The 57,671-nt window shown below is 63.7% G+C and carries 47 protein-coding genes and 1 tRNA gene (2 of these 48 only partly in view); 21 read left to right on the top strand and 27 right to left on the bottom strand.

All coding sequences use genetic code 11. From position 1 onward, the window contains the following. Nucleotides 1–1,713, bottom strand: the 5' portion of a protein-coding gene (locus tag OW493_RS08420; RefSeq protein ID WP_289863828.1) for an FAD-binding and (Fe-S)-binding domain-containing protein. 1,227 nt of this gene lie to the left of the window's left edge; the window shows 1,713 of its 2,940 coding nt (coding positions 1–1,713); its start codon is at nucleotides 1,711–1,713; its stop codon lies off the left edge, out of view. 64 nt (nucleotides 1,714–1,777) lie between these two features. Beyond that, a complete protein-coding gene (locus OW493_RS08415; protein WP_289863827.1) occupies nucleotides 1,778–3,484 on the bottom strand; it encodes an L-lactate permease in 1,707 nt (568 codons plus the stop codon). Between the two features lie 412 nt (nucleotides 3,485–3,896). Between OW493_RS08415 and OW493_RS08410 the strand changes: the two genes are divergently transcribed. The 3 genes from OW493_RS08410 (at nucleotide 3,897) to OW493_RS08400 (ending at nucleotide 8,545) form a co-directional block, all read left to right on the top strand. Beyond that, nucleotides 3,897–4,664, top strand: coding sequence for an FCD domain-containing protein (locus OW493_RS08410; protein ID WP_077379971.1), 768 nt, complete (start codon nucleotides 3,897–3,899; stop codon nucleotides 4,662–4,664). Nucleotides 4,665–4,742: 78 nt separating this feature from the next. After that, the gene (locus OW493_RS08405; protein WP_289863826.1) at nucleotides 4,743–7,103 is read left to right on the top strand and encodes an ATP-binding protein; all 2,361 of its coding nucleotides are present in this window, start codon (nucleotides 4,743–4,745) and stop codon (nucleotides 7,101–7,103) included. Further along, a complete protein-coding gene (locus OW493_RS08400) occupies nucleotides 7,100–8,545 on the top strand; it encodes a sigma-54 dependent transcriptional regulator (protein ID WP_084207741.1) in 1,446 nt (481 codons plus the stop codon). The genes OW493_RS08405 and OW493_RS08400 overlap by 4 nt, the downstream gene beginning before the upstream one ends. Before the next feature lie 36 nt (nucleotides 8,546–8,581). Here OW493_RS08400 and OW493_RS08395 read toward each other — a convergent pair whose 3' ends face one another. The 3 genes from OW493_RS08395 to OW493_RS08385 all read right to left on the bottom strand — a co-directional run bounded on the left by OW493_RS08395 (nucleotide 8,582) and on the right by OW493_RS08385 (nucleotide 11,590). Continuing rightward, on the bottom strand, nucleotides 8,582–9,289 hold the full coding sequence (locus OW493_RS08395) for a metal-dependent hydrolase (RefSeq protein WP_077379967.1): 708 nt from the start codon (nucleotides 9,287–9,289) through the stop codon (nucleotides 8,582–8,584). A 247-nt stretch (nucleotides 9,290–9,536) separates the two neighbouring features. Further along, nucleotides 9,537–10,079 (bottom strand): gamma carbonic anhydrase family protein, encoded by a 543-nt coding sequence (locus OW493_RS08390; protein ID WP_077379965.1) that lies wholly within the window; start codon nucleotides 10,077–10,079, stop codon nucleotides 9,537–9,539. A 167-nt stretch (nucleotides 10,080–10,246) separates the two neighbouring features. Beyond that, a complete protein-coding gene (locus OW493_RS08385; RefSeq protein WP_176493858.1) occupies nucleotides 10,247–11,590 on the bottom strand; it encodes a sodium-dependent transporter in 1,344 nt (447 codons plus the stop codon). A gap of 282 nt (nucleotides 11,591–11,872) precedes the next feature. Here OW493_RS08385 and prlC point away from each other — a divergent pair, with 282 nt between their 5' ends. Next, nucleotides 11,873–13,921 (top strand): oligopeptidase A, encoded by a 2,049-nt coding sequence (gene prlC / locus OW493_RS08380; RefSeq protein ID WP_084207739.1) that lies wholly within the window; start codon nucleotides 11,873–11,875, stop codon nucleotides 13,919–13,921. Between the two features lie 172 nt (nucleotides 13,922–14,093). Next, nucleotides 14,094–14,345: a YheV family putative zinc ribbon protein gene (locus OW493_RS08375; RefSeq protein ID WP_077379959.1), complete on the top strand. Its 252-nt coding sequence runs from the start codon at nucleotides 14,094–14,096 to the stop codon at nucleotides 14,343–14,345. 115 nt (nucleotides 14,346–14,460) lie between these two features. On the opposite strand, the gene sodC is transcribed toward OW493_RS08375, so the two are convergent. Beyond that, nucleotides 14,461–15,030 carry a superoxide dismutase [Cu-Zn] SodC gene (gene sodC, locus OW493_RS08370; RefSeq protein ID WP_289863824.1) on the bottom strand — a complete coding sequence of 190 codons (570 nt, stop codon included), beginning with the start codon at nucleotides 15,028–15,030 and terminating at the stop codon, nucleotides 14,461–14,463. A 159-nt stretch (nucleotides 15,031–15,189) separates the two neighbouring features. After that, nucleotides 15,190–16,041, bottom strand: coding sequence for a methylenetetrahydrofolate reductase [NAD(P)H] (gene metF / locus OW493_RS08365; RefSeq protein WP_289863823.1), 852 nt, complete (start codon nucleotides 16,039–16,041; stop codon nucleotides 15,190–15,192). 348 nt (nucleotides 16,042–16,389) lie between these two features. On the opposite strand from metF, the gene OW493_RS08360 reads away from it, so the two are divergent. Then, a complete protein-coding gene (locus OW493_RS08360) occupies nucleotides 16,390–17,319 on the top strand; it encodes an AEC family transporter (RefSeq protein ID WP_289863822.1) in 930 nt (309 codons plus the stop codon). A gap of 3 nt (nucleotides 17,320–17,322) precedes the next feature. Here OW493_RS08360 and OW493_RS08355 read toward each other — a convergent pair whose 3' ends face one another. From OW493_RS08355 to OW493_RS08345, 3 genes are all read right to left on the bottom strand, one after another. Then, nucleotides 17,323–18,216, bottom strand: a complete 894-nt coding sequence (locus OW493_RS08355; protein ID WP_289863821.1) for a UDP-2,3-diacylglucosamine diphosphatase — start codon at nucleotides 18,214–18,216, stop codon at nucleotides 17,323–17,325. A 143-nt stretch (nucleotides 18,217–18,359) separates the two neighbouring features. Then, nucleotides 18,360–19,508, bottom strand: a complete 1,149-nt coding sequence (locus tag OW493_RS08350) for a diguanylate cyclase (RefSeq protein WP_167592949.1) — start codon at nucleotides 19,506–19,508, stop codon at nucleotides 18,360–18,362. Nucleotides 19,509–19,718: 210 nt separating this feature from the next. Further along, nucleotides 19,719–21,194 carry an NCS1 family nucleobase:cation symporter-1 gene (locus OW493_RS08345; protein ID WP_077379947.1) on the bottom strand — a complete coding sequence of 492 codons (1,476 nt, stop codon included), beginning with the start codon at nucleotides 21,192–21,194 and terminating at the stop codon, nucleotides 19,719–19,721. A 393-nt stretch (nucleotides 21,195–21,587) separates the two neighbouring features. On the opposite strand from OW493_RS08345, the gene OW493_RS08340 reads away from it, so the two are divergent. Further along, nucleotides 21,588–22,328 (top strand): aspartate/glutamate racemase family protein, encoded by a 741-nt coding sequence (locus tag OW493_RS08340; RefSeq protein WP_289863820.1) that lies wholly within the window; start codon nucleotides 21,588–21,590, stop codon nucleotides 22,326–22,328. Between the two features lie 99 nt (nucleotides 22,329–22,427). On the opposite strand, the gene OW493_RS08335 is transcribed toward OW493_RS08340, so the two are convergent. The 3 genes from OW493_RS08335 to metK form a co-directional block, all read right to left on the bottom strand. Continuing rightward, entirely contained in the window at nucleotides 22,428–23,699 is a 1,272-nt protein-coding gene (locus OW493_RS08335) for a sodium:proton antiporter (protein WP_289863819.1), read from the bottom strand. 194 nt (nucleotides 23,700–23,893) lie between these two features. Beyond that, complete coding sequence (locus OW493_RS08330) at nucleotides 23,894–24,397, bottom strand: YgjP-like metallopeptidase domain-containing protein (protein WP_176493854.1); 504 nt, start codon at nucleotides 24,395–24,397, stop codon at nucleotides 23,894–23,896. Nucleotides 24,398–24,573: 176 nt separating this feature from the next. Further along, nucleotides 24,574–25,794, bottom strand: coding sequence for a methionine adenosyltransferase (gene metK / locus OW493_RS08325; protein ID WP_077379939.1), 1,221 nt, complete (start codon nucleotides 25,792–25,794; stop codon nucleotides 24,574–24,576). Between the two features lie 446 nt (nucleotides 25,795–26,240). Between metK and tkt the strand changes: the two genes are divergently transcribed. The 8 genes from tkt to OW493_RS08285 all read left to right on the top strand — a co-directional run bounded on the left by tkt (nucleotide 26,241) and on the right by OW493_RS08285 (nucleotide 35,197). After that, nucleotides 26,241–28,235 carry a transketolase gene (gene tkt / locus OW493_RS08320; RefSeq protein WP_289863817.1) on the top strand — a complete coding sequence of 665 codons (1,995 nt, stop codon included), beginning with the start codon at nucleotides 26,241–26,243 and terminating at the stop codon, nucleotides 28,233–28,235. 435 nt (nucleotides 28,236–28,670) lie between these two features. Then, nucleotides 28,671–29,807 carry a glyceraldehyde 3-phosphate dehydrogenase NAD-binding domain-containing protein gene (locus tag OW493_RS08315; RefSeq protein ID WP_077379935.1) on the top strand — a complete coding sequence of 379 codons (1,137 nt, stop codon included), beginning with the start codon at nucleotides 28,671–28,673 and terminating at the stop codon, nucleotides 29,805–29,807. Further along, entirely contained in the window at nucleotides 29,804–30,967 is a 1,164-nt protein-coding gene (locus OW493_RS08310; protein ID WP_084207733.1) for a phosphoglycerate kinase, read from the top strand. The genes OW493_RS08315 and OW493_RS08310 overlap by 4 nt, the downstream gene beginning before the upstream one ends. Before the next feature lie 181 nt (nucleotides 30,968–31,148). Further along, nucleotides 31,149–32,213, top strand: a complete 1,065-nt coding sequence (gene fba, locus OW493_RS08305; RefSeq protein ID WP_077379931.1) for a class II fructose-bisphosphate aldolase — start codon at nucleotides 31,149–31,151, stop codon at nucleotides 32,211–32,213. A gap of 154 nt (nucleotides 32,214–32,367) precedes the next feature. Then, complete coding sequence (locus OW493_RS08300) at nucleotides 32,368–32,742, top strand: translation initiation factor Sui1 (RefSeq protein WP_084207732.1); 375 nt, start codon at nucleotides 32,368–32,370, stop codon at nucleotides 32,740–32,742. A 74-nt stretch (nucleotides 32,743–32,816) separates the two neighbouring features. Further along, entirely contained in the window at nucleotides 32,817–33,266 is a 450-nt protein-coding gene (locus OW493_RS08295) for a YbaY family lipoprotein (RefSeq protein ID WP_136939537.1), read from the top strand. A gap of 34 nt (nucleotides 33,267–33,300) precedes the next feature. Beyond that, the gene (locus OW493_RS08290; protein ID WP_077379925.1) at nucleotides 33,301–34,221 is read left to right on the top strand and encodes a nuclease-related domain-containing protein; all 921 of its coding nucleotides are present in this window, start codon (nucleotides 33,301–33,303) and stop codon (nucleotides 34,219–34,221) included. A gap of 139 nt (nucleotides 34,222–34,360) precedes the next feature. Further along, nucleotides 34,361–35,197, top strand: a complete 837-nt coding sequence (locus OW493_RS08285) for a hypothetical protein (protein WP_289863816.1) — start codon at nucleotides 34,361–34,363, stop codon at nucleotides 35,195–35,197. Between the two features lie 100 nt (nucleotides 35,198–35,297). Here OW493_RS08285 and OW493_RS08280 read toward each other — a convergent pair whose 3' ends face one another. From OW493_RS08280 to OW493_RS08250, 7 genes are all read right to left on the bottom strand, one after another. Further along, entirely contained in the window at nucleotides 35,298–37,049 is a 1,752-nt protein-coding gene (locus tag OW493_RS08280; RefSeq protein ID WP_077379921.1) for a BCCT family transporter, read from the bottom strand. 352 nt (nucleotides 37,050–37,401) lie between these two features. Then, on the bottom strand, nucleotides 37,402–38,739 hold the full coding sequence (locus OW493_RS08275; protein ID WP_084207729.1) for a deoxyguanosinetriphosphate triphosphohydrolase: 1,338 nt from the start codon (nucleotides 38,737–38,739) through the stop codon (nucleotides 37,402–37,404). A 224-nt stretch (nucleotides 38,740–38,963) separates the two neighbouring features. Beyond that, complete coding sequence (gene ntrC, locus OW493_RS08270) at nucleotides 38,964–40,373, bottom strand: nitrogen regulation protein NR(I) (RefSeq protein WP_077379917.1); 1,410 nt, start codon at nucleotides 40,371–40,373, stop codon at nucleotides 38,964–38,966. Further along, nucleotides 40,370–41,449 carry a nitrogen regulation protein NR(II) gene (gene glnL / locus OW493_RS08265; RefSeq protein ID WP_077380022.1) on the bottom strand — a complete coding sequence of 360 codons (1,080 nt, stop codon included), beginning with the start codon at nucleotides 41,447–41,449 and terminating at the stop codon, nucleotides 40,370–40,372. The genes ntrC and glnL overlap by 4 nt, the downstream gene beginning before the upstream one ends. A gap of 313 nt (nucleotides 41,450–41,762) precedes the next feature. Further along, nucleotides 41,763–42,404: a DUF4124 domain-containing protein gene (locus OW493_RS08260; protein WP_289863813.1), complete on the bottom strand. Its 642-nt coding sequence runs from the start codon at nucleotides 42,402–42,404 to the stop codon at nucleotides 41,763–41,765. Between the two features lie 417 nt (nucleotides 42,405–42,821). Next, entirely contained in the window at nucleotides 42,822–44,228 is a 1,407-nt protein-coding gene (gene glnA / locus OW493_RS08255) for a glutamate--ammonia ligase (RefSeq protein WP_065392424.1), read from the bottom strand. Beyond that, nucleotides 44,221–44,514, bottom strand: coding sequence for a hypothetical protein (locus OW493_RS08250; protein ID WP_136939534.1), 294 nt, complete (start codon nucleotides 44,512–44,514; stop codon nucleotides 44,221–44,223). The genes glnA and OW493_RS08250 overlap by 8 nt, the downstream gene beginning before the upstream one ends. A 373-nt stretch (nucleotides 44,515–44,887) precedes the next feature. Between OW493_RS08250 and typA the strand changes: the two genes are divergently transcribed. The 3 genes from typA to rnk all read left to right on the top strand — a co-directional run bounded on the left by typA (nucleotide 44,888) and on the right by rnk (nucleotide 48,779). Beyond that, a complete protein-coding gene (gene typA / locus OW493_RS08245; protein ID WP_077379915.1) occupies nucleotides 44,888–46,696 on the top strand; it encodes a translational GTPase TypA in 1,809 nt (602 codons plus the stop codon). 626 nt (nucleotides 46,697–47,322) lie between these two features. Next, on the top strand, nucleotides 47,323–48,213 hold the full coding sequence (locus tag OW493_RS08240) for a WYL domain-containing protein (protein WP_077379913.1): 891 nt from the start codon (nucleotides 47,323–47,325) through the stop codon (nucleotides 48,211–48,213). Nucleotides 48,214–48,365: 152 nt separating this feature from the next. After that, the gene (rnk, locus tag OW493_RS08235) at nucleotides 48,366–48,779 is read left to right on the top strand and encodes a nucleoside diphosphate kinase regulator (RefSeq protein ID WP_077379911.1); all 414 of its coding nucleotides are present in this window, start codon (nucleotides 48,366–48,368) and stop codon (nucleotides 48,777–48,779) included. A gap of 6 nt (nucleotides 48,780–48,785) precedes the next feature. Here the strand turns inward: rnk and OW493_RS08230 are convergent, their stop codons facing one another. After that, the gene (locus OW493_RS08230; protein WP_289863811.1) at nucleotides 48,786–50,243 is read right to left on the bottom strand and encodes a coniferyl aldehyde dehydrogenase; all 1,458 of its coding nucleotides are present in this window, start codon (nucleotides 50,241–50,243) and stop codon (nucleotides 48,786–48,788) included. 293 nt (nucleotides 50,244–50,536) lie between these two features. Next, nucleotides 50,537–50,613 (bottom strand) — tRNA-Arg (locus OW493_RS08225). Nucleotides 50,614–50,758: 145 nt separating this feature from the next. Between OW493_RS08225 and OW493_RS08220 the strand changes: the two genes are divergently transcribed. Then, entirely contained in the window at nucleotides 50,759–51,253 is a 495-nt protein-coding gene (locus OW493_RS08220) for a c-type cytochrome (RefSeq protein ID WP_289863810.1), read from the top strand. A gap of 13 nt (nucleotides 51,254–51,266) precedes the next feature. Here OW493_RS08220 and rep read toward each other — a convergent pair whose 3' ends face one another. From rep to pyrE, 4 genes are all read right to left on the bottom strand, one after another. Further along, nucleotides 51,267–53,348 carry a DNA helicase Rep gene (gene rep, locus OW493_RS08215; RefSeq protein ID WP_077379907.1) on the bottom strand — a complete coding sequence of 694 codons (2,082 nt, stop codon included), beginning with the start codon at nucleotides 53,346–53,348 and terminating at the stop codon, nucleotides 51,267–51,269. A 75-nt stretch (nucleotides 53,349–53,423) separates the two neighbouring features. After that, a complete protein-coding gene (gene trmL, locus OW493_RS08210) occupies nucleotides 53,424–53,897 on the bottom strand; it encodes a tRNA (uridine(34)/cytosine(34)/5-carboxymethylaminomethyluridine(34)-2'-O)-methyltransferase TrmL (RefSeq protein ID WP_176503476.1) in 474 nt (157 codons plus the stop codon). 145 nt (nucleotides 53,898–54,042) lie between these two features. Continuing rightward, nucleotides 54,043–54,603, bottom strand: a complete 561-nt coding sequence (locus OW493_RS08205; protein ID WP_077379903.1) for a YfaZ family outer membrane protein — start codon at nucleotides 54,601–54,603, stop codon at nucleotides 54,043–54,045. A 55-nt stretch (nucleotides 54,604–54,658) separates the two neighbouring features. Then, nucleotides 54,659–55,333: an orotate phosphoribosyltransferase gene (gene pyrE / locus OW493_RS08200; protein WP_077379901.1), complete on the bottom strand. Its 675-nt coding sequence runs from the start codon at nucleotides 55,331–55,333 to the stop codon at nucleotides 54,659–54,661. An 86-nt stretch (nucleotides 55,334–55,419) separates the two neighbouring features. Between pyrE and OW493_RS08195 the strand changes: the two genes are divergently transcribed. Continuing rightward, complete coding sequence (locus OW493_RS08195) at nucleotides 55,420–56,187, top strand: exodeoxyribonuclease III (protein ID WP_077379899.1); 768 nt, start codon at nucleotides 55,420–55,422, stop codon at nucleotides 56,185–56,187. Nucleotides 56,188–56,319: 132 nt separating this feature from the next. Here OW493_RS08195 and rph read toward each other — a convergent pair whose 3' ends face one another. Further along, nucleotides 56,320–57,066, bottom strand: coding sequence for a ribonuclease PH (gene rph, locus OW493_RS08190; protein WP_077379897.1), 747 nt, complete (start codon nucleotides 57,064–57,066; stop codon nucleotides 56,320–56,322). A 195-nt stretch (nucleotides 57,067–57,261) separates the two neighbouring features. Here rph and OW493_RS08185 point away from each other — a divergent pair, with 195 nt between their 5' ends. Further along, nucleotides 57,262–57,671 carry the 5' portion of a YicC/YloC family endoribonuclease gene (locus tag OW493_RS08185; protein WP_289863809.1) on the top strand. 454 nt of this gene lie beyond the right edge of the window, so the window shows 410 of its 864 coding nt (coding positions 1–410); it begins with the start codon at nucleotides 57,262–57,264; its stop codon lies beyond the right edge, outside the window.

Raw genomic sequence — 57,671 nt, 5'->3', positions numbered from 1 at the left:
ACAGACCGACTCGCAGAATCCGCACTCGATGCAGCGATCCACCAGCGGGTCTGCTGCCGGGAGAGGCTTGAGGTTCTCCAGATGCAGACGGGAATTGCGCGTCAGGATGACTTCCGGATTGAGCAGATTGTCCGGGTCGAAAGCCTCCTTGATACGCCACATCAGGGCGTAGGCCTCCTTGCCCCACTCAAGCTCTACATAAGGTGCCATGTTGCGACCGGTGCCATGCTCGGCCTTGAGCGAACCACCGTACTCCTGCCCCACCAGCCGTGCGACGTCATCCATCAATGCCTGATAGCGCTCCACCTCGCCTTCACGCTCGAAGCCCTGCGGGAAGACGAAATGCAGGTTGCCTTCCAGGGCGTGGCCGAACAGGATCGCCTGGGAGTAGCCATGACGCTGGAAGACCTCCGTCAGCGCCCCGACCCCTTCCGCCAGCCGCTCGATGGGGAAGGCGACATCCTCGATGATCACGGTGGTCCCCAGGTCACGCACCGCACCGACCGCCGGAAACAGCCCCTTGCGGATCTTCCAGTACAACGCATAGCGCTGCGCATCCTGGGTGAAGGCCCACGCTTCACAGGTCTCGATGCCTTCCAGCACGCGGGCGACCTCCGCCATGCGCGCCTCCAGCTCCTGCTGATGCGCGCCGCGCACATCCACCAGCAGCGCGACCGCCGCTTCCGGCAGGGTGCGCAGCACCTCCGGCATGCCCGGCGCGTCCTCGACGGAGCGCAGCGCCGCGCGGTCCATCAGCTCCACCGCCGCGACCGGCGCCGTCTTGAGCAGCATGGTGGCGCGACAGGCCGCATCGATGTTCGGGTAGTAGACCAGCGCCGCCGCCTTGTGCGACTCCTCGATCACCGTGCGATAGGTGATCGAGGCGATGAAGCCCAGCGTGCCTTCCGAGCCGATCATCAGATGCTTGAGGATCTCGAGACCATCGGCATAGTCGACCAGCGCATTGAGGCTGTAGCCGGTCGTGTTCTTGAGGCGGTACTTGTGGCGGATGCGCTCCGCCAGTTCAGGGTCCGCCCGCACATCGCAGGCCATCCTTTCCAACGCTGCCAGCAGGCCAGCGTGGCTTGCACGGAAGGCCTGTACGCTCTTCGGCACCGCCGTATCCAGGCAGGTGCCATCGGCGAGAATGACGCGAATGTCCTCCACGGTGCGATAACTGTTGTGTGCCGTGCCGCAGCACATGCCGGAGGCGTTGTTGGCCGCGATGCCACCGATCATGCAGCTGTTGATGGAGGCCGGGTCCGGGCCGATCTTGCGCCCGAAGGGGGCCAGCAATTGATTGGCACGCGCGCCGATCACCCCCGGCTGCAGGCGGATACGACTGCCCTGTTCCAGCACCTGCGCCCCACGCCACTCACCGCCCAGCTGGATGAGCACCGAATCCGTCAGCGCCTGACCGGACAGCGACGTCCCGGCCGCCCGGAAGGTTACCGGCAGCTTGCGCGCCCGACACTCGCGCAGCACATGCCCCAGCTCCTGCTCGTCATGCACGCGCACCACCAGCTGCGGCACCAGACGATAGAAGCTGGCATCCGTGCCGTAGGCCAGCGTCCGCAACGCGTCGTGAATCAAGCGCTCAGCGGGAAGGTGCAATGCCAGCGCCTCGCGCAATGCCAGATAGGCAGCAGCACGCTCAGTCGCCGATGGGGTCTCGCTCAAGGCATCTCGTGCAATGGCGTCAGGAGCAGTCATGGCCAATCTCTTTTTGAAAAAACGGTGTGGATGTCAGTCAGGTCGGCATCACGAAAAGGCTCTGTCACTTGAGCAATGGGTCACTCAGGCCCAGCAAGTGGAACGCCAGCAAGCCAAGCACGCCAGAAGCCAATAGATAGTAAGCCGTCGGAATCGCCGTCATGCGCAGGGTGCGTCCCTCACGCCCCAGCAGGCCGACGGTCGCCGAGGCTGCCACCACATTGTGGATGGCGATCATGTTGCCGGCCGCCGCCCCGACCGCCTGCAGCGCCACCATCAGGGCCCCCGAGAGCCCGAGCTGGGCAGCGACATTGAACTGGAACTGGGACAGCATCATGTTCGAGACCGTATTGGAGCCGGCGATGAAGGCCCCCAGCGCGCCGATGCTGGACGCGAACAGCGGATACGCCTGACCGAGACTGTCGGCCACCACGTTCGCCATCACCACCGGCATCGAGGCCAGGTCGTTCAGATTGACGCCGGAGTTGATCAGGATGCGCACCATGGGAATGGTGAACACCAGCACGAATCCGGCCCCGACCAGCGTGCGCCAGGATTCACTGGCCGCCGCCACCAGCTGACGCGTCTGCATGCGATGCAGCATCAGGGTGATCAGTGCCACGAAGACCATGATGCCGCCCGGCAGGTAGAGCGGTTGTATCGACCCCGACACACCGCTGGCCCCCAGCAGGTCCGTGGCACTGAACTGCACGCTGACCAGCCACGCCTTGACGTCGCCCGACACGCGCGAGGCGACCAGCAGCAGCGCGATCAGGCCATAGGGCAGCCATGCCAGCCACAGTGGTAGAGGACGTCTGCCGGCGGCGGCCATCTCGACCTCATCACGCTCCAGCGTCAGGTCGCCCAGCCAATGCCTGGGCCATTCGGCCTCGGGCGGAAAATCCCAGCTGTCCTTCGGCAGCAGAAAACCGACACGCGCCGCCGGTACCACGATGATCAGGCCGACCAGGGCGCCGATCAGTGACGGGAATTCCGGGCCGAGGAAGACTCCCGCCGCCACGTAGGGCAGCGTGAAGCACAGCCCGGCGAACAGCGCGAACGGTGCGATCGACAACCCTTCACTCCAGCGTTTCTTCGCGCCGAAGAAGCGCGTCATCATCACGGTCATGAACAGCGGCATCAGCAGGCCGACGATGCCATGCACGATGGCGACTTCCGAGGTGATCAGCTGCAGGAAGGCCTCCCAGCTGGAATGATTCGCCAGCAGCTGCTCGCTGAGGCTGGCCTTGTCGAGGCCCGCGTTCACGCCGATCACGATCGGCGTGCCCACCGCACCGAACGATACCGGCGTCGACTGGATCATCATGCCCACCATCACCGCCCCCAGCGCCGGGAAGCCGATGGCGACCAGCAGCGGCGCCGCGATGGCCGCAGGCGTCCCGAAGCCGGAAGCGCCCTCGATGAAGCTGCCGAACAGCCAGGCGATGATGATCGCCTGTACGCGTCGATCCGGGCTGATGGTGGTGAAGGCACCGCGGATCACCGCGATCGCCCCGGAATGCTTGAGGGTGTTGAGCAGGAAGATGGCGCCGAAGATGATCCACAGCACCGAGACGGTGACCATCAATCCCTGCAGCGTGGAGGCCAGAATGCGCGTCAGCGACATCTGCCACACGAAATAGCCGATGGCAGCGGTGACGAGGAAGACCAATGGCATGGCGCGGCGCGCGGGCCATTGCAGGCCGACGAGCAGGATGCCCGCCAGCAGAATGGGGGCAAAGGCCAGCAAGGCCAGGAGGGGCTCGGACATGACGGAAACTCCGCAGGCGAATTGTTGTGATTGTTGTCGGGCACAGCAGTGAAGCACTCGGGGTTGGCGCACCCTCTGGTCAGGTCTTCACATAAATTGGTCATACCAATTTACCCTGCTGCACCTCGGCATAATCTAGGCGTCACCCTCATGGCGGTCAAACATCATGAGCTGCCTGATATCTAGACATTGGTCAAAGCACCATCGCCCTTTAAAATTGGTATTACCAATTGTTTGCAATCCCAATCAGCCACGCGAGGCGTGGTTGTCATACATATTGGTAAGACCAATGTCGGCTGTAGCGCGAAGTCGCCACACGCCACACTGATCCTCGGTCGCGCCTCTTCTGCATGCCGCACACCGGCTTGCAGCACTCGGCGCCACCTTTCACTCCTGCCGCAAGGACACTTCCATGCGTTACGCCCCCGTCCGCCAACCCCGTATCGCCGATGTGCTCACCGAACGCCTCGAGAGCATGATTCTCGAGGGCAGTCTGAAGCCCGGTGAGCGGCTTCCTCCGGAGCGCACCCTCGCCGAGCAGTTCGAGGTCTCGCGACCGTCCGTACGGGAAGCCATCCAGAAGCTGGCGGCGCGCGGGCTTTTGACCTCACGTCAGGGTGGCGGCACCTACGTGTCCGAAGAGTTGGCGCGCGCCTGGTCCGACCCGCTCAGCGCGCTGCTGGGTCGGCATTCCGAGTTCAATCTCGACCTGCTGGAGTTTCGCGACGCCCTGGAAGGCATCAGCGCCTATTACGCTGCCATGCGCTCCACCCCGGCCGACAAGGAGATGCTGCGTCAATGCTTCGAGACGCTGGAGAAGAGTTTCGAGGGACGTGACCCGGAACTGGAAGCCGGCGCGGATGCCGCCTTCCACCTCGCCATCGCCGAGGCCGCACACAACGTGGTGCTGCTGCACTCGATGCGCAGCCTGTTCCAGTTGCTGGAGAAGAGCATCGTGGCCAACCTGCGCCACCTGTTCGAGAAGCCGGAATCGCGTCCGCGCCTGATCCAGCAGCACCGCACCCTGTTCGAGGCGATCATGGAAGGACGCGCCGAGGACGCCCGCAACGCGGCCCACGAGCACCTGGTGTTCGTCGAGGATTCACTGCTGGAGCTGGAGCGCGCCGAAACCCGTGCACAGCGTGCCCTGCGCCGTGCCCAGGCCATGCCGGAGCGCTGAGGGTGCAACGCTGATGGATCAGTGAGGGTGGCCGTTCCCCCCCCTTCCCCTTGAGCCCTTGCCCAGGAAGGCCTGCCGATGAAGGACACGCGTCTGCCTCACCACTGGCGTCTGCTGCTGGCGATCGTGCTACCGATCGGTCTGATGCTGTGCGTCTGGCAGGCGGTGGCCGTCGCGCGCAGCCAGTCACTCGAGCGCCTGACCCATGAAGCAGACAACGAGTTGCGCCTGACCGCCGCCAGCCTGCGTGGTCAACTGAGCCAGCATGCCTACCTGCCACGGCTGGTCGCCGAGAACGATCAGCTGCGCGCCTTCCTTGATGCCCCCGATGACCCCAGCGCCGAGATGGCACTCAATCAACGGCTGGATCGCATGCGCGCGCTCGCGAAGGTGTCCGACCTCTACCTGGTCAACGACGTCGGCACCACCATCGCCGCCAGCAACTGGCGCTCGGCATCCACCTTCATCGGCCAGAACTATCGCTTCCGCCCCTACTGGAAGGACGCCATCGATGGCGGCGAAGCACGCTTCTACGGGCTGGGGACCAGTTCCGGCGAGCGTGGCTACTTCTTCAGCGCCAGCGTGGTGAGTCCCCGCGGACGGCGCGGCGTGGTGGTGGCCAAGGTGCAGATCGCCGCGCTGGAAGCGGCATGGCTGGATCAGAATGCCGACATCATGGTCACCGACCCGCACGGCGTGATCTTCATCGCCAGTCAGCCCGACCGGGTACTGCGCACGCTGGACCCCCTCAGTGACGAGACCCGCAACCGGCTGCTCGACACCCAGCGCTATGCCAATCAACGCCTGCGCCCCCTGCGGCTCTATCACCGTGAAGCCTTGTCCGACCTGTCGACGTCCGAGCCGCCCTTGCGTCTCGACGCTGTCACCACGGTCGAGCTGCTGCAACTGACGCCGGGCGATCTCTGGCAGCACGCCTGGTTGAGCCTGTCACGCCCGCTGCCGGACATCGGCTGGCGCCTGCATGTGCTCAAGCCACTGGCCCCGCTGCGCGGCAGCATCTGGCAAGCCGCCGGACTGGCCGCCGGTGGCTACGTACTGCTGTGCCTGCTGGCGGGGCTGGGCTGGCAACGGCTGCGCATCCTGCGCGAGCGGCGTCTGTTCGCCGAACGTGAACGACAGTCGCTCGCCGCCAGTCAGCAACGGGTGCGGGGCATCATCGACCGCACTCAGGCGGGGCTGTGCATCCTCGATGAACGTGCTCACCTGGTGTACCTCAATCCTACCGCCGTGGCGCTGTTCGGTTCGCCCTTGAGCGCCGATGCCTCACGGGACGACAGCCCCCGGCAGCCCAGCGCACGCGAAGGGCGTGACCTGCGCGAACTGTTCCTGCCGGCCGAGCGTGCGCTGCTGGACCACCTGACCCGCCCCCGCCCGATCGGGCCGCTGGAAGTGCATGGCCTGCGCAGCGGAGTGGCCGTGCCGCTGGAGCTGTCCTGCGCCCCGCTACCGAGCCCCAATGGCCCGCGCTGGCTGGTGACGGTCTTCGATGTCAGCGAGCGGCGCGCCCAGGCCGAGGCCCTCGCCCAGGCACGCGATGCCTTCGAGCAACGCGTGGTCGAGCGCACCCATGACCTCGCTGCCAGCAATGCGCGCCTGAGCGCGGAAGTCGAGGAGCGTACCCGCGCCGAGCGTGAGCTGCGCGCGACCCGCGATGAACTGATCCAGACCGCCAAGCTGGCAGTGCTTGGCGAGCTGGCCGCCGGCATCAACCACGAGCTCAACCAGCCACTGGCCGCCATCCGCGCCTATGCCGAGAATGCCAGCGCCTTCCTCGCCCGTGCCCAGACACCTCAGGTCGAGAGCAACCTGCGCCAGATCACCGAGCTGACCCAGCGCATGGGCGAGATCAGCGCCCAGCTGCGCCAGTTCTCGCGCAAGAGTGGTGACCGCCTGGAAGCGGTCGACCTCGCCACCAGTCTCGACTATGCCCTGCGCCTGCTGCAGCCACGCCGTGATGCCCAGGCAGTCGACATCACGCGTGAGCAGAGCACCGCCCAGCCCAGGGTGCGTGCCGAACCGGTACGCCTCGAGCAGGTACTGGTCAATCTGCTCAGCAATGCACTGGATGCGCTGGCTGACAGACCGTCAGCGCCAGCCTGCCTCCAGCTGAACCTGCATGAACGAGCCGGCAGTGAAGGCACGCAAGTGGTGCTGGAAGTGCATGACAACGGCCCGGGGCTTGCGCCAGCCCAGCTGACACGGGTCTTCGAACCCTTCTATACCCAGCGCGCCGATGGCAAGGGACTGGGACTGGGGCTGTCGATCAGCGCGCGTATCGTGGCGGATCTCGGCGGCACCCTCGAGGCGCATCCCTCACCGCTGGGGGGCGCACTGTTCCGGCTGACGCTGCCGGCGTCGGGCGCGCCCTCACAGCCCCTTTCCCCATCCGCCGCCGCCAATTCACAGGAGCCGTCATGAGTGATGTCACGAATGCTGACATGCAGGTGCTGGTCGTGGATGACGAACCACATCTACGCGACAGCCTGAGCCAGAGCCTGATGCTGGCCGATTACCTCACCCGGCCGCTGGCCAGTGCCGAGGAAGCGCTTGAGATCCTGAACACCGAAGCCCCCTTCGAGGGCGTGGTGATCACCGACATCCGCATGCCGGGCATGGATGGTCTGAGCCTGCTGCGCGCTGCCCGTGAGCTGGATGACGAGCTGCCGGTGATCGTGATGACAGGGCATGGCGATGTCGATACCGCCGTCTCCGCCATGCAGGGCGGCGCCTGGGACTTCATCGAGAAACCCTTCGATCGTGAGCGGCTGCTGGACGGGGTGCGGCGTGCGGTGGCCGCCAGGCGTCTGGCGCTGGAGAACCGCTCACTGCGCGAGCAGCTGGATACCCAGCGCAACAGCGCCGGGCCACGTCTGGTCGGCAGCAGCGAGGTGATTCAGCGCCTGGATGCCCAGGTCTCACGGCTGGCGGCGGTGGATGCCGATACCCTGCTGTACGGCGAGACCGGAGCCGGCAAGGACCGTGTCGCCCGCTGTCTGCACGAGCGCAGTCTCCGTGCCAGCAAGCCCTTCGTGGCACTCAATTGTGGCGGCATGCCGGAGACGTTGATCGAGTCGGAACTGTTCGGCCACGAGAAGGGGGCCTTTACCGGCGCCAGCGAGCGCCGGATCGGCAAGCTGGAACACGCCGACGGCGGCACCCTGTTTCTCGATGAGATCGAGTCCATGCCAATGTCGTTGCAGATCAAGCTGTTGCGTGTCCTTCAGGAGCGCAGTATCGAGCGACTGGGCAGCAATACACCGCGCCCCATCGATATCCGCGTCATCGCGGCCACCAAGCGTGACCTGCGTGAAGCGGCCAGCGCCGGCGACTTTCGTGAAGATCTCTACTACCGCCTGAACGTCGTCACGCTGTATCTGCCGCCACTGCGTGAGCATCGCGAGGATATCCTGCAGCTGTTTCGACACTTCGCCATTCTGGCCAGCGAGCGCACCAGTCTGGAGGTTCCGCCGCTGGATTCGCGTACGCTGCAGGCGCTGCTCGACCATGACTGGCCGGGCAATGTGCGTGAGCTGAGAAACTGTGCGGAGCGTCATGTGCTGCTGGGGGGACTGGAGGGCAATATCGGCGACAGCATGGCGGAGGGGCAGCCGCCGGGAGGGTCCGCCGAACAACGCAGCCTGCAGGCGGAGATGTCACTGGAAGAGAGCGTCAGCCAGGCAACCGAAGGGCAGGCACTGCCGACACGCATGGAGGCCTTCGAGGCCGCGCTCATCCGTGACGCGCTGGCCGCGTGCCGCGGACAGGTCGTGATGGCCTGCGAGCGACTGGGACTGCCGCGCAAGACACTTTACGACAAGCTCAAGAAGCATGGCCTGAGTGCCGAACCCTACCGGCGCTGAAGCGCATGGCGGGCTGCGGGAGAGGTAGCCGTCGTGTCAGACACCGGCCATCAGGCGAGACAGGCTGGCGCCGAAGACGGACAGCGGTCCCTGCAGGTGCATGATGTCCACCAGCACCGCCAGCGGCGGTAGCCAGGGAGTCATCGCGGCGATCACCGCCACCATCGCCAGCGAGTTGCCCGGCTCGCGGTAATCGAACAGCTTGAAGGCAGTGCCGAAACTCTTCTTGAGACGCGCTCCGACCATGTCGACGCTGTACATCTCATCCAGCAACAGATGGATCATGGCGCCGAACAACAGGGCGGCGCCCTGCCACCAGGCCTGCTCCTCGCTCTGGCCGAGCAGATGCAGACTGGCGGCCGTCACGCCTAGCGAGCACAGCAATGAGGCCAGCAGGGAGTGCCAGATGCCGCGATGGACGGTGAAACGCTTGAAGATGGCGCTGGCCACATAGCGCACGCCCAGATAGGTCGCGCCACCCGCCATCATCAGCGGCCCCGCCAGCAGGCGGTCCTGCAGCAGCAGCACGCAGGCCATGGTCGCCAGCACCGCAAACAGCGTGAACAGGATACGGATGGCGCGCGAGTTGTCTGAGTCGATGTCCGGAAGGATGCCACCGAAGGTCGTCAGGCTCGCCAGCGGCACACCCTCCGCCAGCGACCACAGGCCGCCTTGCCAGCCTGCCGCCGCCACGATACCGCCGGCAAAGGCTGCCACGGTGATATGGGTACGAAAATTGGCCATGAGATACGGGTCGCGAGCCCTCGACGATGTCACTGGACCAGTCACCACACGCTGGCACTGGATATATGTCCAGATTATGACGCAAGCATTTCATGAAAAACAATGGCTTGTCCGGGTTTGTGAGTGCAGATGCTGCCTCCACCGTCAACGCTCGGGAAATGCAGCCCCCGAAACGCGCACTCCCCCGCCAGCCTGGGCCGACGGGGGAGTGCTCTTTGCTGCGCTCGGGGAACTCCTTGAAGGAGGTTCAGCCGGCGTAATCCTCAGCCAGATGCTGATCCTTCAGCTTGACGTAGTTCACCGCCGAATAGGTGAAGAACTCACGCTCGCTGTCCTTGATGGGACGCAGCGCACGCGCGGGATTGCCCGCATACACATGCCCGCCTTCGAGACGCTTGCCAGGCGGCACCAGTGCGCCCGCCGCGATGATGACCTCATCCTCCACCACCACACCGTCCATCACGATGGCTCCCATGCCGACCAGCACGCGGTCATGGATGGTGCAGCCGTGCAGCACGGCCTTGTGGCCGATGGTGACGTCGTCACCGATTTCCAGCGGATGGCCGCCCGGATTGAAGTCGCTGGCGTGAGTGATGTGCAGCACTGCCCCGTCCTGCACGCTGGTACGCGCGCCGATACGGATACGGTGCATGTCGCCGCGGATCACGGCCAGTGGCCATACCGAGCTGTCATCACCGAGGGCGACATCGCCCAGTACGACACTGCTGGGGTCGATGAAAACCCGTTCGCCCAGCCGCGGCGTCAGGCCCTTGAAGGATCGAATGCTCATGCCTTGCCTCCTGAATTAGGCCACCAGCCTACTGCTCCCATCGTCATGATGCCAATAGCGCGGCAGCCTGAATCGCGTTGCGGTTTGCTCGACGACGCTCATTTCCCCGCCTTGCGGCACCGCCCCTCCCGAGGACTAAACGCCCTGCTCACGTAACCCTTGGCGGCCTACTTGAAGAAGCTCCACCCCAGCACGACCAGCACCAGCGGAATCGAGATCCAGCGCAGCACCCAACGCCAGCGACGGAAGAAACGACGCGACGTCCCCAGCCCCGCCAATGCCAGATTCTGCGGCATGATCCAGCCCGCGAAGATGGCGATCAGCAGGCCGCCGATCGGCAGGAAGAAGTCCGGCGGAATCGTCGTCACCACATCGAAGGCGTTCATCTCGCCCAGCAGGTGCACTTCCTTGAGGCTCGAGAAGGACAGCACCGACAACAGGCCCATCGCCCAGACCGCGATGCCCACCGCCAGCGCGGCACGCCGACGTGTCATTCCCCAGCCCTGCAGCACCTCGACGATGGGCTCGGCGATGTTGATCGAGCTGGTCCAGGTCGCCAGCAGCAGCAACAGGAAGAACAGCGCCAGCAGCAGGCTGCCGCCCGGCAGATTGGCAAAGGCGATGGGCAGGCTGACGAACATCAGGCCGGGCCCGGAAGCCGGGTCCAGCCCCTGACTGAACACCGCCGCGAAGATGGCGATCCCCGCCAGCAATGCCACCCCGATGTCCAGCGCCGCCACGGCGATCGCGGCCGTCGGCAGACTCTGGCGCTCCGGCATATAGGCGCCATAGGCCATCAGCGCACAGGCGCCGACCGCCAGCGTGAAGAAGGCATGTCCCATGGCATTGAGCACCACGTCCAGCGTGATGGCGTCGGGATTGGGCATGAACAGCCAGCTGATGGCGGGACCGAAGCCCGGAGTGCTGATGCTGTAACCGGCCAATGCCAGCAACAGCACGTAGAGCAGCGGCATCATCAGGTTGTTGAGACGCTCGAGCCCCGAGGAGATGCCGGCGGCCACCACGCTCATGGTCATCAGCATGAAGACGGTGTGGTTGAAGGTCATGGTGACCGGGTCTTCCAGAAAGGCACCGAAGGAGGCGCCGATCTCCGGCGGGCTCATGCCGCTGAAGTCCCCCTTCAGTGAATCGACCAGATACTCGATCGACCAGCCCGACACCACCGAATAGAACGACAGGATGAAGAACATGGTGATGGCACCGAAGAAGCCCAGCCAGCGCCAGTTCGGCGTACGGCCAGCGCTGGTCGCCAGATGGGCGAGCGCCTGCATCGGCCCGCGCCGACCGGCGCGACCGATCATGATCTCGGCCATCATCACCGGCAGGCCCAGCAGCAGCACGAAGCCGATGTACAGCAGCAGAAAGGCCGAACCGCCGTTCTCGCCCGTCATGTACGGGAAGCGCCAGATGTTGCCCAACCCGACGGCAGCGCCGGTGACGGCCAGGATGAAGGCGCGGCGACTGCCCCAGCGTTCGGTGGTTTCGCTCATGTCTGCTCTCGTGGTGAAGAATCGATAGTCAATGAAGGCTCATCAGGGGCTGCAAGATAGCAGCCGCGTCGTTCAGGGCCAATGCGGGCTCGGCTCGGGCGTCCCACGCGGAGAGGTCCGGGCCGCCTCCTATCGGGTCGATAGATTGAATAACACGCGCCAAGGCCTCACATTCTAGGTATCCCCGCGGCGACGGTGACACCGTTCTCGTGGCGCCTCCGATGCGCCAGTCTTCCTTTACCGTTCACCGCTGCCGCCCACCCGAATGACGCGAGGTACACGATGTCGATCAATCCCCTGCTGGAACGCAACACTCTGCCTCCCTTCGACACCCTCAAGGCCGAGCATGTCGAAGACGCGATCAGCGAACTGCTGGAGCACAACCAGCAGGAGATCGAGCGCCTGATCGAGGCCACCCGCGACGACACGCGCTGGGACAACTTCGCCGCGCCGCTGGAAGCGCTGGGCGACCGCCTGAGTCAGGCCTGGTCACCGGTCTCACACCTCAACTCGACCATGAATTCCCCCAAGCTGCGCGAGGCCTATCAGGCCTGTCTGGCCAAGCTGTCGGCCTACTCCACCTGGGTGGGTCAGAACAGCGATCTGGCTGCGGCCTATCAGCGCCTTGCGGACAGCGACGAATTCGCAAGCCTCGATGAAGCCCAGCAGAAGGCGATCACCAACAGTCTGCGCGATTTCCGTCTCGCCGGTGTCGATCTGCCCCAGGACAAGAAGCAGCGTTATGGCGAGATCCAGGCGCGCCTGTCCGAACTCTCCAACACCTTCTCCAACCATGTGCTGGATGCCACCCAGGCCTGGCACAAGGATGTCGAGGAAGAGGCGCTGGCGGGCGTGCCGGAAAGCGGCCTCGCGGCGCTCAAGGCCAACGCCGAGGCCAAGGGGCTGGAAGGCTATCGCATCACCCTGGACTTCCCGAGCTTCTTCCCGGTGCTCAGCTACGCCGACAACCGCGAGCTGCGCGAGGAGGTCTACACCGCCTTCGTCACCCGCGCCTCGGAAAAGGGTCCCAACGCCGGTGATTTCGACAACGGTCCGGTGATCGAGGAGATTCTGGCCCTGCGTCAGGAACTGGCCAGGCTGATCGGTTTCGACGATTACGCCTCACTGTCACTGGCGACCAAGATGGCCGACTCGCCGGCACAGGTCATCAGCTTCCTCGAGGACCTCGCGACCCGCGCAGTGCCCCAGGCGCGTGAAGAGTTCAACGAGCTGGCGGCCTACGCCACCGAAAGCCTCGGCATCGATGACCTGCAACCGTGGGATGTCGGCTACGCCAGCGAGAAGCTGCGCGAATCACGCTACGCGATCAATCAGGAACAGCTGCGCCCCTACTTCCCGGCGCCGCAGGCCATCGACGGACTGTTCGAGGTGGTCAATCGCCTCTACGGCATCACCTTCCAGCAGCGTGAAGTGCCGGTGTGGCACGACGACGTCAGCTACTACGAGGTGATCGAGAATGACACGCCGATCGCCGGCTTCTATCTCGATCTCTATGCCCGCGAAGGCAAGCGTGGCGGCGCCTGGATGGACGAGTGCCGCGTGCGTCGTCGCCGCGAGGATGGCAGCCTGCAGTTGCCGGTCGCCTATCTGACCTGCAACTTCACCCGTCCCGTGGGTGGCCGCCCGGCGCTGCTGACCCACGATGAAGTGGTCACGCTGTTCCACGAGTTCGGTCACGGTCTGCATCACATGCTGACCCGTCAGGAAGTCGCCGAAGTCTCCGGCATCAATGGCGTGGCGTGGGACGCCGTCGAGCTGCCCAGCCAGTTCATGGAGAACTTCTGCTACGAGCGTGAAGGGCTGGATCTGATCGCGCGTCACGTGGATACCGGCGAGCGTCTGCCCGACGACATGCTCGAGCGCCTGCAGGCAGCCCGCAACTTCCAGGCGGCGATGACCATGGTCCGCCAGCTGGAATTCTCGCTGTTCGACTTCCGCCTGCATCACGAGCTCGACACGCCGTCCGCCGGCGATGTCCAGACGCTGCTCGACGAGGTACGCAGCAAGGTCGCCGTGGTCCCGGCGGTCGAGTTCAACCGCTTCCAGAATGGCTTCAGCCACATCTTCGCCGGCGGTTACGCCGCGGGTTACTACAGCTACAAGTGGGCCGAAGTGCTGTCGGCGGATGCCTTCAGCGCCTTCGAGGAAAGCGCGGTCTTCGACACCGCCACCGGTCAGCGCTTCCGGGAAGAGGTACTGGCCAAGGGTGGCTCGCGTGATGCCGCCGAGCTGTTCCGCGCCTTCCGGGGACGTGACCCGCAGGTCGATGCCCTGCTGCGTCACTCCGGTATCGGTGCCCAGGCGGCCTGAGCCTCGCCCAGACGCCGGTCTTGATGACGGCGCAAGCCTGATCACACACCGCTGTCCCTGCGCCCCTGACCTTTGCCGGTCGGGGGCGTATCATATGGCGCATCGTCCGCCTGACGCTCGCATTGCCCGATGCCGAGCGGCCTGACACAACCAGATCCTGACTGGAGGCACCATGTCTACCATCAAGCGCTTCATCGCGGGTGCCGTCTGCCCACGCTGCGGAGCAATGGACCGCCTGCGCACCTGGGAGCAGAACGAGACACGCTACCGTGACTGCGTGTCCTGTGACTTCTTCGAGCAGCAGGCCATCGAGGAACCGCCCACCCTCGAGGAGCTGTCCACGCGCGTGAACGCGCCACGCGACGAGCCCGCGAGTGATGAGGTCCAGCCGGTGCGTATCCTGGACCCCGGCAAGCGGCACTGACCGCATGTGATATCGCGAGCCCCCCGTGGAATCCGTGCTTGCTGCATGAAAAAGCCCCGCCAGATGGCGGGGCTTTTGCGTATCAGCTCGACTGGCCGTCAGCAGGGCACGGCTTTCATTTGACCACGCCGCAGGCAACGCGCGAGCCGCCACCGCCCAGCTTGGGCGTATCGGTGTAGTTGTCACCGCCGGAGTGGATCATCAGCGCATGACCGCCGAGATCGCTCTCCTTGAGGCGCGGAGCCAACACCGGCAGCGAGATCTTGCCATCGGCATCGACGCTCAGCGCCGGAAGATCGCCCAGGTGGCCATCGCCATACGGGCCCTGGTGGGTGCCGGTCTCCTCTGGGTCGAAGTGGCCACCTGCCGCGGCACCGGCCACGGCCTCACCGTCCTTCTCGGCGGGTTCGCAGCTGGCATTGGCATGCAGGTGGAAGCCATGGATGCCGCTTTCGAGCCCTTCGATCTTCGGCGTCAGCAGCAGACCATCAGCGGTGTCCTCGGCCATGATGCTGCCGACGGTCTCACCCACCCCGTCACTGCTGACACGATGCATTTCCACCTCGGTGGCCGCCTGGGCGACACCCCCGAACAACCAGGCACCCAGCGCCACCGCAGCGGCGCTCTTGAAGGGCTTTCTGGTAGATGACGCAAAGGATGCCGTGTGCTGTGTCTCGCGATTCATGAGCAATCTCTCCATCACTGAGGCCGGCTTCACTGCCGACGCCTTGAGTGGCTTGCGGGCCGCTGTCGCAAGCGGCTACCCCTCAGACCTCAGGGCGAGAGACGTCACATTCAATGCAATTCTGCCAATGACTTGCCGCGCACGCCGGGCGAGCACACCTCAGCGAGAAGAGATCCCCAGGTTTTCCAGCACCTTGAGACACGGCCCGGCCTGGTTAAGGGTATAGAAATGCAGACCCGGCGCGCCGCCATCCAACAGACGCTGACTCATCCGCGAGATCACCTCGGTACCGAAGGCCTGGAGGCTCTCGCTGTCATCGGCGTAGCTCTCGAGCTGTCTGCGAAGCCAGCGCGGAATCTCGGCACCGCAGGAGTCGGAGAAACGCGCCAGCTTGGTGTAATTGGTGATCGGCATGATGCCCGGGATGATCGGCTGCTGGATGCCCAGATCACGTGCTCGCTCCACGAAGTGGAAGTAGGCATCGGCATTGAAGAAATACTGGGTGATGGCGATGTCGGCCCCGGCATTCATCTTGCGCGCGAAGTTCTCCAGATCCATACGGTAGTTGTCAGCCTGCGGGTGACACTCCGGGTAGGCGGCCACCGCGATCTCGAAATGATCGCCGGTCTCGTCACGCACGAACTCCACCAGCTCATTGGCATGGCGCAGTTCACTGCGCGCGCCCATCCCGGACGGCAGATCACCGCGCAGCGCCACCAGGCGCTTGATGCCCTGCTCGCGATACTCGCCGAGAATCTCGCGCAGCTCACCACGGTCGCTGCCGACACATGACAGATGCGGCGCCGTGCAGATACCGCTGCTGCGCACGGACTGCACGGTATTGAAGGTGCGCTCACGCGTGGAGCCACCAGCGCCATAGGTGACCGAGAAGAATGCCGGGTCCAGCGCGGCCAGGCGGTCACGGACACCCATCAGCTTTTCACGTCCCACCTCGGTATTCGGTGGAAAGAACTCGAAACTGATGCCTGAGGGGTGTTCGCTGGCGCTCATGGGGCGGCCTCCTGGTCGGTCGTGTCCGGCATTGATGTTCTTGTGCCGCACACGTCGCGGTGTGCGTGCTGCCGTGTGGCGCTGCGCTGATGACACAAGCACGCGCACGGTGCATGTCATGCATCATGACCTGCGCCTCGATCCACGGCCAATGAAAGGTTTTCGCCTCAACATCAATATCATTCATATAAGAAACTGCTTTCTTATAACCACAACGCCTTACCCGGCTCACCTGCTGCGCGACACCCTCCCTGCAGCCCGAGCGGGCGCCGTTTTCAAGATGACGTCGGCACATGACTCACGGCATGATGGCTCGCACGCCCCCGCCCCGCTTCACAAGGAACCGTGATGGATCACCTGGATCTGCAGCAACCGCTCTGGATGCTGATCACCTTCGTTGCCATCGGCGCACTGTGCGCCCGCAAGCTGGCCATCGACCCACGCCCCATCGCCACCTTGCTGATCTACGTGATCGCGCCGCTGACCTTCTTCCGCGGACTGGTGCTGGGCGAGCCCTCCTTGAGCGATCTGGGTCTGACATTGGGCCTGTTCACGCTGTCGAGCCTCATCTGTCTGCTGGTGCGTCCACTGGCCGCGAAGTTCTTCCCGCCGCAGGAGGCCGCCTTGCTCGCCTTCTCTTCCGGCACCGGCAACACCGGCTACTTCGGCCTGCCGGTCGCGATGCTGTTGCTGCCGCCGGCAGGCGTGACCCAGTACCTGTTCTGCCTGCTCGGCATCACCCTGTATGAGTTCACGCTGGGCTTCTACGTCAGTGCGCGCGGGCAGTTCTCGATGCAGCAAAGTCTGGTGAAGATCGCGCGGCTGCCGCTGATCTACGCCTTCATGGCCGCACTGCTGGTCGGCACGCTGGGGCTTCAGGTGCCGGGGGCGGTCATGGAGGGGCTCGACTACTTCAAGTACAGCTACACGGTGCTGGGCATGATGATCATCGGCATGACGCTGGGGGGCATCAGCCTGCGCGAGGTCGACCCGCGCTTCATCCTGGCCGCGACTGCCCTGCGTTTCGTGATGTGGCCGCTGCTGAGTCTGGGCAGCGTGATGCTGCTGGGCAGCCTGTTCGCACTCGACCCGGTACTGGCGCAGGTCCTGCTGCTGCTGGGGGTGGTGCCGATGGCCGCCAATGTGGTCGTGCTGGCCATCGAGCTGAACATCCAGCCGGCCAAGGGCGCGATCGCGGTGATGCTGACTACCCTGGCGGCCCCGCTGATCATCCCACTCTACCTGTCATGGATGCTGACGATCAGCGGGCTGGGGTGAGGCTCAGGCCCCGGCCATCTCGGGGGTGACGGCCTCGGTGGCGGGTGGCACGGCCTGACGCGGCATCACATGACGCGGGGCGCTTTCGAGAATCTGCCCCTGCCAGTCGATCAGATGCAGTGCGCCGTCGCCATCTTCCGCCAGCGCAGTGCAGTGCTCTACCCAGTCGCCGTCGTTGCAGTAGAGCACGCCATCCTCGACCCGAAAGCCCGCCTGGTGGATATGCCCACCGACATAGCCATCCAGGCCCTCGAGACGGGCCTGGCGCATGGCCGCCTCCTCGAACTGGGCCACGTAGCGCTGGGCGACGCCACTGCGGCGCTTGAGCGCGCTGGCCAGCGACCAGTAAGGCAGACCGAACATGCCACGCGCGCGGTTGCACCAGCGATTGAGCGACAGGATGAAGCCGTGCATGCCATCCCCCAGCGTGAGCAGCCACGGTGCGATGCGCACATGGGTATCGAATTCATCGCCGTGGGAGACCAGCAGGCGGCACCCGCTGCCGGTGGTATGGATCGCGCGCCGCTCGATGCTCACGTTGTGGAGCTTGAGGCCGCAGAGCCGACGGAAGGCGGCATCGTGGTTGCCGGGAATGTAGATGACCTCGCAGCCACTGCGTGCCAGGCGCAGTACCCGCGCCACCAGCGCCTGCTGGTCCTTGTCGAGCACCGCACGCTTGCGCATCGCCAGCAGATCCACGATATCGCCGACCAGATACAGACGCTCAGGGCGCACGCGCCGCAGCAGCTTCGCGAGCAGCGCCGCCTGACAGTCCGGCGTGCCCAGATGCACGTCCGAGATGAACAATGTCCGCACCTGGCCGAGTGACGCATGCCGTGGCGCCGCCTCTGCAGAAGACGCCGGAGAAGACGGGGGAGCGAAGTGCGGCACGGGCATGTCAGTTACCTCTGATCAATCACCTCGGGATCGGCGAGCGCAGACAGACAGACATGGCTACGCCCCGGATTGCCGGACCAGAGTGACCGCGTGCGATGACGCCTCCATAACAGGACCATGACCGGGCGATGACAACCCGCCGCTCACGCCTGCTGATTGCTCCCCTTTACCACCGCATGCCGGCCGGCGCGCTTCTGGCGGTACATGCGATCATCCGCGATGTGGATGAGATCCTGCACGCTGATCTCGCCCTGCAGTACCGAGTCATGCGTGACCCGCCCGATGCTCACCTCGACCGGAAAGGCGATCTGCTCCTCGAGACGTTGCGCCTCCAGGTGATGCATCAGCTGATTCGCCGCCTGCTGACTGGCCATATCGCAGGCCCCGGGCAGCACGACCAGAAACTCGTCTCCGCCCAGACGGCAGGCCATCCCTTCCTCTCCCGCGGCCTGTGCCGCGCCTGCGGCGACCAGCTGGATCAGCCGGTCCCCCTGGGGATGGCCAAAGGTGTCGTTGACGTACTTCAAGCGATCGACATCCACGAACAGGATGGATAGACACCGGCGTTCTCGCAGGCTGGCGGCCAACGTCCTGTCGAGAAACTCGAGACCACAACGGCGGTTGGGCAGGCTGGTCAGCAGGTCATGGTTGGCACGGTATTCCAGTTCATGCTGCTGCGTGAGCAGCTGCTGATTCATGTGGCTGAGCTCGGCGTTGCGCACCTCCAGTGCCCGGCGCAGCTTGACGGTACGCAGGAAGGTGGAGCTGCGAGCGTGCGCCAGCGCCGGCGCCATGATCATCGTCGCGATCATGTAGGCACCTCCCGCGCCGGCAAGGTCCTTGAGCGAGAGCGGGCTCAGCCATAGAAAGAGCGGCAGATAGCCCAGTATCAACGGCAGACTGCTGACCAGCTGGTACCGCCAGCCCCACACCAGCCACGCCGGCATGGCGATCAGCATGGAGGTCGAGAAGCTCAGGTTCCACAGCGATAGCGTGATGGCATCCTGGATCATCGTCGCGCCGAAGCAGAAATACAGATTGGCGCAGACGGCGCCGAGCAATGCGATATCGTCGGGCCGACGTGGCTGGCGACGCAGTAGCGTCACACACAGCACACAGACACCGAGAAGCAGAAAGCGCCCGAGCCACAGAGTCGGCCAGGCGTCAGGGACCTGGAAGTAATCGAACAGCAGAAAGCACGCCAGACCCGCCATCGCGAACAGCACGAAGGTATGATTGAGTCGCGCCCGATAATGGCGAGACTCCTCATCCTCCATCTCACTGCATGGCATGAGGTGATCATGGAACGACACGGCACGTCCTCTCGGAAAGCTGGGGCATGGCCTCATGCTACACCTGCCGCCAGCCTCCCCCTATCCCGACGGCTCGCGTCCCGCCAACGCTACAGCCACGTGTCCTGGCGGCGAGATGCACTCAGGGCCCGATACCGGGAAGGTACGGGCCCTGAGCGTCTCGATGTGACTCGCGCCTTTCGCCTGCGATCAGACGACCTTGCCGCGTGAGCCAGCAGGCACATAGATGCGCGCGGAGGCAGCATCTCCCAGCCAATATCCCGAGAAGATGCCATACAGCCCTGCCGCCATCAGGCCGCCGATGAACAGCGTGAAGTGGGTGATGTCACCCAGCGGCAGGAAGCTGATCACCAGCGTCACCGCCGAGGAGGCCAGCAACGCCTTGACCGCCGCGACATTGACGCCCTTCTCGAAGAAATACTCTCCCTGCGCGCTGTCGGTGAACAATGCCCGGGTGTTGATGCCGCCCTTGTGGATCAAGTAGTGATCGAACAGGATCACGCCATACACCGGGCCGATGGCTGCGGCGAGAATGCCCACGGTGTACTGGATGATTTCCGGATTGTTGAACAGATTCCACGGCGTGATGAAGATGGAGCCGACGGCGGCGAGCATGCCACCCATCCGCCAGCTGATGCGCGACGGCGCCACATTGGAGAAATCGAACGCCGGTGACACGAAGTTGGCCACGATGTTGATGCCGATGGTCGCCAGCACCAGGGTCAGGATGCCCAGCGCTGCCGCGACGCCATTGTCGATGCGCGCGACGGTCTCCATCGGGTCATGCAGCATCTCGCCGAAGATGGGCTGGGTGCCGGACACTACTACCACGGTGATGACGGCAAACAGCAGGAAGTTGACCGGCAGGCCCCAGAAGTTGCCACGCTTCACGTCACCAGGCGTGGCGCAGTAACGCGAGAAGTCACCGAAGTTGAGCGTCGGACCCGCGAAGTAGCCCGCCACCAGGGCCGCGGCGATCACCATCTGCCACAGGGCATCACTGCCGGAGAGTGTCTTGCTGCCCAGCGTGAAGCTGATGTTGTCCCAGCCGGCCTGCCAGACAATCCAGCCCGCCAGCGCGAACATCACCACATAGACCGCCGGTCCGGCGAAATCGATGAAACGGCGCACCGCGTTCATGCCCCACCAGAACACCAGCGCCTGCAGCACCCACATGAACAGGAAGCAGTACCAGCCAAGCTGCGAGAGGCCGAGGTACTGGACCTCGGTCAGCCCCTCCAGCGACGGCACGTAACGCAGCAGCACCAGCATCAAGGCATGTGCCGCCAGATACGTCTGGATGCCGTACCACACCACCGCGATCAGCCCGCGGATGATCGCCGGGATATTGGCGCCATAGATGCCGAAGGACTGGCGGCAGACCACCGGAAACGGTACCCCCGTCTGCTGGCTGGGCCGCGAGATCAGATTGGCGAACACCTGCACCACCAGAATCCCCACCAGCATCGAGACCAGAATCTGCCAGCTGGCCAGACCCAGGGTGAACAGACTGGCGGCGAAGACATAGCCACCGACGCTGTGCACGTCGGACATCCAGAACGAGAAGATGTTGTACCAGTTCCAGTTCTGCTCGCAGGGCGCGAGGTCGTCGTTGATGAGCCGCTTGCTGGCGTTGCTCAGGTCAGGGGGAGTCTGGGGTGTCATTGTTGTCTCCAGAGGGGGCTTGGTGCCCGAGTGGACGTTCCGTCCGTGGGCCGGTCACGAGGCATCACGCCTCGCCATGCCTATCCCCCTATCAACAAGCATGCCAATGAAACATATGTTGCGGCTTTTCAATCTCCCAGCGTTTCCCCCAACCCCCGCTCTGCCTGCACCTCCTGCCAGTAGTGCCTCTCAAGCCGAAATCGCTGCCCCCTCAAGCACCATCGATTCCCCCTGAATTCGCCATATGCACCACCAGGGCGCACCAACGATGAAACGAACGTTGCTGAAGCGATGATTGCCCGTCTGGCACGAATGCTGCTCACGTATTGACCATCCTGCTCGAACGTCTCACCCATCCCCGCCAGCCGCACCTCATCACAGGAGACACGCGCCATGTTGCGTCTCAAGGTCATCAATCCCAACACCAGCCAGGCGATGAGCCAGCAGATGGCGCACTCGCTGCAACGACAGCTCGCGGACGACGTCCGACTCGAGGTACTGACCGCCGAGCATGGCGCCCCCAGCATCGAGACGGCCGTCGAGGAAGCCATGGCGGTGGTCGCTCTGCTGAGTCTGATCGCCCGGGACCGGGAAGGCCTGCTGGACACGCCCCCCGCCGATGGCTATCTGCTGGCCTGCTTCGGTGACCCCGGCCTTGAGGCCGCCCGCGAACTGAGCCCCGTGCCGGTGATCGGCATCGCCCAGGCCGCCATGCACATGGCCACGCTGGCGGCTCCCTCCTTTGCCATCGTCACCAGCATGACCAGCACGCTGCCGATGTCCGAGCAGCTGCTGGAGCGCTATGCGATGCGTCCGCTGTGCAAGGCACTGCTGGCCTGTGACGTCCCGGTACTGGCGCTGTCCGAGGCGCGCACTCCCCCGCAGGCGCTGCTTGAGAGCTGTGAGCAGGCCAGGGCGAGCGGTGCCGGCAGCATCGTGCTGGGCTGCGCCGCGATGGGACCGCTGCGCTACGCCATCGCTCGGGATATCGGTCTGCCGGTGGTCGACCCGCTGCTGGCGGGACGGGATCTGCTGCTGACATTGATGCGCCAGCCCGCCGTCACCCGCGCGGCACCGGGCGGCGAGGCCAAGCCGCTCAGCGGCGTCTTTGCCCGGGGGCTGGCCGCCCTCTGACCTGCCATTGCGATGCCCTTGGCTTGCCTCTCTCGACAGCAACGAAAACGCCCCCTCACTGCTGTCAGTGAGGGGGCGTTTCTCTTGGCAGGCTCTGACTCAATGCTGGTCGTGCGGCGCCTCCGAGCGAGAGCGATCCCCGACGACTGCGGTCACCAGCTTGCCGATGCTCAACCCCTGCACGAGGATCGAGAACAGTACGATGATGTAGGTGGTGACCACCAGCGGCTCGCGGAAGTCACCTTCGGGAATCGCCAGGGCCAGTGCCACCGAGATGCCGCCGCGCAGGCCACCCCAGGTGAGCACGCGCGTGGTGCCGGCCCGGAAGGTATACCAGCGCCGCAAGATGCTCAGCGGAATGCCGATCAGCGCCAGACGCGAGAGCAGGATGACCGCCACCAGCGCCAGGGCGATGCCGATCGAGGTCAGGGTGATCGGCATCAGCACCAGCTCGAGGCCGATCAGCACGAACAGCACCGCGTTGAGGATCTCGTCGACCAGCTCCCAGAAACCGTCCAGATAGCGGCGGGTGTTGTCGGACATGGCGCCATCACGCGCCATGTTGCCGATGATCAGCCCCGCCACCACCATCGCGATGGGGCCGGAGACATGCAGCGCCGAGGCCAGCGCGTAGCCGCCCAACACCAGCGCCAGGCTCAGCATCACCTCGACCTGATACTGGTCGATGCTGCGCATCAGCTGATAGACCAGCGCCCCCAGTGCCAGCCCGAGCAGAATCCCGCCGCCGGCTTCCTCGAGGAACAGGAGCCCCATGTGGCCGAGCTCGACCTCACTGCTGCCCGCCGAGGCCGCGCTCAACAGCGCGGTGAACAGCACCACCGCCACGCCATCATTGAACAGTGACTCGCCGACGATGCGGATCTCCATGTCGGCAGGCGCTCCGGCGCTGCGCATGATGCCGAGCACGGCGATCGGGTCGGTGGGCGAGATCAACGCGCCGAACACCAGGCAATACAGGTAGGGCACCTCGATGCCGGCCCACTGGAACAGCCACCAGGCGGCGGAGCCGATCACCAGGGTCGAGACCAGCACGCCCAGCGTGGCCAGCAGGCCGATGGAGCGGCGATAGGCCTTCAGGCGCGAGAGATCCACGTGCAGCGCACCGGCGAACAGCAGGAAGGACAGCATGCCGTCCATCAGCAGGCTGTTGAAGTTGATGCGCCCCAGCCAGTCTTCCGCGATGTCGGCCACGACGGTGGTCACCGCGAAGTGATCCAGCCCGATCACGCCGAGTGACAGCACCAGACCGATGGCCATCACGCCGATGGTCGGGGGCAGGCGCAGGATCCGGTGGTTGAACCACATGCACACGGCAGTGATGGTAATGAACAGTGCAGCGAGATTGAGCATCCGAAAACGGTCCTTTGCAGTGGCGCCGATACCCTGGAGGGCATGACGTCCTTGTCATTCGTCTTTCATACGAGCTGATGCGGAGAGCCACTCGCGTGGCCAGCAGCGCTGATCGTGACTGCCATAACAGGTCGTGACTGCCAGAACGGGTCGTGACTGCCAGCACTGGCCGTGATTCCCAGCACTGGCCGTGACTACCAGAGATCGCCGTGACGTTCACGGTGACAGAGATAGAGACGCAGCTCGAACTCACGTTGATGATACTCCGGCTGCATGTGACAGCAGAGTCGATAGAACGCCTTGTCGTGGGCCTTCTCGCGCAGATGCGCCAGCTCATGGACCACGATCATGTTCAGCAGCGGCTCCGGCAGGCGCCGAAACAACGACGAGATGCGGATCTCGTGCTTGGCCTTGAGCTTGTTGCCCTGCACCCGCGACACGAAGGTGTGCAGCCCCAGGGCGTTGTCGATGACGTGAATCCGGTCGTCATAGATCACCTTGCTGATCGGCGCCGAGCTGCGCAGGTACTGATTCTTCAGCGCCATGGTGTAGTCATGCAGCGCACGGGCCCCCTGCAGCTGATGTGGCTCGGGATATCTAGCGAGAAAGAAGGCTGCCGTCTTGCCCGACGCCAGCAGTTCACTCGCCTGCTGTTGGATCTCGGGGCCGTAGCCCTTGAGATAGCGTAGATCAGCCACTGGGCCTCTCTCCTGTTGCTGTCCCACAAAGGGTCAGACCTGCGTGTCAGTCGGGCTCGCGCCGCTAACGCTCCACCAGAGACAGGAAAACCCGCCGAAGCGGGTTTTCCTGTCATGACACTGAGCCGGTGGGGGCGAGATGCCCCTCCCCTGCCAGGCCTGTCGAGCTGACGACCTTACAGGCCGGCAGCAGCCTTGAGGCCAGCGGCACGGTCGGTCTTTTCCCACGGGAAGGCGGTGAAGGTTTCGGTCTTCTTCTCGCCGGTCACGTCGGTCCAGCTGTAGCTGTGCTCGAACGGCTCACGACCGAAGTGGCCGTAGGCAGCGGTCAGCTGATACATCGGGTGCGCCAGATCCAGCATGGTGGTGATGGCATAGGGACGCAGGTCGAAGTGCTCGCGCACCAGCTCGACGATCTTGGCATCGCTGATCTTGCCGGTGCCGAAGGTGTTGATCGAGACGGAGGTCGGCTCGGCGACACCGATGGCGTAGGAGACCTGGATCTCGCACTTGTCGGCCAGACCGCTGGCGACGACGTTCTTGGCCACGTAACGACCGGCATAGGCGGCGCTGCGATCGACCTTGGACGGGTCCTTGCCGGAGAAGGCACCACCACCGTGACGGGCCATGCCGCCGTAGGTGTCGACGATGATCTTGCGGCCCGTCAGACCACAGTCACCCACCGGGCCACCGATGACGAAGTTGCCGGTCGGGTTGATGTGGTATTCGGTGGTCTCGGACAGCCACTCGGCCGGCAGGACCTGCTCGATGATCTCGCGCTTGACCATCGCGCGCAGGTCTTCCTGGGACACTTCCGGGTCATGCTGGGTGGACAGCACGACGGCTTCGACGGCGACCGGCTTGCCGGCTTCGTCGTAGCGGAAGGTGACCTGACTCTTCGCATCCGGACGCAGCCACGGCAGCATGCCGTTCTTGCGCAGTTCCGCCTGACGCTCCACCAGACGGTGAGCGTAGTGGATCGGCGCCGGCATGAAGGAGTCGGTCTCGTTGGTGGCATAGCCGAACATCAGGCCCTGATCGCCCGCGCCCTGATCTTCCGGCTTGGTGCGATCGACGCCCTGGGCGATATCGACGCTCTGCTTGCCGATCAGGTTCAGGACACCACAGGTCTCGCCGTCGAAACCGACATCGGAAGAGGTGTAGCCGATATCCGTGATGACACGACGTACCAGCTCCTCGAGATCGACCCACGCGCTGGTGGAGATCTCACCGGCCACGATGGCCACGCCTGTCTTGACGAGCGTTTCGCACGCCACGCGTGCCTGCTTGTCGCGCGCGATGATGGCATCGAGCACGGCATCGGAAATCTGGTCGGCAATCTTGTCCGGGTGCCCTTCGGACACGGACTCGGATGTGAAGAGTGAGTATTCGCTCATTGGTCCTCGACCCTCTTTTCGGATGCGGGGATGATTCGGCCACTGACGGCAGATGGCTGCTTGAGACCGAGTAGAAACACGCTTGCGGCGCACGTTGAGGACTGACACAGACGGCCCGGCCTCGGGGGGGCGAGTTTACACGCCACTTATGTGAGTGCCTAGCGCCATGCGGACTGCACGACGGCCGTTTCGAGACCTTTTTGCCACAAGAAGGACACCAACCGGCATAAGTCAGCAAGACGCATGGACGGCTGCGGGGCCCGGATGCGATTTGCCGCGCCCCGTCATCTCGGTGACAATACTGGCCCGGAGATCGCGTACGGGCGAAGCTTCGTACGCACAAGGTTCACGCGACGCACTGTCCTTTCCGGCGCGCTGCGCACCACAGGCAGAACGCCGTGATTCATTGCCACACTCTTGACGCCCCGCAGGCGAGGAGCTATTGCATGCCTTCCCGTTTTGACCTGGCCAACGCCATCCGTGCACTTTCCATGGACGCCGTTCAGAAGGCCAAGTCTGGCCACCCCGGCGCCCCCATGGGCATGGCCGACATCGCTGAAGTGCTCTGGAACGACCACCTCAAGCACAACCCGGCCAACCCGAACTGGGCCGACCGTGACCGCTTCGTGCTGTCCAACGGCCACGGCTCCATGCTGCTCTACTCCCTGCTGCACCTCACGGGCTACCAGCTGAGCCTTGAAGATCTGCAGAACTTCCGCCAACTGCATTCCAAGACCGCCGGTCACCCGGAATACGGTTATGCGCCGGGTATCGAGACCACCACCGGCCCGCTGGGCCAGGGGCTGGCCAATGCCGTGGGCATGGCGATCGCCGAGAAGACACTGGCGGCGCAGTTCAACCGTCCGGGTCACACCGTCGTCGACCACACCACCTGGTGCTTCCTGGGTGACGGTTGCATGATGGAAGGCATCTCCCACGAGGTCGGCTCGCTGGCCGGCACCCTGGGTCTGGGCAAGCTGATCGCCCTGTATGACGACAACGGCATCTCCATCGATGGGGAAGTCGAAGGCTGGTTCACCGATGACACCGCCAAGCGTTTCGAGTCCTACGGCTGGCACGTCGTCTCCAACGTCGACGGCCACAAGCCGGAAGAGATCAACGCCGCCATCGCGCTGGCCAAGAGCCACGACGACAAGCCGAGCCTGATCATCTGCAAGACCGTGATCGGCTTCGGCTCCCCGAACAAGGAAGGCACCGAGTCCTGCCACGGCGCGCCGCTGGGTGATGACGAAGTCGCTGCCACCCGCGAGAAGCTGGGCTGGACCCACGCACCCTTCCACGTTCCGGAAGACATCTATCAGGGCTGGGACGCCAGCGAGCGCGGCGCCAAGCTCGAGAGCGACTGGGATGCACGCTTCGCCCGTTACGCCGAAGCACACCCGGAACTGGCCGCCGAGTTCACCCGTCGCCTGGAAGGCAAGCTGCCGCACGCCCTGAGCAGCGAGAAGATGATCGAGGACGCTCAGGCCGCCGGCGACAGCCCGGCATCGCGCAAGGCCTCCTTCGAGTGCCTGAACCAGCTCGGCCCGCAGCTGCCGGAACTGCTCGGTGGCAGTGCCGACCTCGCCCCGTCCAACCTGACCTTCTGGAAGGGCGCCCAGGCGATCACCCGCGAAGACTTCAGCGGCAACTACCTGCATTACGGTGTGCGTGAGTTCGGCATGGGCGCGATCATGAACGGCGCCGGTCTGCACGGCGGCTTCATCCCGTACGGCGCGACCTTCCTGATCTTCATGGAGTACATGCGCAACGCCGTTCGCATGGCCGCCCTGATGGGTCAGCAGGCCGTCTACGTCTTCACCCACGACTCCATCGGTCTGGGCGAAGATGGCCCGACGCACCAGCCGATCGAGCAGCTGACCAGCCTGCGCACCACGCCGAACCTGTCCACCTGGCGTCCGGCGGATGCCGTGGAGACCGCAGCCGCCTGGGATGCGGCCATCAAGCGTCACTCCGGCCCGACCGCGCTGATCCTGTCGCGTCAGAACCTGCCGCACCAGAACCGCGACAAGGCCCAGCTGGCCAACATCAGCCGTGGCGGTTACGTGCTGAAGGACGCCGCCAACGGCCAGCCGGAACTGATCCTGATCGCCACCGGCTCCGAAGTCGGTCTGGCGATGGATGCCGCCGCCGAGCTGGAGGCCGCCGGTCGCGCCGTGCGTGTCGTGTCCATGCCGGCCACCGACCTGTTCGATGCCCAGGACGCGGAATACCGCGAATCCGTGCTGCCGTCCTCCGTCACCGCGCGCGTGGCGATCGAAGCCGGGCATCGTGACTACTGGTTCAAGTATGTCGGCCTGAACGGCGACATCATCGGCATGGAGACCTTCGGGGAATCCGCGCCGGCTGGCGACCTGTTCAAGCACTTCGGCTTCACGGTCGAGAACGTGGTCGAACGCGCCAACACGCTGCTGGGCTGATCACCGCCTGACTCACCCCGTCGATGACGGAGTGGGATGCAGATCGACGCCGCCGCCTCCCGCTGGGAGCGGCGGCGTTTTCGTCTGTGCGACACTCGAGAAGCCCTCAACCGTCACCGGCTGTCGCCTGTAGTCGACGCGCTCCATGTCAGTCACAGCTTGATGACACGATTCATCCTGCATGAACGGTCATTCTCCGGCGATCCAGCCCTCGACAGACAGCGTGGATGACGACTACACAACCCCTCCAGTTGGGTAGTGTGACTACGTGTTCTTAGACGAAAAAAACCAGAAATCAGGCGCTTGCGCGCCTTTCGCTCCCTCCGCCCAGCAAAGCGATGCGCTACCATGGACCCCCTGAAAAACACCCGGAACGAGACCTCATTGAGCCATCAGTCCCCTCTGCCCACCTCCGACGCCTCCCAGGAGGCCAGCATGCGCCTTCGCCAGGGGAACGCCCCCTTGCGAGTGGCCATCAATGGCTACGGACGCATCGGTCAGTGTGTGCTGAGAGCGCTGGTGGAACGTGAAGCACGTGGCGAGACGCTGCCACTGGAAGTGGTGGCGATCAACGAGCTGTCAGACCTGGACACCATCACCTATCTGACACGCTACGACACCACCCATGGCCGCTTCCCCGGCACGGTGGAGCAGCGCGACGGCCAGTTGGTCGTCAACGGCCATGCGATCAGCATCCTGTCCGAGGCCAATCCAGACTGCCTGCCCTGGCGGGCACTGGGGATTGACCTGGTCCTGGAGTGCTCAGGCAGCTTCAAGGATCGCGCCACCGCCGAGCGCCATCTGTCGGCAGGCGCGGGACGGCTGCTATTCTCCCAGCCCGGCGATACCGACGCCGATGTCGATGCCACCATCGTGTGCGGCATCAACCAGTCGGCGCTGGCCCCCGCCGGGACAGGGCAGGACGCTGGCGGCATGCGCATCGTCTCGGCGGCGTCGTGTACGACCAATTGCCTGATCCCGATCCTCACGGTGCTGGAGCAGGCCTTCGGGCTGGAGCGTGGCGTCACCACCACGGTGCATTCGGCGATGAACGACCAGCCGGTGATCGACGCCTACCACCAGACGGACCTGCGCCTGACGCGCTCCGCGATGAGTTCGATCGTGCCGGTGGATACGGGGCTGGCCAAGGGCATCAACCGCCTGATGCCGCATCTGGAAGGACGCTTCGAGTGTCTGCACCTGCGGGTGCCGACCATCAACGTGTCCTGCATGGACATGTCCATCGAGGTGAAGCGCGACGTGAGCGCGGACGAGGTCAATGACCTGCTGCGCGAGGCCTGCGCACGACGCCTGCAGGGCCTGATGGGGTTGAGCGAGGAGCCGACGGCGTCCATCGACTTCAACCACGATCCGCGCTCGGGTATCGTGGATGCGACCCAGACCCGTGTTGCCGGCGGCCGGCTGATCAAGATGCTGTGCTGGTTCGACAACGAATGGGGCTTTGCCAATCGCATGCTGGACGTCGCCACCCATTGGCACGCCTGCGAGATGACAACGCCTCTGGCGACGGGAGCTCTCTCCACCGATTCACGACCAAGGAACCCGTCATGAACGTGCAAACGATGACCGCCCTCGACCTGTCAGGCAAACGCGTGCTGATCCGCGAAGATCTCAACGTGCCGGTTCGCAATGGTCAGGTGACCAGCGACGCGCGTATCCGCGCCAGCCTGCCGACCATCACGGCGGCCCGCGATGCGGGAGCGCGCGTCATGCTGATGAGCCATCTGGGCCGTCCCACCGAAGGGCAGCCGGAAGAGCAGTTCTCTCTGGCACCGGTCGCGGCACACCTGGGCGAGCTGCTGGGCAGCCCGGTGCGTCTGATCACCGACTATCTCGACACGGCACCGGACGTCGCCGAGGGCGAGGTCGTGCTGCTGGAAAACGTGCGCTTCAATGCCGGCGAGAAGAAGGACGATGAAGCGCTGTCTCGCGCCTACGCCGCCCTGTGCGACATCTACGTGATGGACGCCTTCGGCACTGCGCACCGCGCCCAGGCCTCTACCCATGGCGTGGCACGCTTCGCCCCGGACGCCTGCGCCGGCCCGCTGCTGGCCGCCGAGCTGGAAGCCCTCGAGAAGGCACTCGCCGCGCCGCGCGCGCCGATGGTCGCCATCGTCGGCGGCTCCAAGGTCTCCACCAAGCTGGACGTGCTCAAGGCGCTGTCCGACAAGTGCCATCAGCTGATCGTCGGTGGCGGCATCGCCAACACCTTCATCGCCGCCGCCGGTTACAACGTCGGCAAGTCGCTCTACGAGGCTGACCTGCTGGAGACCGCTCGCGCGCTGATGGACAAGGTCGAGATCCCGCTGCCCACCGACGTCGTCGTGGCCACCGAGTTCTCCGACAAGGCCGAGGCCATCGTGCGTGACGTTGCCGACGTGCGTGATGACGAGATGATTCTGGATATCGGCCCGGACACCGCCTCCCGCTTCGGGGCGCTGCTCAAGGATGCCGGCACCATTCTGTGGAACGGCCCGGTGGGCGTGTTCGAGATCGACCAGTTCGCCAACGGTACCGAGAAGCTGGCCATGGCCATCGCCGAGAGCGACGCCTTCTCCATCGCTGGCGGTGGGGACACCCTGGCGGCCATCGACAAATACGCTGTCGAGTCCCGCGTGTCCTACATTTCTACCGGTGGCGGTGCCTTCCTCGAGTACGTGGAAGGCAAGACGCTACCGGCCGTGGCGGCATTGGAAGCCGCTGCAAGCTGACCCGGGCTGCGCTCGAATGGCGCAGCGACAAGGTCCTCATCGACTGTCCCGGTACCCTGAGCCAGCCACATGCCCGGGGTACCCGGTAACTGGGTCACGGTAACAGGGCCATCCTCTGCCTGCGGCACAGGGTGGCCAGACGCTACTCCCTTTTCCATTCCCCAAGAAGACAGGTGATGTCATGGCATTGATCAGCATGCGCCAGATGTTGGACCACGCAGCCGAGTACGGATACGGCATTCCCGCGTTCAACGTCAACAACCTCGAGCAGATGCGCGCCATCATGGAAGCCGCCGACCACACCGACTCTCCGGTGATCGTCCAGGCCTCTGCAGGCGCTCGCAAATACGCCGGCGCGCCGTTCCTTCGCCACCTGATTCTGGCCGCGATCGAGGAATTCCCGCATATCCCGGTGGTCATGCACCAGGATCACGGCACCTCGCCAGCCGTCTGCCAGCGCTCCATCCAGCTGGGCTTCAGCTCGGTGATGATGGACGGTTCGCTGGGGGAAGATGGCAAGACCCCGACAAGCTACGAATACAACGTCGATGTGACCCGTCGCACCGTCGAGATGGCGCATGCCTGTGGCGTGTCCGTCGAAGGCGAACTGGGTTGCCTCGGCTCGCTGGAAACCGGCATGGCCGGTGAAGAAGATGGCATCGGTGCGGAAGGCAAGCTGGATCACGACCAGATGCTGACCGACCCGGAAGAGGCCGCCGACTTCGTCAAGAAGACCCACGTCGATGCCCTGGCCATCGCCATCGGCACCTCCCACGGCGCCTACAAGTTCACCAAGCCGCCGACGGGTGACACCCTGTCCATCCAGCGCATCAAGGAAATCCACGCCCGCATCCCCGAGACTCACCTGGTGATGCACGGCTCTTCCTCCGTGCCGCAGGACTGGCTGGAAATCATCAACGAATACGGTGGCAAGATTCCGGAAACCTACGGGGTTCCGGTCGACGAGATCGTCGAAGGCATCAAGCACGGCGTGCGCAAGATCAACGTCGATACCGACCTGCGCCTCGCCTCCACCGGCTCCATCCGTCGTTTCATGGCCCAGAACCCGTCTGAATTCGACCCGCGCAAGTACCTGAAGGAATCCGTGAAGGCGATGCGCGACATCTGCATCGCACGCTACGAAGCCTTCGGTGCTGCCGGCCACGGCAGCAAGATCGACCCGATCAACCTCGAAGCGATGTTCGAGCGTTACCACCGTGGCGAGCTGGACCCGAAGATCAACTGATCTGACGGCCATGCGCACGACGGCATGAACGAAAGGCGGCCCGCAGGGGCCGCCTTTTTTTGACGCATCAGGGTGCCGCTGCCGACGCGCACGGGTATCCTTTCCTCAGACACCGCCGACAACGCATCATTTTTCTGGTACCGCAGGAGACATCATGGCCTCGCTCAAGGATCAACTTTCCGGGCTTGTCTATTCCACTGAACACGGCGCCACCTGCCCCGAATGCCGCCGCGCCGAAGCCGACTGCGAGTGCGCGGACCTCGCCGAGCGCGAACGGCTCGACAGCCTCGATGGCGTGGTGCGTATCCGCCGCGAGACCAGCGGCCGCAAGGGCAAGGGCGTGACCACCGTGAGCGGGATTCCGCTGGCGGAGAAGGAACTCAAGGCGCTTGCCAAGACTCTCAAGCAGCGGTGTGGCACCGGCGGCAGCCTCAAGGACGGTATCGTGGAGATCCAGGGCGATCACCGCGAGACGCTCAAGACCGAGCTGACGCGACGCGGCTATACCGTCAAGCTGGCCGGCGGCTGAACCTGCACGCCCCGGCATCCGTCTCATCAGACATCTCGGTTGGCGGCGTATCGCCGACCGCACAAGGGACCTCCATGCTGAAACTCTCCATGCCTCATCCTTCCCGCTCTCTGGCCATCGGCGCACTGCTGCTCGGCACGCTGGGGCTGGCGGGCTGCATGACCGGCCCTGACTTCGCTCAGCTGGAGGCACGCGTGGTGCCACAGCAGGCCTTCCAGGCACCGGGTGATGCGCTGCTGGAGGTCCGCCTGGTGGATATCTCCAGAGCCGATGCACCGGCCAACCTGATCGCCAGCACCCGCTTCGGCGGTCTGCGCCAGGGGCCTTTCCCGGTCAGCCTGCAATATGATCGCAATGCCATCGAGGATGGCCATCGCTATGCACTGCAGGCCGACGTGCGCAGTGACGGCAAGCTGTACTGGATCAATGACAGCGTGGTGCCGGTACTGGACACTACCCACAACGCAGCGCAGGGTGAGGTCGAGGTGCCGATCGTGCCGCTGCCACGTGCGCTGGGCCACTGAATACGCTCCCCTCTCCTGTAGATAGGACATCCCGATGGATTGGCTGGAATACCTGTTACCTGTCTTCTTTCTCACCCCGCTGGGCGCCATCGCGCTGGTGGTGCTGGGCATGCGCGGCCTGCATGAGCGCCGCATCCAGTCACCCCTGACCCGCCGCCAGCTGCGCGAGCCGGGCCAGAGCCTGCGAGACCGCCTCGATGACGCCTTCCAGTCATTGTTTCTCGATGGCGCACTGGGACCGCTCATCACCCTGAGCCCGCTGATCTATGGCATGGGACGCATGGTGTTCGGCGAAGAGCAGAACTGGCTGGAGTGGGCGGGCTATGGACTGGCCTGCGCGCTGTTCGTGTTGATCTTCGCGCTGCGCCTCACACGCCACTTCCAGCGCATCCGCAAGTTGAAGCTGGGACTGGCCTGCGAGCTGTCCATCGGCCAGGAGCTGGATCAGCTCATTCGCCCGGAGCAGTTGAGCAGCGTGGTCTATCATGACGTCCCCGCCGACGGCTTCCATATCGACCATCTGGTACTCACGCCGCTCGGTGCCTATGCCATCCGCACCAAGGCGCGCTCGCGTCCGCTGGATGCTCTGGGAGCGATCAAGAACGAGGTCAAGCTGGAGGATGGGCGTCTGCACTTCCCCGGCGGGCGCGAGCGCAAGCCGCTGCGCGAGACACGCGTCGCGCGTGACTGGACTGCCGCCTGGCTCAAGCGCGAGTGTGGTGTCGAGGTACCGGTACACGGCATTCTGGCGCTGCCGGGCTGGCAGATCATCCGGCGTGGTGAACAGCGCAAGGGCGACCCGGACGTCGTCAATGGCGAAGGGCTGGCCGAGTGGCTCAGCACCCATTGCATGACCCCGGAGGATGGCTGCCCGGCGCTGGATGAGGCACTCAAGCAGCGCATCAACGAGGCGATTCTGCTGCGGGTACAGGCCGAACGCATGGAAACGCCCTAGGCCAGCGACTGGCGGTCTCCCATCCGCCCGTCACAAGGACTTGCCAAGCGGGCCGGCGCGACGTTAAATACGCGCCGGTCCAGCCCTGGCTCCTTGATCGCGCCATCGCAATGATGGCGCTTCTGGCGACATATCCCCCATGAAACTCATCACCTTCGACGCATTTCGTACCCTCGGTATCGCCGGCGTTCGCTACATCAAGCCGGAACGCATGCTGGATCACCTCGACGAGATCCGCGCCGCCGACATCCTGCTGTTTCCCGAATACTGGCAGATCACCACCCTGGTCTACGGCCTGGGAAAACGCATCTTCCCGAGCCTGCCCAGCTACGCCATCGGCCACGACAAGGTCGAACAGACGCGCGTCTTTCAGGCCATCTGCCCGGACAATGTGCCGCCCACCGAGATTCGGGGTGCCAGCCGTCAGGCAATCGACGACATCGAGGCACGCTTCGGCTATCCGCTGATCGTCAAGGAAGTGAAGAGCTCCATGGGGGCCGGGGTGAAGCTGATCCAGTCACGTGGCGAGCTGGAAGCCCACGCAGCGGAGCACCCGGTGCTGTATGCCCAGCCGCGGCTGGATATCGATCGCGACCTGCGTATCGTGGTGGTCGGTGGCGAAGTCATCACTGCCTACTGGCGCGTCACGCCGCTGGGCGGCTATCGCTCCAACGTCAGTCAGGGCGGCGAGACGGCCTATGACAACATCCCGGCGCCCGCCATCGAGCTGGCGCTGCAGCTGGCCGAGGCGCTGAGTGTCGATCACGCCGGCTTCGATATCGCGATGGTCGATGGCCATCCGATGGTCTTCGAGTTCAATCGTCTGTTCGGCAACCAGGGCATTCAGGACAGTTCACGGCGTATCGGTGCCGCCATCAGTCGCTATCTGGCCCTCGACAATGACGACAAGGACCCGACGCCGCCGGTGCTGACACCGCGCCGCTCCCTCAGCGAGACACTGCAGGAAACCGCCTGAGTCATCGCCCCTGAGACTCACCAGCCCATCCAGACGACAGAAAGCCGCCCCGAGGGGCGGCTTTCTGTCGTCGGCGGCCTGATCCTTCAGGCCGGCCGGATCACAGTCGGGAAGGACGGCTGTGCGGGTCGCCTTCGACATGATCCTTGGGCGTGTCCTGCTGCGGCTTGCCCGCCGCAGGCACGTCCTCGTCCGGAATCTCCCAGGTGCCCTCTTCCGTCCAGGGGTCGTCTTCCGGGAATTCCTCGATATTGATCTCCTTGACCGTGTAATCCGGCTGATAGCGCAGGTCATAGTGCGCGGCGCGCACGATGGAGATGCACAGCAGCAACGCCACCGCCAGCAACGGCACGCCACCGATGATCGAGGCCGTCTGCAGGGTTTCCAGCCCGCCGACGAACATCAGCACGATCGGCATGAACGACAGCGCGAAGGCCCAGAAGAGACGGTTCCAGCGCATCGGCTCCTCATCCACTTCCTTCTGGACCACGGCCGCCAGAATGTAGGAGATGGAGTCGAAGGTGGTGGCCGTGAAGATCAGTGCCAGCAGCGTGAAGGCAAAGATCACCACATAGTCCAGCGGCAGGGTATGCAGCATGGCGAAGATGGCAGCGGTCGGACTCTGCTCGTTGAGTATGGTCACCACGTCCAGCTCACCTGACAGCTGCAGGTACAGGCCGTAGTTGCCCATCACCATGAAGAACAGGAAGCAGCCCATGGTGCCGAAGAACATCGAGCCCGCCACCATCGCGCGAATGGTGCGACCCCGCGAGATGCGCGCGATGAACAGCCCCACGCTGGGCGCGAACACCAGCCACCAGGCCCAGTAGAAGATGGTCCAGTCCTGCGGGAAGTGGGTGTTCTCGAAGCCCTTGAACTCGGCGAACGGCTCAAGCCAGGTCGCCATGTGGATCAGATTGCTCATCACGCGCCCCAGCGCGTCCAGACCGGTATTGGCCATGAACAGGGTCGGACCTGCGATGAAGATGAACAGCAGCAACCCGACCGCCAGCCAGAAGTTGATATCCGACAGCAGCTTGATGCCCTTCTTGAGCCCCACGTAGGCGCTGTAGCCGAACAGCGCGGTACACACCAGCAGCACGACGACCTGGGTCATCAGCGACTTGGGTACGCCGAACAGCTCATGCACCCCCTCGTTGATCATCGGAGCTGCCAGACCGAGCGTGGTCGCCCCGCCACCCAGCATGCCGAAGACGAAGCTGATGTCGACCAGCTTGCCCAGCCAGCCACGCGCCAGCTTTTCGCCGAGCACCGGCATCAGCGCCTCGGAAATCTTCAGGACACTGTGGTGACGCACGTAGTAGAAGTAGGCGATCGGCACGGCGGGAATCAGATAGATCGCCCATGCCAGCGGCCCCCAGTGGAAGATACCGTAGGCGGCGGCCCATTCCGCGGCCTCCGGTGTCTGGCCTTCCACATGGAACGGCGGCGACTGGTAGTAGTAGACCCACTCGATCATCGACCAGTAGAGGATGGAGGCCCCGATACCGGCGCAGAACAGCATGGCCGCCCACGACACGATCGAGAACTCGGGCTTCTCTTCGGCGTCGCCCAGCTTGATCTGCCCGATATCACTGAAGATGATGTAGATCATGAAGCCACCGGCTCCGACACCCAGCATCAGGTAGAGCACACCCAGCTTGCTGGTGACGAAATTCTTGGCCGCCGATACCCACATCGCACCCTGCTCGGGGAAGATGACCAATGGCAACGTCACTGCCAGCAGCAGAAAGATCGAGCCGAAGAAGGTCGGCTTGTCGATCATGTCGAAGGCCTTCTCTGGCTTGTTCTCCGCGTTGGCAGCGGTTCCTCCGGGGGTTTTCTTGCTCATAAATAAGCCTCGTTTATCGTTATTGCCCTGCATGATAATAGCTTATCATGAATGAAAAGTGACCAGCGCGTTCACACTTCGTACAAAGCTAGTACAACAACTCGATAGGCTACGTAAAGAAAATTTACCGCTTGTCAGCGCAAGGACGTCACGCGAGACAGCAGCCGGCCAGGATGACGTCGACGGAGACATCGAGGAAAAGAGGGACGGAGGGAAAGCGGGAAAGAGGAGTTGCCGGAACAGATGGGGCGCGTGACCGGCAGGAGGCCGGCAAGGCAACGCGGAAATGACACGGCAGACCACGACTGCCCGGCACGGCTTGCCGGACAGTCGTCATGCTCGAGCGGAAGGCTCAGTCGCCGCGCAGGCGGCCACCCATCTCCTGAGCGAGATCCACGGCGAAGTGATCGGTCATGCCGCCGATGAAATCGAGCATGCGCCGGTAACTGCGGTAGAGATCCCAGTCACGCGTCGGGGTGTTCTCGCCGATCAGCGCCAGCACGCGCTGATGCTTGAAGCTGGAGCGCCCCGTGGTGTGCAGCTCATGGGCAGCCCCGATGAAGGCTTCAAGCAGGATACCCAGCGTGGTGTAGGCGCCGATTTCCAGCTTGGCCTTGCGCTCGTTGCGAAAGATCTTCTGGCGCGCCAGATTCTTGGCTTCCCGCACGCCCCAGCCGAGATCGGGATGACACAGATCCAGCAGGTCCTCACTGAGGGTGCCCGCCAGCAATTCCGCCTCATGCTGCACGAAGGCCTGGGCCACGTCATTGACCGCCCGCTCCATCGCCGCTCCCCTGAGGGCCGCCACCTTGCGCCGCTGTGACGTGCCACGCGCGACCATGTCGTCATACTCCCGCGGCGCGCCACCACTGATGCCGGTCAGAATCTCGTAGACCTCCTCGAACTGCAGTATGCCCATCTCGAGGCCATCCTCGAGATCGAGCAGCGCATAGCAGATGTCATCGGCGGCCTCGACCAGCCACGCCAACGGGTGGCGACACCAGCGGCCATCGTCACGCGCCAGCAGCCCGCAGCGCTCGGCCACCTGATCCAGCAGTTCACGCTCACTCTGGTAGCAACCGAACTTGCCGCCTGCCGTGGCGTGCTTCACCGTCCAGGGATACTTGAGCAGGGTGCCCAACGTCGCCGCCGTCAGGCGCATGCCGCCATGAAACTGGTTGTATTCGATCTGGGTGACGATACGAAAGCCCTGGGCGTTGCCTTCATAGGTGAGCAGGTCTTCGCGCTCGGCCTCGCTCAGGCCTGACAGACGCCCGTGGTCACTGGCGGCCTCTGCGGCAAACCAGTCACGGATGGCATATTCTCCGGCATGCCCGAAGGGTGGGTTGCCGATGTCATGTCCCAGACAACCGGTCTGGACGATGACGCCGAGGTCGGCGGGCGTGACCCACTCGGGCAGATGGTCCTTCAACTTCTCGCCGACCATCATGCCTAGCGAACGCCCGACGCAGCCGACCTCCAGGGAGTGGGTCAGACGCGTGTGGATGTGGTCGTTGTCGGTCAGTGGGTGCACCTGGGTCTTGCGACCCAGCCGTCGGAAGGAGCCCGCGAACACGATCCGGTCGTGATCCTTGTGGAAGGGCGTACGGCCCATCTCACGCGATACGGTGCCCGGTGCGTCATGCAGGCGACTCGGCTCCAGCAGTCGTTCCCAGTTCATTGATGACATCAGGCAACTCCTTGGCAGGCGCCCGAGAAATGACGCCGGCGAGCAGACAACGGTGAATGACGGGCAGAAAAAAAGAGAACAGGGATTGTGGCACCCTGTTCTCTTTCTCTCCAGACCGCTGGGCGGTTCTCCTGTCCGCCCAGACGGTTTCTCTACCCGCTCAGGTGGTTCATCTCCCGCTCAGTCTGAGAAGGGTGCTCGACACTGCCTGGCGCCGGGGCGGCTCAATCCTCGGCCAGTGCCGGCAACAGCACCTTGAGCTTGCGCGTCAGCGTGTTGCGTCCCCAGCCCAGCAACTCGGCGGCTTCGCCCTTGCGACCGCCGGTATGCTTGAGCGCCGTCTCGATCAGGATGCGCTCGAAGTCGGGCACCGCCTCTTCCAGCAGATGGGTGTGGCCGGCGGCGAGCGCGCGGTCCGCCCACTCACGGAAGGCACCACGCCAGTCCCCGGACGCGGCCTCGGTGCCACTGACGTCACGCAGTTCCGGCGGCAGATCCTCGACCATCACCTCGCGGCCCGAGGCCATCACCGTCAGCCAGCGACAGGTGTTCTCCAGCTGGCGCACGTTGCCCGGCCAGTCGAAGCGCGTGAGGTGCTTCTCGGCCGCCTCGGTGAGCACCTTGGGGTCCGTGGCCAGCTCGCGTGCGGCTTCGGCGAGGAAGTGCTGCATCAGGCGCGGGATGTCCTCACGGCGCTCTGACAGCCGCGGCAGGTGGACGCGGATCACGTTGAGGCGGTGGAAGAGATCCTCGCGGAAACGACCATCCTCCACCAACGCCTCCAGGTGCTGGTGGGTCGCGGCGATGATACGCACATCCACCTTGACCGGCGTGATGCCCCCCACGCGGTAGAACTCGCCATCCGCCAGCACCCGCAACAGACGTGTCTGGGTTTCCGCCGGCATGTCGCCGATCTCGTCCAGGAACAGGGTGCCACCATCGGCCTGCTCGAAGCGTCCGCGACGCAGAGCGGTGGCACCGGTGAAGGCACCCTTCTCGTGGCCGAAGAGCTCTGACTCCATCAGGTCCTTGGGGATCGCCGCCATGTTCAGCGCGATGAACGGCTTGGCCTTGCGGGGCGAATGCTGATGCAGCGCCTGGGCGACACGCTCCTTGCCGGTCCCGGATTCGCCGTTGATCAGTACGGTGATGTGCGACTGGGACAGGCGACCGATGGCCCGAAAGACCTCCTGCATCGCTGGCGCTTCCCCGATGATCTCCTTGGTCAATCCTTCCGGCACCACCGCGGGGGCCTTGGATTCCCGCGCGTGCGCCACGGCACGCCGCACCAGCGCCAGCGCCTCATCGACATCGAAGGGCTTGGGCAGATACTCGAAGGCACCGCCCTGATAGGAGGCCACGGCACTGTCGAGGTCGGAATGGGCCGTCATCACGATCACCGGCAGGTCCGGATAACGCTCGCGGACTCGTGCCATCAGATCGAGGCCATCGATACCGGGCATGCGGATGTCGGTGATCAGCACATCCGGGCACTGGCGCATGATGCTGGCTTCTGCCTGATCCGGGCGCTCGAAGCTTTCCACCTCGAGGTCAGGCTGGGCCAGAGCGCGCTCCAGTACCCAGCGGATGGCGCGGTCATCATCGACGATACAGACGCGTGCAGTCTCGCTCATGAGGGATCTCCAGAAGTGCCGGCAAGCGGGATTAATAGTCGGAATTCGGTATGGCCGGGGCGCGAGTCACACTCGATCAACCCCTGATGCTGGTGCAGGATGCCCTGGGCGATGGAAAGCCCGAGCCCTGAGCCTTCGGCGCGCCCCGAGACCATCGGGTAGAACAGCGTCTCGCGCAGCGCCTCGGGAATGCCCGGGCCGTTGTCGCTGATCGCCAGCTCGCAGACCAGACGATGGCGCTCATGACCCAGCGTGAACTGCCGCCGGGCCCGCGTGCGCAGGGTGATCTCCCACGGCGCCTCATTGCCATCGGCTGATTCGGGCTGCGGCTGCTCGTTGAGGGCCTGGGTCGCGTTGCGCGCGATGTTGAGCACCGCCTGGATCAACTGGCCTTCATCGCCGATGACTTCAGGAAGGCTCGGGTCATAGTCGGCCGTCAGCTTGATGTGATGCCCTTCCGCCGCCAGCAGGGAGCGCACCCGCTCGGTCACCGAGTGGATATTGACCGGCGACTGCAGCGGTGGCCGATTCGGCCCCAGCATGCGATCGACCAGATCGCGCAGGCGATCCACCTCCTCGATGATGATGCGCGTGAACTCCACCATCTGCGGTTCCGGCAGATCGCGCTCCAGCAACTGGGCCGCGCCCCGGATACCGCCAAGCGGGTTCTTCACTTCATGCGCCAGCCCGCGTGTCAGCACCTTGACGGCTTCCTGCCGAGCGATCAGCGCCTCCTCGCGGGAGATCTGCATCAGACGATCACGCGGCTCGATTTCCACCAGCAGCTCATTGGCGCTGACCGGGGTCGCGGTGAAGTCCACCGTCAGCGGCTCGTTGGCCGCATTGACGATCTCGGCCTCACGCTGGGTATAGGGATGCTGTTCTTCCAGCGCCTTGCGCAGCACCTTGATGGGCTCTTCATCCAGCCCGGTCAGATGTTCAGGGGAGCTGCCCTTGACGCGCACCAGGCTGACCGCCAATAGCGTCTCGGCCGCCGGGTTCAGCCATACCACGCGCAGCTGTGCATCCAGCACCACCACGGCAGTATTCAGGTGTTCGAGCAGTCGTTGATGCATGCCTTTATCCGCCATTCGCAGTACGTCTCCCTGTTCTGCAATAACCGCGCCAGTCTGGTGCAAATGCCGCGTGCATGGCACCCGCGCCGATGCACCTCTTTCGGGCGTCGATTTTAAGCACCATTATGGTGCACCAAAGGATCGCACTGCCAACCCGATGAAGCAGACCTGCTCATCAGCGGGCGTGCTGCTGCATCGCGGGCGATACCGTTGCCAGACCTGGCGACAAAAAAGGCCACCCGAAGGTGGCCTGATGACCTGGCGCGCGAGTCACGTGTCGTTCGCAAGCCAGAAGGACTGTCCCCCCCGTCTCTCAGCCACCCCCGGCATTGGCCGGGTTGTTGGGATTGCGCGGGAGATTGACGCTGGCGCGTTGCACGTAGACCACTCGGGGCTCGGTGGTCTGGCGCACTCGTCCGGAGGCATCCAGCAGCTCCGCCTGGATGACATGCTTGCCACGCTCGAGCCCCGGCACCATGAAGACACTGCTGTTCATGGCCGATTGCGACGGCGCGCCATCCACGGTCACGCGTACCTTATGCTCGGGACGCAGCTGCGGCTCGATGGCCAGGCGCACCGCCAGGTTGCCGGCCTGCCCCGTGGGCAGCGTCTCTTCATTGCTCGGGCTCTGGATGAAGAAGCGGGTATAGCCACGGAAGCTGACATCCATGGCAGGCGCGGAGGGTCGGCTACGGGAAGCGGTCTCGGACGGGGAAGATGACACGCCACGTGAAGCAGGCGCGCGCGAGGGAGCAGACTCGGTGGAAGGCACCACACTCAGCGGCGTCAGCTTGACCTTGCTGCCGCCCGCCGGCTGATCACTGAACACCACGTTGCCGTTGGCATCCACGTGCCGGTAGACCTGAGCCGCCTCGAGCTCCGCCGAGACGCTGCTCAGGGCCAGCACCGCTGACAGGCAGAGACCGAGCGTCGTCATGCCCGGCAGGCGAGCCATCCGCCGCATTCCCTTGACCGGCAAGGACCTGCTGTCACCCACTGAACCGATGCCACGCGAAGAAGAAGTGAAGGGCCACATCCGGGAATTCCTGAAGAAGTCATGGGAAGCCAGAAGCGCGCATCCGCTCCTGCCAGTCGTGTCACTCACTCGGACGCTACCAGCGTGCCAGAAGTGACATATCCTGCTGCCAAGTTACAAAGCTTCCCGCGTTGATACCAGCCCTGCTTGTTGCGACGCGACTTTCCGCGACGGGTCGCGGGTCCTGGACAGCCGGGAGTCAGCTCTTGGAGCACATGTCTCAGAAACGAGAACAGGGCCATACCTGTCGGTATGACCCTGTGTGTCTCGCCTCACGCATGCCCCGCGCTCAGACTGCTCCGGGCGGGGCCGTGAGCGACATGCGCCGTCGGTAGATCAGACGCTGTAGTACATGTCGAATTCGAGCGGGTGAGTCGCCATGCGCAGGCGCTGGATGTCTTCGCCCTTCAGCTCGAGGTAGGCATCGATCATGTCGTCAGTGAAGACGCCACCCTGGGTCAGGAACTCACGATCGCCGTCCAGCGCGGTCAGTGCCTGTTCGAGGCTCTCGGCCACGGTCGGGATGGACTTGGCTTCTTCGGCCGGCAGGTCGTAGAGGTTCTTGTCCATGGCATCGCCCGGGTGGATCTTGTTCTTGATGCCGTCGATACCGGCCATCAGCATCGCGGAGAACGCCAGGTACGGGTTGGCCGTCGGATCCGGGAAGCGAGCCTCGACACGCTTGCCTTTCGGGCTGGCGGTGTACGGGATACGGATGGAAGCGGAACGGTTGCGGGCAGAGTAGGCCAGCATGACCGGGGCTTCGAAGCCCGGCACCAGACGCTTGTAGGAGTTGGTGGACGCATTGGTGAAGGCGTTCAGCGCACGAGCGTGCTTGATGATGCCGCCAATGTAGTAGAGGGCCATTTCGGACAGACCCGCGTACTCGTCACCGGCGAACTGGTTGTCGCCATCCTTCCAGAAGGACTGGTGAACGTGCATGCCGGAACCGTTGTCACCGACCAGCGGCTTGGGCATGAAGGTCGCGGACTTGCCGTAAGCGTGCGCCACGTTGTGGATCACGTACTTGAGTTCCTGAACCTCATCGGCCTTCTTGACCAGGGTGTTGAACTTGACACCGATCTCGTTCTGGCCGGCGTTCGCCACTTCGTGGTGGTGAACTTCGACTTCCTGACCGATGGCTTCCAGGGTGTTGCACATGGCAGCACGGATATCGTGGAAGCTATCGATCGGCGGGACCGGGAAGTAGCCGCCCTTCAGACGCGGACGGTGACCCAGGTTGCCGCCTTCCGGCGTGGAATCGGTCGCCCATGCACCTTCTTCGGAAGAGATCTTGAACATCGCGCCGTTCATCTCGTTCTTCCAGTGCACTTCATCGAAGATGAAGAATTCCGGCTCCGGACCGAAGAAGGCAGTATCGCCCAGACCGGTGGACTTCAGATATTCCTCGGCACGCTTGGCGACGGAACGCGGGTCGCGCTCATAGCCCTGCATGGTGGCCGGCTCGATGACGTCACAGCGCAGCACCAGAGTGGTGTCTTCGGTGAACGGGTCAAGGAAGGCAGTGCCGTCGTCCGGCATCAGGATCATGTCGGACTCGTTGATGCCCTTCCAACCTTCGATAGAAGAACCATCGAACATCTGACCATTCTCGAAGAATTCTTCGTCAACCGTGCGCGCCGGGATGGAGACGTGCTGCTCCTTGCCCTTGGTGTCGGTGAAGCGCAGATCAACCCACTTGACTTCGTGTTCTTCAATCAGGGCAAGTGTCTTCTCAGCCATGGTAATTCTCCGATGGAGCCGGCGGCTCGGTTGCAGTTGGTGTCAGCGTTGTCTGTTCAGGTCTTTCGTTGTCTGTCTTTTTTCTCATGGTCAGCCAATGGATGCCAGCCATGAAGAGGATGACCTGATAATGCATCGAGCGTGCCAGAATGAAGCACACCAGAACATCAACAACAATAACTAACTGAAAACAATGAAGAAATACATGCACCCAAAGATGACATGCTGGATTTTGCAGCGAGAAACATGACCCCACAAGGTGCAGAAAAGAGGATTGCGCAGGCACGAATTATCATATTGGTGCATCAAAAAATGCCTTGGCACCAATATGGTGCACAGCGAGCCATCAGGCCGATATGACCGGTCGCATCAGCCTCACGCTGGCCGCGTCAATTCGAGAGAACTCGCTGTCGATGACGGTCTTTTTCGCTCGTGATCGTCATGGCAGCCCTTGGCCACAAGTTTTTTTTCATCTGTCACAAGCGCGCGGAAAAGACTTGAGAGACAATCATTTGGGCACTTCAGGCCAATCCATGGCCCTCACTGACCCGCCTCGTGAATGCACGATGCTGGCAGGAGGCATGCCATGCCCCCTATAATGCGCCCCAAATCACAAGCGCCCGGTACGCGAGCGCCCATTTTCCGCACAGGTTCCCGTCGTGATCGAGAAACTTCGCAACATAGCCATCATCGCCCACGTTGACCACGGTAAAACTACCCTGGTCGACAAGCTCCTGAGTCAGTCTGGCACCCTGGACCGCAAGGCCGAGGGTCAGGAACGCATCATGGATTCCAACGACCAGGAAAAAGAGCGCGGCATCACCATTCTCGCGAAGAACACCGCGATCCAGTGGAACGATTACCACATCAACATCGTGGATACCCCTGGGCACGCTGACTTCGGTGGCGAAGTCGAGCGCGTGATGTCCATGGTCGATTCCGTGCTGCTGCTGGTCGATGCTGTCGATGGCCCGATGCCGCAGACTCGCTTCGTGACCCAGAAGGCTTTCGCCCAGGGTCTGAAGCCGATCGTCGTCGTCAACAAGATCGACCGTCCGGGCTCTCGTCCTGACTGGGTCGTCGACCAGATCTTCGATCTGTTCGACAACCTGGGCGCGACCGACGAGCAGCTCGACTTCCCGATCATCTACTGCTCTGCCCTCAACGGCATTGCCGGCATGGATCCGGAAGACCTGCAAGACACCATGGACCCGATGTTCCAGTCCATCGTCGACATCGTCGAGCCGCCGAAGGTCGAGCTGGACGGTCCGTTCCAGATGCAGATCTCCGCACTGGACTACAACAGCTACGTCGGCGTCATCGGTCTGGGCCGCATCAAGCGCGGTTCCGTCAGCCCGGGTCAGCAGGTTTCCATCGTCACCAAGGAAGGCGCTGTCCGCAAGGGCAAGATCGGCCAGGTCATGACCCACATGGGTCTGGACCGCGTGCAGACCGACAAGGCGACCGCCGGCGACATCGTCTGCATCACCGGTATCGAGAACCTCGCGATCTCCGACACCATCTGCGACACCGCGACCGTCGAAGCGCTGCCGCCGCTGACCGTCGATGAGCCGACCGTCTCCATGACCTTCCAGGTCAATGACTCTCCGTTCGCCGGCCAGGACGGCAAGTTCGTCACCAGCCGCAACATCCGTGAGCGTCTGGACCAGGAACTGATCCACAACGTCGCCCTGCGCGTCGAGCAGGGTGAGACGCCGGAGAAATTCGTCGTTTCCGGCCGTGGTGAGCTGCACCTCTCCGTGCTGATCGAATCCATGCGTCGTGAAGGCTTCGAGCTGGCCGTGGGCCGCCCGGAAGTCATCATCAAGGAAATCGACGGCAAGAAGCAGGAGCCGTACGAAGAAGTCATCATCGACTGTGAAGAGCAGCACCAGGGCTCCATCATGGAAGAGCTGGGCTACCGCAAGGGTGAGCTGACCAACATGAACCCGGATGGCAAGGGTCGTGTGCGTCTGGACTTCATCATCCCGTCACGTGGTCTGATCGGCTTCCGTGGCCAGTTCCTGACCCTGACCTCCGGTACCGGCATCCTGACCAGCCGCTTCGATCACTACGGTGACCTGAAGGAAGGCGCAGGCGTCGAGCGTCGCAACGGTGTCATGATCTCCATGGTGCCGGGCAAGGCACTGTCCTACGCCCTGTACACTCTGCAGGAGCGCGGCAAGCTGATCATCGGTCACGGTACCGAAGTCTATGAAGGCATGCTGGTGGGTATCCACAACCGTGCCAACGACCTGGTCGTCAACCCGACCAAGGCCAAGAAGCTGGATAACATGCGCTCCACCGGCAACGACGAGAACATCGTGCTGACGCCGCCGATCCGCTTCACTCTGGAACAGGCGATCGAGTTCCTGGATTCCGATGAGCTGGTGGAAGTCACTCCGCTGCACATCCGTATCCGCAAGAAGTATCTGAAAGAGAACGAGCGCAAGCGCGCAAGCAAGTAAGACGCTGCCCGTGCAGCCCTCCTCCCCAAGTGGAGGGCAAGCCTGAAACGCAAAAGACCCGCCTCCCGGCGGGTCTTTTGCGTTTCAGGCGTTAACAACGCCACTTCCCTAATACTCGAGCATGTCATTGCAGATAGTGCGTCGCCATTAGGGCCGGCAGTTTCCCCCCTCAAACGTCCGTTCCTTGGCCTAACGCGTTCTAACCTCTTAAATGTGAGTCATATCAAGCTTCTGTTGTTGCGCATATCGCAGTGCTGCTCTCTTCCACCCGGCGATAGTGGTTTTCGGATGCGCCAACTTGTTGCCCGTAATGGCCAGAAGCCGCAATAGAAAACTGGAACCTGTTTATATGGCAACAGATTATTTCAATGCGTCACTTTCATGCGACGCAATGAAGTCGCGCCTTTCGCGGACACTGGGGTCAACGCATCCGAACAGGTATCTTCTGCCGGAGCTTTTTTCATGCCTACCCAGCATTTAAGAAGTCCTCAGCCATCACAGGAAGCCCGGAACCGGGTCATCTTCCCGATCATCAATGACGCCTGCCACGCGTTGCCATTGCCAGGGCCCTCTCCAGCAATCTCGCATTTCGGCGCCATAGAAGACCCGTATGAAAGGATTCATCAATGAGCATCAAGGAACGCCTGGAAACCCTGCCCTGGGACACGCTGGCACGCTACCGTCTGATCGAGATCATCGCCCTGTGGGAAGGCCGCGTCACGTCACGTCATCTGGGCAACGCCTTCGGGATAGCACGCCAGCAGGCGTCACGCGTCATGAAGACCTATCGCGAGACCGTCGCCGAACACAATCTTGAATATGATCCCGTGATCAAGGGCTACCGCCCCTCCGCCAATTTTCACCCGATGCTGACGCGGGGTGAGGTGGATGAATATCTGCAGCTGCTCGGCAATCATGACAATCTGAATCCCCACTTCACCGGACTCGGACTCGGTCAGGCCAACACCGAGGCGCTCCGCTTGCCGTCCCGCAGCGCCAGCCCGCCCGTGGTCCGGACATTGATTGAAGCGGCCAGCCAGGGAGCACGCCTGGAGGTCACCTACGCCTCTTTGAACTCCCCTCAGGGGGAAGAGCGTATCCTGTGTCCACATACGCTGGTCTATGCCGCAGGTCGCTGGCATGTGCGGGCCTTCTGTGAGAAGAACCGGGCTTTTCGCGACTTCGTGCTGTCTCGATTCCGCGATGTCCCTGAGCTGTTCGGCGAGGCCCTTGAAGGCAGTCAACGTGAATTCGATGACGGCTGGGAAACCCGGGTCACCCTGCGCCTGGGGGCAGACCCTCGCCTGACGCCAGATGAGCGTGGCCTGATCGAACAGGACCACGGCATGGTCGACGGCGAGCTTCACCTCCCGACTCGCGGCGCCCTCGTCCAGTATGTGCTGCGTGAGCTGGGCATCAATCCGGATTATCTGGATGAGTCGCCCCGTGCGCAGCAATTGGTGGTGTTGAATCATGCCGAGATCAGCGACTGGTTGTTCGTCAGCTCCAGCGCCTGAAACGATGGCTTGCAGGACTATTCAGCGCTGAGTGAAGTTTATATGATGACTTCTGCACACAGTCCTTCGCCTACCCGGCGGAGGGCTGTTTTTTTGGTAACTCGCCAGGCCTTGTCAGCAAGGCGCGGATACCACACCTGACAGGAGGTCACATGGCCACACTTCCCTCGATCATCATCAATCGTCTGGATGCCGAACGCCTCGAGCGCCTGATCGATCGCGTCTCGGCTGCCGACCGCCAGGTGGCGGAACAGCTCGAGGACGAACTGGAGCGCGGCGATATCGTCGAGCCTCACGAGGTGCCCGCCGATATCGTCAGCATGAACAGCCGCGTGGAGTTCACGGATCTGACCCGCCAGCAGACCCTGATACGCACGCTGGTCTATCCGCACGCCCTGTCAGACCAGCAGGATGGCCTGTCAGTACTGGCGCCTCTGGGAGCCGCTCTGCTGGGGCTGCGGGTCGGTAGCCTCATCGAGTGGCAGCTGCCGGATGGCAGCCTGCACGAGGTACGCATCGAGGCGCTCCACTACCAGCCGGAAAGCGCGGGCGATCTGCACCGCTGATACCGCCTAGCGCATCAGCAGACGGCGGATCAGACCATGGATGGCGCGTGCTGCCGGCCCGTCGGCATAGGGCGGATACATCAGCTTCGCGCCATTCATGCGCCCCTTGGCAAAGACGCCCTTGGCCTTGCTCAGCGTCTGGAATCCTTCCCGCCCGTGGTAATGCCCCATGCCGGATGGCCCGATGCCGCCGAACGGCATGTCATCCTGCGCCACATGCAGCAGGGTGTCGTTCAGACACATTCCGCCTGCATGCGTGCCCTCGGTGACCCGCTGCTGTTCGTGCTTGTCGTGGCCGAAGTAGTAAAGCGCCAGCGGGCGTGGGCGCGCATTCACGTAGGCCATCGCAGCGGACAGCTCATCCACCGCCGCGTCCGGCAGCGCGACAATCGGCAGCAGCGGCCCGAAGATCTCCTCCTGCATCACCCGCATCTCATCCGTTACCTCAAGCAGTGCCAGCGGCGGCATCAGACGCTTCTCGACCAGCGCCGGGTCATCCCAGTCAGGGCTGTCGAGCAGTGGCCTGAGCGTCGCACCCTTGGCCAGTGCATCCTCGAGCACTTCCCTCACGCGCTGGTATTGACGCTGATTGATGATGCGCGAGTAATCCTGCGTCTCGGCGAAGCGCGGATAGAAGCGCTGGAAGCACTCCCCCAACGCCTGAACCAGCGACTCGATCTGATCTTCCGCACACAGCACGTAATCCGGAGCGACACAGGTCTGGCCGGCATTCATGCCCTTGCCGAAGGCAAGACGTGAGGCCGCCTCGCGGCGCTGCGCATCGTCCGCCATCAACTGGCGCGACATGATCACCGGCGACTTGCCGCCCAGCTCCAGCGTGACGGGGGTCAGATTCTCCGCCGCGGCGCGCATCACATGCCGGCCCACCGCCGTGCTGCCGGTGAACAGCAGGTGGTCGAAGGGCAGTGCCGAGAAGGCCGCCGCGACCTCGGCCTCGCCGGTCACCACCGCGACCTGCACTTCCTCGAAGGCATCCGCGAGCATGCCGCGCAGCGCCTCGGCGGTTTCCGGCGTGAATTCGCTCATCTTGATCATCACCCGATTGCCGGCGCTCAGCGCGCTGATCAAGGGGCCGATCGCCAGATACAGCGGATAGTTCCACGGCACGATGATGCCGGCCACACCAAGTGGCTGGTAGACGACACTTGCACTGGCTGGCTGGAAGGCGGCGCTGACGTGGCGCTTCGAGGGCTTCATCCAGCCCTTCAGGTGACGGCGTGCATGGCGAATGCCCTCGTAGCTCGGTACCAGTTCCGCCAGGCGTGTCTCGTGAGCACTGCGATGACCGAAATCTCGGCTGATGGCCGCGACCAGGGCCTCCTCGTGCGCCTTGAGGGCATCACGCAGCGCTGCCAGCCAGCCACGCCGCTCCTCGGCACTCGGCATCGGCGCGTGGGCGAAGGCTGCTCGCTGAGCGTCCAGCAACTCACGCATGCGAGCCATCTCGGCCTCTCCCTCGTGGTCTGATGAGGCAGTCGCAGCGTCGGAGGTGGCAGGCAGGTCGTCAACAGCACGGGGGTCTACAGGGGAAGCAGGCGTCATGAGCGTATCCGGTGGGAGCTGTCGAGAATGACAGACGTCGTCGTGGCTCACTCCGTTTTAGAACACTCGTTTGATGGCGTCAAAGAAAGTCTGCACGACAGTCCACGCAAGCCAGAATGCAAGAAGCCCCCGCACCGTGAGGTGCGAGGGCTTCTCGGATGTCATCTTGCCGATCGGCCGATGACGGAATTCGTTGGCGCGCCCAGCAGGATTTGAACCTGCGACCCCTGCCTTCGGAGGGCAGTACTCTATCCAGCTGAGCTATGGGCGCGCATGCCATGGTTGCGGAGAACCAAGGCGCGCTTATGGTAACGTCTTGATTCTACGTTGTCGAGATATCACGCCCGTCACACGGTTGCCGCCCCCTCGGCCAGCGCTATACTGGCTCGATACACAGCCTTCAAAAGGTGCACCTCATGCAAGCTCGCCAGCCATCCGCGTCATTCCTCACGCGCTCATCCCTGCCGGTTTCCCTGAGCGCGATGCTGTTCAGCGTGCTTGTCAGTTCACAGGCGCTCGCCGCGGACAATTCGCATGACGCCATCGCCGAGCGCCTCAAGCCGGTGGGTGAGCTATGCCTGAAAGGTGAGAGTTGCGCAGGTGACATGGCCGGAGCGGGCCAACAGCCGTCTGCGGCGGCGGAGAGTGACTCCGCCAGTGCTGCCAGCGCGATCGACGGCGAGAAGGTCTACGGCGGTATCTGCATGGCCTGCCATACCACGGGCGCGGCCGGCGCACCGCGTCTGGGTGAGGCCGGCGACTGGGAAGCGCGTCTCGCCAAGGGCGACGAGACGCTCTACACCCATGCCATCGAAGGCTTCAATGCCATGCCGGCCAAGGGCGGCAACCCGGCGCTGTCCGATGAGGAAGTGAAGGCCGCCGTGGACTATCTGCTCGACTCCGTGCGCTGACCCTCGAGCGCGACTAACCGAGCAGGGAACGCAGGCCCGCGATGGCATCCCGTCCGCGGGCCACCTTCTTCTCCTGATCCTGCGGCTTGTCGGCACGCCCTTCCCACTCGAGATCCTCGGGGGGCAGCTCGTCCAGGAAGCGACTCGGCACACAGTCCATCATCTCGCCATAGGTCTTGCGCTGCCGGGCCAGTGTCAGCACCAGCGTGCGCCGTGCCCGCGTGATGCCGACATAGGCGAGGCGACGCTCCTCCTCCACCGTCTCCATCTCGATGGAGTTGCGGTGCGGCAACAGGTCTTCCTCCAGCCCCATCACGTAGACGTGCGGGAATTCCAGGCCCTTGGAGGCATGCAGCGTCAAAAGCTGCACACGGTCCGAATCGTCCTCCTCGGCCTGCTGCTCGAGAATGTCGCGCAGCACCAGACGTGAGATGGCCGCCGCGACATCACCGGTCTCGGTGTCACCGACCATCGCCTCGCTGCCCTCAAGCTCTTCCACCTCCTCCTGGGGATTGCCGCTGATCGACTTCTCCAGCTGGTCGATCAGGATCCAGACGTTGGCCATGCGCCGCTCGGCGATCTTGGGGGCACTGGCGTTCTGATACAGCCAGCCCTCGTAATCCACTTCATGAAACAGCTCGCGGATCGCGCTGATCGACTGACCAGCATCCATCTCGCGACGCACGCGGTCCAGCGTGTGGGTGAAGCGGCCGAGGCGGTCCAGCGCCCGCTCGCTCAGCTGCTCGCGCAGGCCCATCTCGCTGCAGGCGGCGTAGAGTGACACGCCACGCCCGGTGGCGTAGTTGGCCAGCTTCTCCAGCGTGCCCGGCCCGACTTCGCGTCGCGGCACGTTGACGATGCGCAGGAAGGCATTGTCGTCCGCCGGGTTGATCAACAGACGCAGATAGGCCATCGCGTCCTTGATCTCGTTGCGCCCGAAGAAGGAGGTGCCGCCGGAGAGCTTGTAGGGAATCTGATAGTGCTGCAGCTTCAGCTCCAGCAGGCGCGCCTGGAAGTTGCCACGATAGAGCACCGCGAAATCACGCCACTCGGCGCCTTCCTTGATGCGCCGCGTCAGGATCTCCCCCGCCACGCGCTCGGCCTCGGCCTCTTCGTTGCGATTCATGATGATGCGGATCGGGTCGCCATCGCCCATCTGCGACCACAGCGTCTTGTCGTAGACGTGCGGGTTGTTGGCGATCAGGGTGTTCGCCGCGCGCAGGATGATGCCGGTGGAGCGATAGTTCTGCTCCAGCTTGATCAGATTCAGCCGCGGGAAATCCTCGCCGAGGGTGACGAGGTTCTCGGGGCGCGCGCCGCGCCAGGCGTAGATGGACTGATCATCGTCCCCCACCACGGTGAAGGTCTGACGCTCCTGCATCAGCATCTTCACCAGCAGATACTGACTGATGTTGGTGTCCTGATACTCATCGACCAGCATGTAGTGGATGCGCCGCTGCCAGCGCGCCAGCACCTCGGGATGGTCACGGAACAGCACCACCGGCAGCAGGATCAGGTCATCGAAGTCCACCGCGTTGTAGGCCTTGAGATGCCGGTTGTAGGCCTCGTAGATCACCGCGGCGTACTGGGCATCTTCATCCTCGGCATGCGACAGCGCCGCCCCGGGCAGGATGAGGTCATTCTTCCAGGTGGAAATCTGACTCTGCACCGCATTGATCTGCTCGGCGTCGGTGTCGGCTTCCTTGTGCATCAGTTCCTTGATCAACACCTTGGCATCATCGGTGTCGAACAGCGAGAAGCCCGGCTTGTAGCCCAGTGTCTTCAGCTCGCCGCGGATGATGGTCAGGCCGAGGGTGTGGAAGGTCGAGACGATCAGCCCGTGGCCCTCGCGGCCCTTGAGCATCTTGCCGACTCGCTCCTTCATCTCGCGCGCCGCCTTGTTGGTGAAGGTCACGGCGGCGATGTTGCGTGCCTTCATGCCGCATTCCTGCACCAGATAGGCGATCTTGGTCGTGATCACGCTGGTCTTGCCGGAACCGGCCCCTGCCAGTACCAGACAGGGGCCATCGATGGCACGCACGGCTTCCTGCTGGCGGGGATTGAGCTTGGCGAGGCGATCACGGATCTCGGTCATCACGGTGTCCTGCTGGGCGAGGAAATCAATCGAAGAAACATCTCTGGTGGTGCCGGGCACGACCGGGCAGCGCACTCAATCGAGCTGCACGGCCCCGGCAAAGTCGAGCTGACGCCAGCTTTCGTAGACGACGACGGCGACGGCATTCGACAGATTCATGCTGCGGCTGTCGGCCAGCATCGGCAGGCGCAATACCTGCTCGCGGGGGAGACTGTCGAGCATCGCCTGTGGCAGGCCGCGCGTCTCCGGGCCGAACACCAGCGCATCACCAGCCTGGAAGTTGGCCTCATGTGGCGCGGTGCGACCCCGCGTAGAGAGCGCGAAGATGCGCGCAGGCTTCACGGTTGCGACGAAGTCATCGAGGCTGGCATGGCGCTGCACACGTGCCCACTCATGATAATCGAGTCCGGCACGCCGCAGGCGCTTGTCCTCCAGCTCGAACCCGAGCGGCTCGATCAGATGCAGGCGAAAGCCGGTATTGGCGCACAGGCGGATGATGTTGCCGGTATTGGGCGGAATCTCGGGCTGATAGAGCACGATATCGAGCATGAGCGAACTCGCGGCAGATGACGAAACAGGGCGTTGGCAGGCCAGCATTCCCCTCATGGCAGCACCGCCCGCCAGGACAACGCAAAGCGGGCCCCGAAGGGCCCGCCATCTTACCGCAATGCGCATCCGTCGCGCAGGGCGGGAATCAGAACTGCAGACGCATGCCGACCAGCGGGCCGGAATCCAGCGTGCGCTCGTCCCGGTTGTCGAAGTCCGCCTTCACCTTGCGGTAGCCGACATAGCCTTCGACGTTGTCGATGACCTGGTAGCGGGCGCGCAGGCCGTACTCGTAGCTGTGCTCCAGCTCGTCGCTGGTCACGACGTTCGGGGTGACGTAGCCATAGCCACCCAGCGAGACGCGCGGCGCGCCCGGCAGGTAGTAGTAGCCATAGCCGCCCAGGCCCAGACCGCCGCCGTCACCGTGGTCGGTGTCGTACTGGCTCCAGCGTGCGCCGAGGCCCACGTCGTATTCGCTGGTGCGCTCGGTGCCCAGCAGCTGGACGTGACCGGCGGTGACATCATCGTGGTCATCGCTGGACAGGATACCGCCGCCGAGCTGGACGCCGTTGCTGATCTCGCCGTTCAGCTCGCCCTGGACGGCTTCACTGTTGAGGTTGAGATCGGCGTTGCCGGCGAGTGCCGGGGCGGACAGGCTCGCGGCAAGGATAGCTGCCGAAAGGCCGAGAATGTTACGGTAAGCTGTCATGTGCATGTCTCTCTACGTGACTGGGAAATGTGGTGTGCGCGGGTCATGAGCGCTCTCAGGCGCTCTGGAGACCGTACTGCGCACGATAGTCGCGGATAGCTGCCGCGTACCCAGACAGTTCCTGCTGTGCGTATTGCTCAAGATACTCCAGCACCTGGTCGAGCGTCACGATACTGACCACGGGCATGGAGAAACGTGCTTCCACTTCCTGGATGGCACTGTTCGCTTTCAGGCCACCCTGTCCATCCGGAGCACGCTCCTGACGGTCCAGAGCGATCACGACCCCCGCCGCCTTGGCACGCTCGGCGTGGATGATCTCCATCACTTCGCCGATGGCGGTACCGGCGGTGATGACGTCATCGATGATCATCACGCGGCCTTCCAGGGGCGCGCCGACCAGCGAGCCGCCTTCACCATGCGTCTTGGCTTCCTTGCGATTGAAGGTAAACGGCATGTCGCGCTGATGGTGGTCGGCCAGCGCGACGGCCGTCACGGCACCCAGCGGGATGCCCTTGTAGGCAGGGCCGAACAGCACGTCGGCCTCCAGGCCCGAGTCGACGATGGCGCGGGCGTAGAAACGGCCCAGGCGCGCCAACGCCTGACCGGAGCGGAACAGGCCAGCATTGAAGAAGTAGGGGCTCACCCGCCCGGACTTGAGCGTAAACTCGCCAAACCGCAGCACGTCCTGCTCGATGGCAAACTCAATGAACTCCCGCTGGTAGTCCTGCATCCGATATCACCTTTGAATTCGTTAGCCATTTACCAAATCGTCTAAAGCTCGGGTATCATACAGGCGCGACGAACCAGGGACCACGTATGAAAATCGCTACAGTTAACGTCAATGGTATTCGAGAAGCGGTCAGCCGCGGCTTCCTCGACTGGCTTGCCAGTCAGGACGCCGACGTCGTCTGCATCCAGAACCTCAAGGCCAAGAGCTTCGAGCTCGACGACAGCATCCTCTATCCGGAAGGGTATGAAGGCTACTTCCTTGACGCCGAGAAAGACGGCTTCTCGGGCGTAGGCCTCTACTGCCGCCAGATTCCCAAGGCCATCATGTATGGACTGGGCTTCGAGCAGTGCGACAACGAAGGCCGCTACCTGCAGGCCGATTACGACCGCTTCAGCATCTGCTCCTTCCTGATGCCTGACGGCAGTGATCCGGACGCCAAGGGCGCCTTCATGGAGCAGTATCAGGAATACCTCAGCAAGCTGCGCCGCAAGCGTCGTGATTACATGATCTGCGGCACCTGGCATGTGGCCCACAAGACCGTCGATCTCGCCAACTGGTCCGACAACCAGATGACGCCCGGCTTCAAGCCGGAAGAGCGCGCCTGGATGGATCAGGTCTTCGGCCCGATCGGCTTCATCGATGCCTTCCGTGAGGTCAATCGCGAGGCTCACCAGTACTCCTGGTGGCCGGCGCTGGACAGTGACCAGCCGCGCGCCCGTCAGGAAGGCTGGCGCCTGGACTATCAGGTCATCGACCCGAACCTGCGTCGTCACATCAAGGACGCATGGATCGATACCGACGCGACCTTCAGCGAATTCGCACCGGTGATAGTCGAGTACGACCTCGAACTGTGATCCGTCGCGTCTCGCCTTGAGCGCTCGGCCTCGGGCCACCCTGCCAGTCGCATGATGTGCCATCCGGCACTGACGAAAACGCCCCCACCGCGCAAGCGATGGGGGCGTTTTCCGTCGGGTCCCGAAAAGGACTCAGGCCTCGGCGGGCATGCCCAGCGCCGCACGCTGGGCGGCGAACAGCTCCGCTCCGGTCCGCTCGGCGAGATCCAGCAGCGCGTTGAGCTCGGCGCGATCAAAGGCTGCGCCTTCAGCCGTGCCCTGCACCTCGATCAGCCCCTTGCCTTCCGCCATCACCACGTTCATGTCGGTATCGGCCTTGCTGTCTTCCGGATAGTCGAGATCCGTGACCGGCACGCCCTTGTAGATACCGACGGACACGGCGCTGACCAGACTCACCAGCGGGTCCGTCTTGATCTTGCGCTCACGCTGCAGGCCCTGCAGCGCATCGACCAGCGCCACACAGCCACCGGTGATCGCCGCGGTACGCGTGCCGCCATCGGCCTGCAGCACATCGCAGTCGATGGTGATGGTGTATTCGCCCAGCTTCTTGAGATCTACCGCAGCGCGCAGCGCACGGCCGATCAGACGCTGGATCTCCACCGTACGACCACCCTGCTTGCCACGCGCCGCCTCACGATCACTGCGGGTGTGGGTCGCGCGCGGCAGCATGCCGTACTCGGCGGTCAGCCAGCCCTTGCCGGAACCGCGCAGCCAGCGCGGCACGCCCGCCACGACAGAGGCGGTGCACAGTACGCGGGTATCCCCGAACTCCACCAGCACCGAGCCCTCGGCGTGACGAGTGAACTCACGGGTCAGGCGGATCTCGCGCGGCTGCTCCGGGGTGCGGCCACTGGGGCGGATCACGTTGGCTTCGCTCATGGGGATTCCTTTGTTGCAGTCTTCGGGAGGCCAGAGTCTACACGCCACGCCCACGGGCGACGACCTTCACCGCACACCGGGCCGCCCGCCCGAGAGCACTGGGCGCTCAAGAGCGGCACGCGTACACTTCAGGCTATCAGCGCGGTCGCTCATGCACCGCCTCTCTTCTGACAGCCAACCGACAAGGAGCACGTCATGGTCCACAGCATGACCGCCTTCAGCCGCCAGACCCATGAAGCCGACTACGGCACCCTGACACTGGAACTGCGCTCGGTGAACCAGCGCTATCTCGAACCGCACTTCCGCCTGCCCGACAGCCTGCGCGAACTCGAAAGCGCCTTCCGCGAAGGCCTGCGCAAGCGCCTCAGCCGCGGCAAGGTCGAACTCTCGCTGCGCTTTGACGCCGAAGCCGGTGCCGACAGCCTCGCCGTCGATGCCAGACGCCTGGGCGAACTCAGCCGCGTGCTCGCCGAAGTCGGCCAGCACTGCCCGGACGCCCCGCAGCCCTCACGCCTCGCCCTGCTCGACTACCCCGGCGTACTGGTACGCGAAGGAGCCGATCAGGAGCGCATCAAGGCCGATGCCTTGAGTCTGTTCAAGCGCGC

This window comes from Cobetia sp. 14N.309.X.WAT.E.A4 (assembly GCF_030397495.1).
Classification (GTDB): domain Bacteria; phylum Pseudomonadota; class Gammaproteobacteria; order Pseudomonadales; family Halomonadaceae; genus Cobetia; species Cobetia marina.
The sequence above is the reverse complement of the archived record's forward strand: the minus strand, read 5'-3'. Positions and strand labels throughout refer to the sequence as shown.

Bases quoted from the DNA above. Each gene is read 5' to 3' on its own strand.
- OW493_RS08415 (WP_289863827.1), bottom strand. From the start codon at position 3,484: ATGTCCGAGCCCCTCCTGGCCTTGCTGGCCTTTGCCCCCATTCTGCTG.
- OW493_RS08410 (WP_077379971.1), top strand. From the start codon at position 3,897: ATGCGTTACGCCCCCGTCCGCCAACCCCGTATCGCCGATGTGCTCACC.
- OW493_RS08405 (WP_289863826.1), top strand. From the start codon at position 4,743: ATGAAGGACACGCGTCTGCCTCACCACTGGCGTCTGCTGCTGGCGATC.
- OW493_RS08400 (WP_084207741.1), top strand. From the start codon at position 7,100: ATGAGTGATGTCACGAATGCTGACATGCAGGTGCTGGTCGTGGATGAC.
- OW493_RS08395 (WP_077379967.1), bottom strand. From the start codon at position 9,289: ATGGCCAATTTTCGTACCCATATCACCGTGGCAGCCTTTGCCGGCGGT.
- OW493_RS08390 (WP_077379965.1), bottom strand. From the start codon at position 10,079: ATGAGCATTCGATCCTTCAAGGGCCTGACGCCGCGGCTGGGCGAACGG.
- OW493_RS08385 (WP_176493858.1), bottom strand. From the start codon at position 11,590: ATGAGCGAAACCACCGAACGCTGGGGCAGTCGCCGCGCCTTCATCCTG.
- prlC (WP_084207739.1), top strand. From the start codon at position 11,873: ATGTCGATCAATCCCCTGCTGGAACGCAACACTCTGCCTCCCTTCGAC.
- OW493_RS08375 (WP_077379959.1), top strand. From the start codon at position 14,094: ATGTCTACCATCAAGCGCTTCATCGCGGGTGCCGTCTGCCCACGCTGC.
- sodC (WP_289863824.1), bottom strand. From the start codon at position 15,030: ATGAATCGCGAGACACAGCACACGGCATCCTTTGCGTCATCTACCAGA.
- metF (WP_289863823.1), bottom strand. From the start codon at position 16,041: ATGAGCGCCAGCGAACACCCCTCAGGCATCAGTTTCGAGTTCTTTCCA.
- OW493_RS08360 (WP_289863822.1), top strand. From the start codon at position 16,390: ATGGATCACCTGGATCTGCAGCAACCGCTCTGGATGCTGATCACCTTC.
- OW493_RS08355 (WP_289863821.1), bottom strand. From the start codon at position 18,216: ATGCCCGTGCCGCACTTCGCTCCCCCGTCTTCTCCGGCGTCTTCTGCA.
- OW493_RS08350 (WP_167592949.1), bottom strand. From the start codon at position 19,508: ATGCCATGCAGTGAGATGGAGGATGAGGAGTCTCGCCATTATCGGGCG.
- OW493_RS08345 (WP_077379947.1), bottom strand. From the start codon at position 21,194: ATGACACCCCAGACTCCCCCTGACCTGAGCAACGCCAGCAAGCGGCTC.
- OW493_RS08340 (WP_289863820.1), top strand. From the start codon at position 21,588: ATGTTGCGTCTCAAGGTCATCAATCCCAACACCAGCCAGGCGATGAGC.
- OW493_RS08335 (WP_289863819.1), bottom strand. From the start codon at position 23,699: ATGCTCAATCTCGCTGCACTGTTCATTACCATCACTGCCGTGTGCATG.
- metK (WP_077379939.1), bottom strand. From the start codon at position 25,794: ATGAGCGAATACTCACTCTTCACATCCGAGTCCGTGTCCGAAGGGCAC.
- tkt (WP_289863817.1), top strand. From the start codon at position 26,241: ATGCCTTCCCGTTTTGACCTGGCCAACGCCATCCGTGCACTTTCCATG.
- OW493_RS08315 (WP_077379935.1), top strand. From the start codon at position 28,671: ATGCGCCTTCGCCAGGGGAACGCCCCCTTGCGAGTGGCCATCAATGGC.
- OW493_RS08310 (WP_084207733.1), top strand. From the start codon at position 29,804: ATGAACGTGCAAACGATGACCGCCCTCGACCTGTCAGGCAAACGCGTG.
- fba (WP_077379931.1), top strand. From the start codon at position 31,149: ATGGCATTGATCAGCATGCGCCAGATGTTGGACCACGCAGCCGAGTAC.
- OW493_RS08300 (WP_084207732.1), top strand. From the start codon at position 32,368: ATGGCCTCGCTCAAGGATCAACTTTCCGGGCTTGTCTATTCCACTGAA.
- OW493_RS08295 (WP_136939537.1), top strand. From the start codon at position 32,817: ATGCTGAAACTCTCCATGCCTCATCCTTCCCGCTCTCTGGCCATCGGC.
- OW493_RS08290 (WP_077379925.1), top strand. From the start codon at position 33,301: ATGGATTGGCTGGAATACCTGTTACCTGTCTTCTTTCTCACCCCGCTG.
- OW493_RS08285 (WP_289863816.1), top strand. From the start codon at position 34,361: ATGAAACTCATCACCTTCGACGCATTTCGTACCCTCGGTATCGCCGGC.
- OW493_RS08280 (WP_077379921.1), bottom strand. From the start codon at position 37,049: ATGAGCAAGAAAACCCCCGGAGGAACCGCTGCCAACGCGGAGAACAAG.
- OW493_RS08275 (WP_084207729.1), bottom strand. From the start codon at position 38,739: ATGTCATCAATGAACTGGGAACGACTGCTGGAGCCGAGTCGCCTGCAT.
- ntrC (WP_077379917.1), bottom strand. From the start codon at position 40,373: ATGAGCGAGACTGCACGCGTCTGTATCGTCGATGATGACCGCGCCATC.
- glnL (WP_077380022.1), bottom strand. From the start codon at position 41,449: ATGCATCAACGACTGCTCGAACACCTGAATACTGCCGTGGTGGTGCTG.
- OW493_RS08260 (WP_289863813.1), bottom strand. From the start codon at position 42,404: ATGGCTCGCCTGCCGGGCATGACGACGCTCGGTCTCTGCCTGTCAGCG.
- glnA (WP_065392424.1), bottom strand. From the start codon at position 44,228: ATGGCTGAGAAGACACTTGCCCTGATTGAAGAACACGAAGTCAAGTGG.
- OW493_RS08240 (WP_077379913.1), top strand. From the start codon at position 47,323: ATGAGCATCAAGGAACGCCTGGAAACCCTGCCCTGGGACACGCTGGCA.
- rnk (WP_077379911.1), top strand. From the start codon at position 48,366: ATGGCCACACTTCCCTCGATCATCATCAATCGTCTGGATGCCGAACGC.
- OW493_RS08230 (WP_289863811.1), bottom strand. From the start codon at position 50,243: ATGGCTCGCATGCGTGAGTTGCTGGACGCTCAGCGAGCAGCCTTCGCC.
- OW493_RS08220 (WP_289863810.1), top strand. From the start codon at position 50,759: ATGCAAGCTCGCCAGCCATCCGCGTCATTCCTCACGCGCTCATCCCTG.
- rep (WP_077379907.1), bottom strand. From the start codon at position 53,348: ATGACCGAGATCCGTGATCGCCTCGCCAAGCTCAATCCCCGCCAGCAG.
- trmL (WP_176503476.1), bottom strand. From the start codon at position 53,897: ATGCTCGATATCGTGCTCTATCAGCCCGAGATTCCGCCCAATACCGGC.
- OW493_RS08205 (WP_077379903.1), bottom strand. From the start codon at position 54,603: ATGACAGCTTACCGTAACATTCTCGGCCTTTCGGCAGCTATCCTTGCC.
- pyrE (WP_077379901.1), bottom strand. From the start codon at position 55,333: ATGCAGGACTACCAGCGGGAGTTCATTGAGTTTGCCATCGAGCAGGAC.
- OW493_RS08195 (WP_077379899.1), top strand. From the start codon at position 55,420: ATGAAAATCGCTACAGTTAACGTCAATGGTATTCGAGAAGCGGTCAGC.
- rph (WP_077379897.1), bottom strand. From the start codon at position 57,066: ATGAGCGAAGCCAACGTGATCCGCCCCAGTGGCCGCACCCCGGAGCAG.